At 52.2% G+C, this 49,231-nt stretch carries 47 protein-coding genes, 2 pseudogenes and 1 riboswitch (1 of these 50 running past the window's edge); of the genes and pseudogenes, 30 read left to right on the forward strand and 19 right to left on the reverse strand.

Annotation, left to right across the window (positions count from 1 at the left end):
- From sanA to HV477_RS19750, 5 genes are all read right to left on the reverse strand, one after another.
- Nucleotides 1-119, reverse strand: the beginning of a protein-coding gene (gene sanA, locus HV477_RS19730) for an outer membrane permeability protein SanA (RefSeq protein ID WP_000920081.1). It extends 601 nt beyond the left edge of the window; 119 of the gene's 720 nt are visible here — the first part of the coding sequence; it begins with the start codon at nt 117-119; its stop codon lies beyond the left edge, outside the window.
- Nucleotides 120-295: 176 nt separating this feature from the next.
- A complete protein-coding gene (cdd, locus tag HV477_RS19735; RefSeq protein ID WP_000553526.1) occupies nt 296-1,180 on the reverse strand; it encodes a cytidine deaminase in 885 nt (294 codons plus the stop codon).
- Between the two features lie 153 nt (nt 1,181-1,333).
- Nucleotides 1,334-2,029: a CidB/LrgB family autolysis modulator gene (locus HV477_RS19740; RefSeq protein ID WP_000989296.1), complete on the reverse strand. Its 696-nt coding sequence runs from the start codon at nt 2,027-2,029 to the stop codon at nt 1,334-1,336.
- The gene (locus HV477_RS19745) at nt 2,026-2,424 is read right to left on the reverse strand and encodes a CidA/LrgA family protein (protein WP_000045719.1); all 399 of its coding nucleotides are present in this window, start codon (nt 2,422-2,424) and stop codon (nt 2,026-2,028) included. Before HV477_RS19745 ends, HV477_RS19740 begins: the two co-directional genes overlap by 4 nt.
- Before the next feature lie 131 nt (nt 2,425-2,555).
- Nucleotides 2,556-3,464 carry a LysR substrate-binding domain-containing protein gene (locus HV477_RS19750; RefSeq protein WP_023234553.1) on the reverse strand — a complete coding sequence of 303 codons (909 nt, stop codon included), beginning with the start codon at nt 3,462-3,464 and terminating at the stop codon, nt 2,556-2,558.
- Nucleotides 3,465-3,589: 125 nt separating this feature from the next.
- Between HV477_RS19750 and HV477_RS19755 the strand changes: the two genes are divergently transcribed.
- The 6 genes from HV477_RS19755 to dusC all read left to right on the forward strand — a co-directional run bounded on the left by HV477_RS19755 (nt 3,590) and on the right by dusC (nt 9,622).
- Nucleotides 3,590-4,948 (forward strand): aromatic acid/H+ symport family MFS transporter, encoded by a 1,359-nt coding sequence (locus tag HV477_RS19755; RefSeq protein ID WP_000194222.1) that lies wholly within the window; start codon nt 3,590-3,592, stop codon nt 4,946-4,948.
- A gap of 11 nt (nt 4,949-4,959) precedes the next feature.
- Complete coding sequence (gene gtdA / locus HV477_RS19760) at nt 4,960-5,997, forward strand: gentisate 1,2-dioxygenase (RefSeq protein WP_001289857.1); 1,038 nt, start codon at nt 4,960-4,962, stop codon at nt 5,995-5,997.
- Nucleotides 5,998-6,012: 15 nt separating this feature from the next.
- On the forward strand, nt 6,013-6,714 hold the full coding sequence (locus HV477_RS19765) for a fumarylacetoacetate hydrolase family protein (protein ID WP_000170620.1): 702 nt from the start codon (nt 6,013-6,015) through the stop codon (nt 6,712-6,714).
- Nucleotides 6,715-6,722: 8 nt separating this feature from the next.
- Nucleotides 6,723-7,367 carry a maleylacetoacetate isomerase gene (maiA, locus tag HV477_RS19770; RefSeq protein ID WP_000781183.1) on the forward strand — a complete coding sequence of 215 codons (645 nt, stop codon included), beginning with the start codon at nt 6,723-6,725 and terminating at the stop codon, nt 7,365-7,367.
- 14 nt (nt 7,368-7,381) lie between these two features.
- A complete protein-coding gene (locus HV477_RS19775) occupies nt 7,382-8,575 on the forward strand; it encodes a 3-hydroxybenzoate 6-monooxygenase (protein WP_000150103.1) in 1,194 nt (397 codons plus the stop codon).
- A gap of 108 nt (nt 8,576-8,683) precedes the next feature.
- A complete protein-coding gene (gene dusC / locus HV477_RS19780) occupies nt 8,684-9,622 on the forward strand; it encodes a tRNA dihydrouridine(16) synthase DusC (RefSeq protein ID WP_001264840.1) in 939 nt (312 codons plus the stop codon).
- A 57-nt stretch (nt 9,623-9,679) separates the two neighbouring features.
- Here the strand turns inward: dusC and yohP are convergent, their stop codons facing one another.
- The gene (yohP, locus tag HV477_RS29070) at nt 9,680-9,763 is read right to left on the reverse strand and encodes a small membrane protein YohP (protein ID WP_000698460.1); all 84 of its coding nucleotides are present in this window, start codon (nt 9,761-9,763) and stop codon (nt 9,680-9,682) included.
- A 317-nt stretch (nt 9,764-10,080) separates the two neighbouring features.
- Between yohP and mdtQ the strand changes: the two genes are divergently transcribed.
- Together mdtQ and HV477_RS19795 are read left to right on the forward strand one after the other, a co-directional pair.
- Nucleotides 10,081-11,517: a multidrug resistance outer membrane protein MdtQ gene (gene mdtQ / locus HV477_RS19790; protein WP_001081457.1), complete on the forward strand. Its 1,437-nt coding sequence runs from the start codon at nt 10,081-10,083 to the stop codon at nt 11,515-11,517.
- A 65-nt stretch (nt 11,518-11,582) separates the two neighbouring features.
- On the forward strand, nt 11,583-12,344 hold the full coding sequence (locus HV477_RS19795) for an SDR family oxidoreductase (RefSeq protein ID WP_000169608.1): 762 nt from the start codon (nt 11,583-11,585) through the stop codon (nt 12,342-12,344).
- Nucleotides 12,345-12,392: 48 nt separating this feature from the next.
- On the opposite strand, the gene HV477_RS19800 is transcribed toward HV477_RS19795, so the two are convergent.
- On the reverse strand, nt 12,393-12,962 hold the full coding sequence (locus HV477_RS19800) for a DedA family protein (RefSeq protein ID WP_001523476.1): 570 nt from the start codon (nt 12,960-12,962) through the stop codon (nt 12,393-12,395).
- Between the two features lie 158 nt (nt 12,963-13,120).
- On the opposite strand from HV477_RS19800, the gene HV477_RS19805 reads away from it, so the two are divergent.
- On the forward strand, nt 13,121-13,708 hold the full coding sequence (locus HV477_RS19805) for a Yip1 family protein (protein ID WP_001017057.1): 588 nt from the start codon (nt 13,121-13,123) through the stop codon (nt 13,706-13,708).
- A gap of 165 nt (nt 13,709-13,873) precedes the next feature.
- A complete protein-coding gene (gene pbpG / locus HV477_RS19810; RefSeq protein WP_079899050.1) occupies nt 13,874-14,821 on the forward strand; it encodes a D-alanyl-D-alanine endopeptidase in 948 nt (315 codons plus the stop codon).
- A gap of 58 nt (nt 14,822-14,879) precedes the next feature.
- Here pbpG and dld read toward each other — a convergent pair whose 3' ends face one another.
- Nucleotides 14,880-16,610, reverse strand: coding sequence for a D-lactate dehydrogenase (gene dld, locus HV477_RS19815; RefSeq protein ID WP_000095234.1), 1,731 nt, complete (start codon nt 16,608-16,610; stop codon nt 14,880-14,882).
- Nucleotides 16,611-16,876: 266 nt separating this feature from the next.
- Between dld and bglX the strand changes: the two genes are divergently transcribed.
- The 5 genes from bglX to HV477_RS19840 all read left to right on the forward strand — a co-directional run bounded on the left by bglX (nt 16,877) and on the right by HV477_RS19840 (nt 23,100).
- Nucleotides 16,877-19,174, forward strand: coding sequence for a beta-glucosidase BglX (gene bglX / locus HV477_RS19820; protein ID WP_000871556.1), 2,298 nt, complete (start codon nt 16,877-16,879; stop codon nt 19,172-19,174).
- A 180-nt stretch (nt 19,175-19,354) separates the two neighbouring features.
- Nucleotides 19,355-20,272 carry an ABC transporter substrate-binding protein gene (locus HV477_RS19825; RefSeq protein ID WP_000155876.1) on the forward strand — a complete coding sequence of 306 codons (918 nt, stop codon included), beginning with the start codon at nt 19,355-19,357 and terminating at the stop codon, nt 20,270-20,272.
- Between the two features lie 3 nt (nt 20,273-20,275).
- Entirely contained in the window at nt 20,276-21,445 is a 1,170-nt protein-coding gene (locus tag HV477_RS19830; RefSeq protein WP_001278120.1) for an ABC transporter permease, read from the forward strand.
- Nucleotides 21,438-22,385, forward strand: a complete 948-nt coding sequence (locus HV477_RS19835) for an ABC transporter ATP-binding protein (RefSeq protein WP_000569166.1) — start codon at nt 21,438-21,440, stop codon at nt 22,383-22,385. Before HV477_RS19830 ends, HV477_RS19835 begins: the two co-directional genes overlap by 8 nt.
- On the forward strand, nt 22,369-23,100 hold the full coding sequence (locus tag HV477_RS19840) for an ABC transporter permease (RefSeq protein WP_000824854.1): 732 nt from the start codon (nt 22,369-22,371) through the stop codon (nt 23,098-23,100). The genes HV477_RS19835 and HV477_RS19840 overlap by 17 nt, the downstream gene beginning before the upstream one ends.
- Here the strand turns inward: HV477_RS19840 and HV477_RS19845 are convergent.
- Both HV477_RS19845 and mlrA read right to left on the reverse strand, forming a co-directional pair.
- Complete coding sequence (locus HV477_RS19845) at nt 23,081-23,188, reverse strand: protein YohO (RefSeq protein ID WP_001261696.1); 108 nt, start codon at nt 23,186-23,188, stop codon at nt 23,081-23,083. The genes HV477_RS19840 and HV477_RS19845 overlap by 20 nt on opposite strands.
- A 59-nt stretch (nt 23,189-23,247) precedes the next feature.
- The gene (gene mlrA / locus HV477_RS19850; protein WP_001240417.1) at nt 23,248-23,979 is read right to left on the reverse strand and encodes an HTH-type transcriptional regulator MlrA; all 732 of its coding nucleotides are present in this window, start codon (nt 23,977-23,979) and stop codon (nt 23,248-23,250) included.
- 222 nt (nt 23,980-24,201) lie between these two features.
- Here mlrA and HV477_RS19855 point away from each other — a divergent pair, with 222 nt between their 5' ends.
- From HV477_RS19855 to HV477_RS19865, 3 genes are read left to right on the forward strand one after another with little or no spacing between them, the layout of a single operon-like run.
- Nucleotides 24,202-25,887, forward strand: coding sequence for a sensor histidine kinase (locus tag HV477_RS19855; protein WP_000272850.1), 1,686 nt, complete (start codon nt 24,202-24,204; stop codon nt 25,885-25,887).
- Entirely contained in the window at nt 25,884-26,603 is a 720-nt protein-coding gene (btsR, locus tag HV477_RS19860) for a two-component system response regulator BtsR (protein ID WP_000598637.1), read from the forward strand. Before HV477_RS19855 ends, btsR begins: the two co-directional genes overlap by 4 nt.
- 46 nt (nt 26,604-26,649) lie before the next feature.
- A complete protein-coding gene (locus tag HV477_RS19865) occupies nt 26,650-27,117 on the forward strand; it encodes a DUF1456 family protein (protein ID WP_000950413.1) in 468 nt (155 codons plus the stop codon).
- Nucleotides 27,118-27,173: 56 nt separating this feature from the next.
- Here HV477_RS19865 and HV477_RS19870 read toward each other — a convergent pair whose 3' ends face one another.
- The 3 genes from HV477_RS19870 to metG form a co-directional block, all read right to left on the reverse strand.
- Entirely contained in the window at nt 27,174-27,704 is a 531-nt protein-coding gene (locus HV477_RS19870) for a YehR family lipoprotein (RefSeq protein WP_079899051.1), read from the reverse strand.
- A 171-nt stretch (nt 27,705-27,875) separates the two neighbouring features.
- Nucleotides 27,876-28,334 carry a YehR family lipoprotein gene (locus HV477_RS19875; protein ID WP_000703137.1) on the reverse strand — a complete coding sequence of 153 codons (459 nt, stop codon included), beginning with the start codon at nt 28,332-28,334 and terminating at the stop codon, nt 27,876-27,878.
- Between the two features lie 240 nt (nt 28,335-28,574).
- On the reverse strand, nt 28,575-30,608 hold the full coding sequence (gene metG / locus HV477_RS19880; protein ID WP_001749139.1) for a methionine--tRNA ligase: 2,034 nt from the start codon (nt 30,606-30,608) through the stop codon (nt 28,575-28,577).
- Nucleotides 30,609-30,772: 164 nt separating this feature from the next.
- On the opposite strand from metG, the gene apbC reads away from it, so the two are divergent.
- From apbC to HV477_RS19910, 6 genes and pseudogenes are all read left to right on the forward strand, one after another.
- A complete protein-coding gene (apbC, locus tag HV477_RS19885) occupies nt 30,773-31,882 on the forward strand; it encodes an iron-sulfur cluster carrier protein ApbC (RefSeq protein WP_001005424.1) in 1,110 nt (369 codons plus the stop codon).
- A 277-nt stretch (nt 31,883-32,159) separates the two neighbouring features.
- Nucleotides 32,160-32,441 (forward strand): YehE family protein, encoded by a 282-nt coding sequence (locus HV477_RS19890; protein ID WP_000760404.1) that lies wholly within the window; start codon nt 32,160-32,162, stop codon nt 32,439-32,441.
- Nucleotides 32,442-32,719: 278 nt separating this feature from the next.
- A pseudogene (yehD, locus tag HV477_RS19895) lies at nt 32,720-33,249 on the forward strand (fimbrial protein YehD).
- Between the two features lie 55 nt (nt 33,250-33,304).
- A complete protein-coding gene (gene stcB, locus HV477_RS19900) occupies nt 33,305-33,988 on the forward strand; it encodes a fimbrial biogenesis chaperone StcB (RefSeq protein ID WP_000698775.1) in 684 nt (227 codons plus the stop codon).
- A 13-nt stretch (nt 33,989-34,001) separates the two neighbouring features.
- The gene (locus HV477_RS19905) at nt 34,002-36,491 is read left to right on the forward strand and encodes a fimbrial biogenesis outer membrane usher protein (RefSeq protein WP_079899052.1); all 2,490 of its coding nucleotides are present in this window, start codon (nt 34,002-34,004) and stop codon (nt 36,489-36,491) included.
- A gap of 15 nt (nt 36,492-36,506) precedes the next feature.
- Complete coding sequence (locus HV477_RS19910) at nt 36,507-37,514, forward strand: putative fimbrial-like adhesin protein (protein ID WP_000765280.1); 1,008 nt, start codon at nt 36,507-36,509, stop codon at nt 37,512-37,514.
- A gap of 261 nt (nt 37,515-37,775) precedes the next feature.
- Here HV477_RS19910 and rcnB read toward each other — a convergent pair whose 3' ends face one another.
- Nucleotides 37,776-38,090, reverse strand: coding sequence for a Ni(II)/Co(II) efflux transporter accessory subunit RcnB (rcnB, locus tag HV477_RS19915; protein WP_000837534.1), 315 nt, complete (start codon nt 38,088-38,090; stop codon nt 37,776-37,778).
- 282 nt (nt 38,091-38,372) lie between these two features.
- Nucleotides 38,373-38,469: riboswitch (TPP riboswitch) on the forward strand.
- Between the two features lie 31 nt (nt 38,470-38,500).
- Here rcnB and thiM point away from each other — a divergent pair.
- From thiM to HV477_RS19930, 3 genes are read left to right on the forward strand one after another with little or no spacing between them, the layout of a single operon-like run.
- Nucleotides 38,501-39,298, forward strand: a complete 798-nt coding sequence (gene thiM / locus HV477_RS19920; RefSeq protein WP_001182157.1) for a hydroxyethylthiazole kinase — start codon at nt 38,501-38,503, stop codon at nt 39,296-39,298.
- The gene (gene thiD / locus HV477_RS19925; protein ID WP_079899053.1) at nt 39,285-40,085 is read left to right on the forward strand and encodes a bifunctional hydroxymethylpyrimidine kinase/phosphomethylpyrimidine kinase; all 801 of its coding nucleotides are present in this window, start codon (nt 39,285-39,287) and stop codon (nt 40,083-40,085) included. Before thiM ends, thiD begins: the two co-directional genes overlap by 14 nt.
- A gap of 35 nt (nt 40,086-40,120) precedes the next feature.
- Complete coding sequence (locus tag HV477_RS19930) at nt 40,121-40,867, forward strand: GntR family transcriptional regulator (protein ID WP_000434062.1); 747 nt, start codon at nt 40,121-40,123, stop codon at nt 40,865-40,867.
- Here the strand turns inward: HV477_RS19930 and HV477_RS19935 are convergent.
- From HV477_RS19935 to HV477_RS19945, 3 genes are read right to left on the reverse strand one after another with little or no spacing between them, the layout of a single operon-like run.
- On the reverse strand, nt 40,841-41,806 hold the full coding sequence (locus tag HV477_RS19935; protein ID WP_079899054.1) for a PfkB family carbohydrate kinase: 966 nt from the start codon (nt 41,804-41,806) through the stop codon (nt 40,841-40,843). The two genes, HV477_RS19930 and HV477_RS19935, sit on opposite strands and share 27 nt — an antisense overlap.
- A complete protein-coding gene (locus HV477_RS19940; protein ID WP_000642793.1) occupies nt 41,803-42,807 on the reverse strand; it encodes an ADP-ribosylglycohydrolase family protein in 1,005 nt (334 codons plus the stop codon). Before HV477_RS19940 ends, HV477_RS19935 begins: the two co-directional genes overlap by 4 nt.
- A complete protein-coding gene (locus HV477_RS19945) occupies nt 42,804-44,075 on the reverse strand; it encodes a nucleoside permease (RefSeq protein WP_175065366.1) in 1,272 nt (423 codons plus the stop codon). Before HV477_RS19945 ends, HV477_RS19940 begins: the two co-directional genes overlap by 4 nt.
- A 253-nt stretch (nt 44,076-44,328) precedes the next feature.
- On the opposite strand from HV477_RS19945, the gene fbaB reads away from it, so the two are divergent.
- Entirely contained in the window at nt 44,329-45,381 is a 1,053-nt protein-coding gene (gene fbaB / locus HV477_RS19950; RefSeq protein WP_000129590.1) for a class I fructose-bisphosphate aldolase, read from the forward strand.
- Nucleotides 45,382-45,433: 52 nt separating this feature from the next.
- Here the strand turns inward: fbaB and yegS are convergent, their stop codons facing one another.
- On the reverse strand, nt 45,434-46,333 hold the full coding sequence (gene yegS / locus HV477_RS19955; protein WP_079899055.1) for a lipid kinase YegS: 900 nt from the start codon (nt 46,331-46,333) through the stop codon (nt 45,434-45,436).
- Between the two features lie 557 nt (nt 46,334-46,890).
- Between yegS and steD the strand changes: the two genes are divergently transcribed.
- A complete protein-coding gene (steD, locus tag HV477_RS19960) occupies nt 46,891-47,226 on the forward strand; it encodes a type III secretion system effector SteD (RefSeq protein WP_079899084.1) in 336 nt (111 codons plus the stop codon).
- A gap of 121 nt (nt 47,227-47,347) precedes the next feature.
- Nucleotides 47,348-47,764: a CesT family type III secretion system chaperone gene (locus tag HV477_RS19965; protein ID WP_001540404.1), complete on the forward strand. Its 417-nt coding sequence runs from the start codon at nt 47,348-47,350 to the stop codon at nt 47,762-47,764.
- 35 nt (nt 47,765-47,799) lie between these two features.
- Here HV477_RS19965 and sseK2 read toward each other — a convergent pair.
- A pseudogene (sseK2, locus tag HV477_RS19970) lies at nt 47,800-48,845 on the reverse strand (type III secretion system effector arginine glycosyltransferase SseK2).
- Between the last annotated feature and the right edge of the window lie 386 nt (nt 48,846-49,231).

Genomic DNA, 49,231 nt, shown 5'->3' on the forward strand with positions numbered 1-49,231 from the left:
TGTAGCTCGTCATAGATATAGGGCGCTGTTTTCCAGCTCATCCACCGATCGAGGCCAAGCACCGTCAACAGCAGCAAGCCTACCAGGACCAACAGGCTGTAAAACACGCGCTTTAACATGCAGGAAACTCGATACCAGGATGAAAGTACGATCAGGCTACTGTACCCGAAGACGTAGCGCAAGAAACCGCCGTCTGATTGCGGAGATTTTCAGCATGATTTCCCTTGTATCGGGTCGCGGGAGAGGAGAGTCAGGCCGGATAAGACGCCAGTGCGTCGCTATCCGGCACATTTGCTTAGCCGAGAAGCACGCGGTCAATATTATGGCAACCTAACGCTTTCAGCGTTGCGGCGGTGGCATCCCATTGAATTAATGCCGCATCGCCTTTTTCCGCCAGAATCGCGCGCTGAATATCCGCATAGTCATAGCCATTGAGACTCAGCAGGTTTAGCGCGCCTTGCAGTGGGGGAAGCGTAGGGTTAAAGGCGGCGTTTTCCGCATAGCTGCCGGTGAAAATACGGCCATCTTTACATTCCAGCGCCACGCCGCTCGGCGAGTGGCTATAAGGCATATGGCTCTTATTGGCTGCCGTAATCGCCGCTTGCGTTAGCGTATCGCCCGTTAACGTAAAGCCATGATCCTGCTCGTCCATCAGCAGCGTTTTGATCTCCAGATCTTTTGGCCCGAAAGCGTCAGGCAGATAATCGCGTAACGTATGCGGCGCGCGGCCCGGCAGATGAATGCGCAGATCCAGACCGCTGTTCAGCTCGTTCATAAACTGGCGACAGTGGCCGCAAGGCGTGTAGTTAACGGTGACGGCGGCGAGCCCTTTTTCGCCGCGTAGCCAGGCGTGGCTAATCGCGCTTTGTTCAGCATGCACAGTTTGTTGCATGGTGGCGCCCAGGAACTCCATATTCGCGCCGAAATACCAGTTGCCGCTAACGCCGCGCGCAATCGCGCCGACGTTGAAATGGGACAAATCGGTACGGGCGCAGGCCGCCGCCAGAGGTAACAGTGCGAAAGCCAGCGCGTCTTCGTCCAGTCCCGCCGTATTTTTAAGCGTCGAGACCTGCTCTGCGGTCAGCATGGCGGGAAAATGGTGGTCCGCCAGGATAGGGGCCAGCGCTGATTGCAAATTATCCGCAAGCTGGGCAAAAGCAGTTTGAAAACGTGGATGCATGGCGTTGCCTCATAACAATGTAATGGAACCGTAGTTTACGGGCCTGCTATGTCTTAATATGTGATCTAAATCTCATTGTTTATGCAACTTGTGAAACTTAAATGAAAAATGCGCGACGTATCGCAAATTTTAACCCGGTCTTTTGTCCCGTCGTTAGCGCATTACCGCCAGAATGAGCGGAAACAAAAAGGGCGCTACCAGCGAGGTAATAATGCCGCAGATCACCAGCGCCAGGGAGCTAAACGCGCCTTCCTGGTAATCCAGCTCGGCGCAGCGCGCAGTACCGAGCGCATGTGAGGCGGTCCCCATTGCCAGCCCGCGTGCGGCCTTAGTACGGATGTGCATCGCGTTTAACAGCGTGTGGCCAAACACCGCGCCCAGAATACCGACAAAAATTACGCATACCGCGCTGATCGCGGGGATGCCGCCGATGCTGCCGCCCACCGCCATCGCGATAGGCGTAGTCACGGATTTAGGCAGTACCGATGCCGCGATTTCAGGCGTTGCGCCCATCAGCAAGGCAACGGATGTTCCGGTAATCATCGCTACCAGACTGCCGACAAAACAGATGCTAATAATGGATTTCCAACGCGCGCGAATCTGGTGCAATTGTTCATAAAGGGGATAGGCCAGCGCCACCACCGCTGGTTGCAGCAGATCGTTAAGTACTTCGCTGCCTTTGAAGTAGTGCTCGTAGGGAATACCGGTCAGCAACAGAAAAGGAATAATGACTACCATTGCCACCAGCAGCGGATTCAGCAACGGCATTTTAAAATGCGCCGCCAGTCTGCGGGCGGCGAAAAATACCGCCAGCGTCAGCGGTAACGACCACCAGATATATGTCATCATTTTTTCGTTCCCTTCTGCCCAACCACTTTACGCTCACCGTGTATCAGATGTGAACTCCAGCTTACGACCACAAAAACGACCAGCGTACTGATAGCGCAAGAGACCACCACCGGGCCGAATTGCGCGCGCAGTAAGTCAAAATATTGCATGACCCCAACGCCAATCGGCACAAACAGCAACGCCATATAACGAATCAGCACATAACAGCCGGGGTTAACCCACTTTGCCGGCAGAATTTGCAGCGCCAGCAATACAAACAGAATTAACATCCCGATAATGCTGCCGGGAATAGTGATAGGAAGCAGTGATGCAAGAAAAATGCCTGCGTACAAACAGGCATAAATCAATACAAAAGCGCGTATATATTGCCAGATAATATTCAGTGACTTACTCATGTTTAAAGCCCTTGATGAGATGGATTCATCATACAATTAAACGTTAAAACGTGCTACCGATCACATCATGAATTCTTAGCATAGTGGGTATAGACAGCAGGAACATCGGGCAATGCCCCTGGTCGGCGGCGTTAAACTTGGGCTAAAAAATACAAAAAGCGACTCAGGGCCAAAGACGGCGTCTCATTCTTACGCCAGAACATCCCTACGCTGCCTTTTTGCTCAATTTTTGGCAAGTTTAAAATCGCCAGTTGCCCCTGGCTGGCATAGCGTTGCGCCAGCCGTAAAGAAAGAATAGAGATCATATCGCTGCTTTGCAGCAAATTGGTGCTGACGTTCATTGACGCCGATTCAATGGTGTTTTCCGGGAGCATGACGCCATTATCGACGAGGGCGTTATCAATACTGATGCGAATAGGGGTGCCGGTTGGCCAGACTATCCACCGCCAGTGCGCCAGATCGCTCCAGGCGATCTGCGCTCGCGCGGCCAGCGGATGGTGCGGACGCGCCACAAAGCAGACCGGCTCGGTATAAAGTACCTGATAATTAAGCGGCAGTTGCAGGGCGCGGCCGCCGACACGCCCTACCACCACATCCACCTGACCGGCAAGCAAATCGTGCAGCAGCGGCGTCATTACCTTCTCTTCAATATTCAGATGCAGCGTCGGCATTTCGTTAAGCAGGCTCAGAATCGCCTGTGATACGCAGTCAGTCGCCACGGGCGAACAGCCGATCTTCAGGCTGCCAACCAGGCCGCCCTGCTTGAAACGGGCGATTTCATACTGTGAACGCTCCAGATCGTTAATTAGGCGCTGGGCGTGCTGGATCAGTAATTTACCGCCTTCCGAGGGCCGTAGCCCTTTACTGTGGCGCTCAAAAAGCGTGATGCCTATCTCATCTTCGAGTTGAGATAGCCACTTCGATAGCGCCGGCTGGGAGATATTCATCATCCGGGCGACGTGCGTCAGGTTGCCCTGTTCGCCCAGCGCAACCAGCGTTTGCAGGTGATGTAATTTCAATTTCTGCGCCCAGTTCGCCATTCGCTATAACCTCCAGGTTATGTCTCTGCCTGAAAAGCCATTGTACATTTTATCGCTCACTCTACAAACTCGTAACATAGCAAACATAAAAACAACATCTATCTCCCTGCACTGAGGCATTAGCTATGACTCAACGACGTGATCTACAAGCCCTTATTGATGCCGCGCCCGTCGGCAAAATGCAGTGGCGCGTTATCATCTGCTGTTTTCTGGTGGTTATGCTCGACGGTTTCGACACCGCCGCGATTGGCTTCATCGCCCCGGATATTCGTACTCACTGGCAGCTAAGCGCCAGCGAACTTGCGCCGCTGTTTGGCGCAGGGCTGCTGGGGCTTACGGCCGGCGCGCTGCTATGCGGGCCGCTGGCGGATCGCTTTGGCCGCAAGCGGGTCATTGAGCTTTGCGTGGCGCTATTCGGCGCATTGAGCCTGCTTTCCGCTTTCTCGCCGGATATAGAAACCCTGGTGTTGCTGCGCTTCTTAACCGGTCTGGGACTGGGCGGAGCGATGCCGAATACCATCACCATGACGTCGGAATACCTTCCCGCTCGTCGACGCGGAGCGCTGGTCACGCTGATGTTCTGCGGTTTTACCCTGGGGTCGGCGATGGGCGGGATTGTGAGCGCGCAACTGGTGCCGCTGATTGGCTGGCACGGAATTCTGGCGTTAGGCGGCATCTTGCCTTTGATGCTGTTTTTCGGCCTGCTGTTCGCGCTGCCGGAATCTCCCCGCTGGCAGGTACGCCGCCAACTACCGCAAGCCGTTGTCGCCCGGACGGTCAGCGCCATTACCGGCGAGCGCTATCACGATACGCAATTCTTTCTGCATGAGACGGCAGCCGTCGCCAAAGGCAGTATTCGCCAGCTTTTTGCCGGGCGACAGCTTGTCATTACCCTGATGTTATGGGTGGTATTCTTTATGAGCCTGCTCATTATCTATCTGCTTTCCAGCTGGATGCCGACGTTACTTAACCATCGCGGTATTGATCTGCAACAGGCGTCGTGGGTGACTGCCGCATTCCAGGTTGGCGGCACGCTTGGCGCGCTGTTACTCGGCGTGTTGATGGATCGGCTTAACCCGTTCCGGGTACTGGCGGTGAGCTATGCGCTGGGCGCAGTTTGCATTGTCATGATAGGCCTGAGCGAAAACGGCCTTTGGCTGATGGCGCTGGCGATTTTTGGTACTGGCATCGGTATTAGCGGTTCCCAGGTAGGGCTTAATGCTCTGACGGCGACGCTGTACCCCACCCAAAGCCGGGCGACGGGCGTGAGCTGGTCGAACGCCATTGGACGCTGCGGGGCGATTGTCGGTTCGCTCTCCGGCGGCATGATGATGGCCCTCAATTTCTCTTTCGATACGTTGTTTTTTGTCATTGCTATTCCGGCGGCTATCAGCGCGGTAATGCTTACCCTGCTGACGGTGGTTGTCCGCCTTTCGATTTCTGTACCTGACGACCTGCCGCGTGCCAGCGTCGTAAACGAATAAGGAGAATCTCCATGTCTGAAATAAATCAGAACGTAAAAGATAGCCGTCAACAGTATTACCAACATATTTCCGGGCAGAATCTGACGCCGCTGTGGGAATCGTTACATCACCTGGTACCGCAGACGCCAAACGCCAACTGCGCGCCGGCCTACTGGAATTATCAGGAAATTCGTCCGCTACTGATGGAAAGCGGCAATGTCATTGGCGCGAAAGAGGCGATCCGCCGGGTGCTGGTGCTGGAAAATCCGGCATTGCGCGGTCAGTCGTCGATCACGGCGACCTTATACGCTGGTTTACAGCTGATCCTGCCCGGCGAAGTCGCGCCGAGTCATCGCCATAACCAGTCGGCGCTGCGTTTTATCGTCGAAGGTAAAGGCGCATTTACCGCGGTGGACGGCGAGCGCACGCCAATGCATACCGGCGATTTTATCCTGACGCCGCAGTGGCGCTGGCACGATCATGGTAATCCGGGATCAGAGCCGGTGGTATGGCTGGATGGTCTGGATCTGCCGTTAGTCAACCTCCTGGGCTGTGGTTTTGCGGAAGACTATCCCGAAGATCAGCAGCCGGTGACGCGAAAAGAGGGCGATTATCTGCCGCGCTATGCAGCGAATATGCTGCCGCTGCGCCACCAGCGCGGGAACTCGTCGCCGATTTTCAACTACCGTTACGACCGCAGTCGCGAGGCGTTGCACGATCTGACCCGTATGGGCGATCCGGATGAGTGGGAAGGCTACAAGCTGCGTTACGTTAATCCCGTCACTGGCGGTTATCCGATGCCGTCGATGGGCGCGTTCCTGCAACTGCTGCCAAAAGGCTTTGCCTCGCGTGTGGCGCGGAGCACCGACAGCACTATCTACCACGTCGTTGAAGGGGCAGGGCAGGTCACTATCGGCAACGAAACTTTTCATTTTTCCGCAAAAGACATTTTTGTGGCGCCGACCTGGCATGAGGTGTCGTTTCGCAGCAGCGAAGACACGGTGTTATTCAGCTTTTCGGACAAGCCGGTTCAGGAAGCCCTGGGGCTGTTCCGCGAAGCACGTTATTAATTAGGGAGAGAGAACATGACCAAATATGTATTCCAGCCGCAGGCCCCGGTGACAGTACCCGTGGCGGGCAGTGATGAGCAGTTTCCGGTACGTCGCGTTTACTGCGTGGGTCGCAACTATGCCGCCCATGCCCGTGAAATGGGCTTTGATCCCGACCGCGAACCGCCGTTCTTCTTTTGTAAACCAGCGGACGCTGTCGTCCCGGTAGCGGCGGGGGATACCCTGGAACTGCCGTATCCGGCGCAGACCGATAACTACCATTATGAAATTGAGCTGGTGGTGGCGATTGGTAAAAAGGGCTGTGATATTCCCGTAGAAAAAGCCCATGAATATGTCTGGGGATACGCCACCGGTCTGGACATGACGCGTCGCGATCGTCAGATGGAAATGCGCCAGATGGGACGCCCGTGGGAAATCGGCAAAGCGTTCGATCTCTCCGCGCCCATTGCGCCATTACACAAAGCCGCTGAAACGCATAATGTGGATAACGCCCCTATTTGGCTACAGGTTAACGGCGAAGACCATCAACGCAGCGATATTCGTCACCTGATTTGGTCGGTGAATGAAACCATCAGCTATTTGTCCGGCTTTTTTGAATTGCAGCCAGGTGATTTGATTTTCACCGGTACGCCAGAGGGGGTGGGCGCCGTGGTGAAAGGGGATGTCATCACCGGGAACGTAGAAGGTCTGACGCCGATTGCTGTGAAAATTGTCTGAGGTGAACGATGAAGCTGTACAGTTTCTTTAATAGTTCGGCGTCTTATCGTGTACGTATTGCGCTGGCGTTAAAGGGGATTGATTACCAGACGGTGGGCGTCAATATTCGTATCGGCCAGCAGAATGCGCTGGCCTACCGACGGATGAATCCGGTAGGCCTGGTGCCGACGCTGGTCACTGATGACGGCGAATCGTTGGGGCAATCGCTGGCCATCGTCGACTGGCTGGACCGACATTTTCCGCAAACGCCGCTGCTGCCGACGAGCGACCCGGCGCGCAGCCAGGCGCTGGAAATTGTCTACGCTATCGCCTGCGATATACACCCAATCAATAACATGCGCGTGTTGCGCTACCTGACCGATGAGCTGAAGGTTAGCGAAGAGGATAAAAAACGCTGGTACGCCCACTGGATACAGCAAGGGTTAAGCGCGGTAGAGCAGCTATTGCGTAAAAGTCAGTCCGGACGATTCTGCGTGGGCGACGCGCCAGGACTTGCGGACTGCTGCCTGATTCCTCAGTGGGCGAATGCGCTCAGGATGGGCTGCGATTTATCAGGCTATCCGCGCTGTAAAGCCGTTTATGACGCCTGCGTACAGCTACCGGCGTTTATTGCCGCCGCGCCGGAAAATCAACAAGATAAAATCCCGGCCTGAAAAGGAGAATGACCATGACTCACGTGACAAGCGCAATTATTGTAGGTGGCGGAATCGGCGGCGCGGCGACCGCGCTGTCGCTGGCGCGCCAGGGAATAAAAGTCATGCTGTTGGAAAAAGCGCACGAAATTGGCGAGATTGGCGCGGGTATTCAGCTTGGGCCGAACGCTTTTTCGGCGCTGGATAGTCTCGGTGTGGGCGATGTTGCCCGCCAGCGTGCGGTGTTTACCGATCACATTACCATGATGGATGCCGTGAATGCCGAAGAAGTGGTATGCATTGAAACCGGACAGGCGTTCCGCGACCATTTTGGCGGGCCGTATGCGGTAATTCACCGGGTAGATATTCATGCAACGGTATGGGAAGCGGTGCTGACGCACCCTGGCGTGGAGTATCGTACCTCGACCCATATTGTCGATATCCGCCAGACGCCGGATGACGTTACGGTGTTTGATGAGCAGGGAAATAGCTGGACGGCGGATATTCTCGTGGGCTGCGACGGCGTTAAATCGGTCGTGCGGCAAAGTTTACTCGGCGACGCGCCGCGCGTAACGGGGCATGTAGTCTATCGGGCGGTGATTGATTGCGACGATATGCCGGACGATTTACGTATTAATGCGCCGGTGCTGTGGGCAGGCCCGCATTGTCACCTGGTCCATTATCCGCTGCGCGGAGGCCAACAGTACAATCTGGTGGTGACATTCCACAGCCGCCAGCAAGAAGAGTGGGGCGTGAAAGACGGCAGTAAAGAAGAGGTGCTCTCTTATTTTGCCGGTATTCATCCCCGCCCGCGTCAGATGCTGGATAAGCCGACCTCCTGGCGCCGCTGGTCGACCGCCGATCGCGAGCCGGTCGCAAAATGGGGAACCGAGCGTATCACTCTGGTGGGCGACGCCGCGCATCCGGTGGCGCAATATATGGCCCAGGGCGCCTGTATGGCGCTGGAAGACGCCGTCACGCTAGGCAAAGCGCTGGAACGCTGCGACGGCGACGCGCAGCAGGCATTTGCGCTGTATGAGTCGGTGCGTATTCCCCGCACGGCGCGTATCGTCTGGTCTACCCGCGAGATGGGGCGTCTCTATCACGCCGCCGGGGTGGAGCGTCAGGTGCGTAATCTGCTGTGGAAAGGGAAATCGCAGGAGGCGTTTTATCGCGGTATCGAATGGCTGTACGGCTGGAAAGAAGATAACTGTCTTGAGCCGCGTTGAGCGCCTTACGTGACGTAGCGTGGCGTTTGCGCCGCCACCCGGCAAAAAGTTTTGCTCATCGCAGAGAGGCGTTATGATAGCGCCTCTTTTTTTGCTGTGGATACCGATATGCGTGTTTTACTGGCGCCGATGGAAGGCGTGCTCGACGCGTTAGTGCGCGAGCTGCTGACCGAAGTGAATGATTACGATCTCTGCATCACCGAATTTGTGCGCGTGGTGGATCAGCTGCTGCCGGTAAAAGTGTTTCATCGCATCTGCCCGGAGTTGCATCACGCCAGCCGCACGCCGTCCGGCACGCCGGTGCGTATTCAGCTTCTGGGCCAGCATCCGCAGTGGCTGGCGGAAAACGCCGCGCGGGCGACGGCGTTGGGATCGTATGGCGTGGACCTGAACTGCGGCTGTCCGTCAAAAGTGGTGAACGGCAGCGGCGGCGGCGCGACATTGCTCAAAGATCCCGAACTCATCTATCAGGGCGCGAAAGCGATGCGGGCCGCGGTACCGTCGCATCTGCCGGTGACGGTAAAAGTGCGTCTCGGCTGGGATAGCGGCGATAGAAAATTTGAAATCGCCGATGCGGTGCAGCAGGCCGGCGCCAGTGAACTGGTGGTGCATGGCCGTACCAAAGCGCAGGGCTACCGCGCCGAGCATATCGACTGGCAGGCGATCGGCGAAATACGCCAGCGTCTGACTATTCCGGTTATCGCTAATGGCGAAATCTGGGACTGGCAGAGCGCGCAGGCATGTATGGCGACCAGCGGCTGCGATGCGGTGATGATTGGCCGCGGGGCGTTAAATATTCCTAACCTGAGCCGGGTGGTGAAGTATAACGAACCGCGTATGCCGTGGCCGGAAGTGGTAACGTTATTACAAAAATATACCCGACTGGAAAAGCAGGGCGATACCGGTTTATACCATGTCGCGCGTATTAAACAGTGGTTGGGATATTTACGTAAGGAATATATTGAGGCGACAGAACTCTTTCAGTCGATTCGGGCGTTAAACCGTTCATCCGAGATTGCGCGGGCGATTCAGGCTATTAAAACCTAATCTCTACAGCGTCCAGAACGTGTGCCGGGCAGACATTATCGCTGCCCGGCGCAGGAATCAGAAAATCATCTTAAACACGCCCGTTACCACCAACAGCCCAATCAGAAAAATAATTAAGATTGCCCATAGAAGAATTTTCATTGTTTGTCCCTTTATTGGTAAATACAAACAAAGTATAGGAAAGTATTAAGCCATCTGCTGCCTTGTTGGGCGCGGCGACGTTTAACTCATGAAGGCTGCTGGCGCGTATTGCAGCAAAATCGTTCATTTATGAACGGGTTAGTGGGACTTTACATTGAATCATTACATTAAAAAATGTATCAGATGAAATTATTTGATAATCATATAAATTTCAAAATATGTCTTTTGTTGTCTGATGATGTATTGCCACGCGTAACTAAAAAATAGATCGCCGTAAGACGTACTCTCTGCGCACCTTTTTTTATCAGAACACCTCCATGAATCGTAATTCTTTCCTTGCCGCGACAGCGAGCTTACCGCTTTTTATTTTGCTGGCGGGCTGCGCCCCTATGCACGATACCCGCCAGTCGCTGACCCAGCAGACGCCCTCTTCTCATGTTGATTCCAGCCTGCCGGCGGCATTGAAAAACGGTTGGCCGGATAGCCAGTGGTGGAAGGCGTATCACGATGCGCAGCTTGACGCGCTGATCGATAATGCCATACAGCATTCGCCGGATATGCAGGTGGCTGAACAGCGTATTCAACTGGCGGAAGCGCAGGCGAAAGCGGTTGAGGCGCAGGACGGCCCGCAGCTCGACTTTTCTGCCGACATTGAGCGCCAGCGAATGTCCGCGGAAGGGCTGATGGGGCCATTCGCGATTACCGACCCCGCGGCGGGAACGACCGGGCCGTGGTATACCAACGGTACATTCGGCCTGACGGCGGGCTGGGATCTGGATTTATGGGGGAAAAACCGCGCTGAAGTTACCGCGCGGATCGGGGCGGTCAAAGCGCGCGAAGCGGAGCAGGAGCAGACCCGACAACTGCTGGCAAGCGGCGTGGCGCGACTCTACTGGGAGTGGCAGACGCAGGCGGCGCTGAAAAATGTGCTGATGCAAATCGAGCATGAGCAGCAAAACGTGGTGACGGTAAACCGGGAGCTGTATCAACACGGCATTACTTCTTCTGTTGAAGGGGTCGAGACCGATATCGACGCCAGCAAAACCCAGCAGCAGTTGAATGACGTTAACGGTAAAATGAAGGTTATTGAAGCGCGGCTCAGCGCGTTAACCAATACGCAATCGGCGGCGCTCAAGCTGCGTCAGGTGAGTCTCCCCGCCGTTGAAAGCCAGTTACCGTCGCAACTGGGGTATTCGTTGCTGGCGCGCCGGGCGGATCTACAGGCCGCGCACTGGTACATTGAATCCTCGTTGAGCAGCATTGACGCCGCGAAGGCCGCGTTTTATCCCGATATCAATCTGATGGCTTTTTTACAGCAGGATGCGTTACATCTGAGCGATCTGTTCCGTCATTCCGCACAGCAATATGGCATTACCGGCGGGCTGACGCTGCCGATTTTCGACAGCGGCAGGCTGAATGCCAACCTCGATATCGCCAAAGCGCAAAGCAACCTTTCTATCGCCAACTACAACAAAGCTGTGGTAGATGCGGTTAATGATGTGGCGCGCGCCGCCAGCCAGGTAGAGACGCTGGCACAGAAAAATCAGCATCAGCAGCAGATTGAGCATGACGCGCAGCGTGTGGTCGGTCTGGCGCAAGCGCGCTTTAATGCCGGCATTATTGCGGGTTCCCGCGTGAGCGAGGCCAAAATCCCGGCACTGCGCGAGCAGTGTAACGGCTTGCTGTTGCAGGGCCAGTGGCTGGATGCCTCTATTCAGCTTACCAGCGCGCTGGGCGGCGGTTATCATTCCTGATTTTTCCGGATGATTCAGACAGGGTTCCTATACTTAGGCTGTGTATGAATCATCCGGAGAGGAATATGACCAAAGTCGCAATTGTAACGGCATCAGATTCGGGAATTGGCAAAGCGTGTGCATTGTTATTAGCACAAAACGGTTTTGATATTGGTATCACCTGGCATTCCGATGAACGCGGCGCGCAGGAGACGGCGAAAAAAGCGGCGCAGTTTGGTGTGCGGGCAGAGACCATTCATCTTGACCTGAGCCAGTTACCCGAGGGCGCGCAGGCCATTGAACATCTTATCCAGCGCCTGGGGCGCGTTGACGTGCTGGTCAATAATGCCGGGGCGATGACCAAATCCGCGTTTATTGATATGCCGTTTACGCAGTGGCGGCAAATTTTTACCGTGGATGTCGATGGCGCGTTTCTCTGCGCGCAGATCGCCGCCCGGCATATGATTAAACAAGGAGAGGGAGGGCGCATTATCAACATCACCTCCGTCCATGAGCATACGCCGCTTCCGCAAGCCAGCGCCTATACCGCGGCGAAACATGCGTTGGGGGGATTGACTAAATCCATGGCGCTGGAACTGATTGAGCATCATATTTTGGTCAACGCCGTCGCGCCAGGCGCTATCGCCACGCCGATGAATGATATGGATGACAGCGACATTGAGCCGGGATCGGAACCCTCGATCCCTATCGCCCGACCGGGTTCTACGCATGAAATAGCCAGCCTCGTCGCCTGGCTGTGTTCGGAAGGAGCAAGCTATACCACCGGTCAGTCGCTGATTGTCGACGGCGGGTTTATGCTGGCGAATCCGCAATTCAACGCAAAATAAACGCCGGGTGCCGGATGGCGGCGTTATGCCATCCGGATACCATCGGGTTTAACGGGCCTCCGCTTTGCCGCGTCTTTTCAGCCACCAGCGCACGCCCACCACCAGGACGATGGCCAGAATCAGCCAGACCCCGTGCCTGAGATGCTGATCGAGGTCGTGCAGCCATGGCGCGATCACCTCGCCGCCAAGATATCCCAGCGTGGTAAACAGCAGCGCCCAGATCAGCGCGCCTACAATATTCAGCGGCAGAAAAATTTTAGGCGGCAGGCGGCTGGCGCCAATCAGCAGCGGGCCAACCACCCGGAAGCCATACATAAAACGCGTGCCGATCACAAACAGATACGGATGGCGTTGGATCATTTTCTGCGCGCGACGAATCTTCGTATGATAACGCGGGAAACGACGCAGGATCTTCCCGCCATAGCATCGTCCTAACAGGTAAAGTAGCTGATCGCCCATCATCCCTCCCAGCGCGACGGCCGCCGCCACCAGCGGAAACTTGAGCAATCCCTGATGCGCCGCGACGCCCCCCAACAGGGTAACGGTTTCACCTTCGGCCATACTGCCGATAACCAGCGCCGCATAGCCATAATGCGTAATAAGCGTGTTGATATCCATGCGTAAACCACCTCCGGCATTAAGCATACACCCTGGCAAGAGGCGTGCGTGGCAAAGCCGACGTTTTGCCGGAGACTATTTTACCATTGCTCATAAAATAACCAGAAACTGAATTATACTTGAACATACTGGCATCTGAGGCAGCAGAAGGGGGCAGTATGAACCATGTATGGGGGCTTTTTTCCCATCCCGATCGGGAAATGCAGGTGATCAAAAGCGAAAACGAAACCGTTTCGCATCACTATACGCACCATGTTTTGCTGATGGCGGCGATTCCCGTCGTCTGCGCCTTTATCGGCACGACGCAAATCGGCTGGAATTTTGGCGACGGCAACGTGTTACAACTCTCGCTGTTTACCGCTTTTGCGCTGGCGGTCTTGTTCTATGGCGTGATGCTGGCGGGCGTCGCGGTGATGGGACGCGTCATCTGGTGGATGGCGCGAAACTATCCGCAACGGCCATCGCTTGCGCGCTGTATGGTTTTTGCCGGCTATGTCGCGACGCCGCTGTTTTTAAGTGGTCTGGTGGCGCTCTATCCCCTGGTATGGCTATGCGCTTTGGTCGGCGCTGTCGCGCTTTTTTACACCGGCTATTTGCTGTATTTGGGTATTCCGACTTTCCTTAACATTAATAGAGAGGAAGGATTAAGCTTCTCCAGTTCGACGCTCGCTATCGGCGTACTGGTCCTGGAGGTGCTACTGGCGATCACCGTGATCCTGTGGGGATACGGCTACCGCCTGTTCTGATGCGAAAAAGGGCTGGCGCAAAAGCCAGCAATGCAGCATTTGCTGACGATTCTTCTGTAGCGGCAACGCTGGCGTGCCGCTATGATGCCACTGCTAGCTTGAGTATAATCTTAGCTCAGGCGGTGTGCGTTACGACGCGCGTGAATCATTATCAGAAATCTCATCATGCTGAAATTCCGAGCTTCATTCCTGAGCCTTGCTCTGATGTTGGCCGTTCCTTTTGCCCCGCAGGCTGTGGCGAAAACGGCAGCGACAACCGCGGCGTCTCAACCTGAGATTGCCTCCGGTAGCGCAATGATTGTTGATCTCAACACCAATAAAGTGATCTATTCGAACCACCCGGATCTGGTGCGTCCGATTGCCTCGATAACCAAATTAATGACAGCGATGGTCGTGCTCGACGCGCGATTGCCGCTGGATGAAATACTGAAGGTCGATATCAGCCAGACGCCGGAAATGAAAGGGGTTTACTCCCGCGTGCGCCTGAACAGCGAAATTAGCCGCAAAAATATGTTGCTGCTGGCGTTGATGTCATCCGAAAACCGTGCGGCGGCAAGCCTGGCGCACTATTATCCTGGCGGTTATAACGCGTTTATTAAAGCAATGAATGCGAAGGCGAAAGCGCTGGGCATGACGCATACCCACTTCGTTGAGCCGACGGGGCTGTCGATTCATAACGTCTCGACCGCGCGGGATTTAACAAAATTGCTGATTGCCACGAAGCAATACCCGCTGATTGGCCAGCTAAGCACCACGCGCGAAGATATGGCGACATTCTCGCATCCTGCGTATACGCTGCCGTTTCGCAATACCAACCATTTGGTCTATCGTGATAACTGGAATATCCAGTTAACGAAAACCGGCTTTACCAATGCGGCGGGGCATTGCCTGGTGATGCGTACCGTGATCAATAACAAACCGGTCGCGCTGGTGGTCATGGACGCGTTCGGCAAATATACCCACTTTGCGGACGCCAGTCGCCTGCGTACATGGATTGAAACCGGTAAAGTCATGCCCGTTCCGGCTGCCGCGCTGAGCTATAAAAAGCAAAAAGCCGCGCAAATGGCGGCAGCCAGCGCCAGCGCCGGAGCGCAAACCGCACAGAACGATTAAGTCGCCGCAGGCCCGGCAGGCATCGCGCCGCCGGGCATTCACGGTAAACCACTCGGTGTTAATGCGTTTCGTCGGGCGTATTTTCCTGCCAGAATTTCCGCTTACTCGTTTTGCCGATACCGGGGTTCATACTGTTGGTTGGGTCATTTTGCCGATAAAAACGCGTCAGCGTTTCCGGCGCTTTATACAGATGTCCAACGTTGTGCTCCGCCGGGTATTGTGCCCCGCGCGCCTGCAACAGCTCCAGCATTTGCGCTTTCAGCGCGTGGACGTCGACGCCTTTCTTCACGATATAGTCCTGATGAAAAACGTGGCACATAAAGTGACCGTAATAGAGTTTATGTACCAGTTGGCTGTCGATTTCCGGCGGCAGATGCTCGAACCAGTCGGTATCGTTGCGGCGCAGAGCGATATCCAGCGCCAGGATATCTTCCACTTCATCAGCGTGTACGGCCTGGTAACGAATCGCTGCGCCAGCAGCGGCGAAGCGGTGCAGGAAGGCTTTGCTGCCTTCTTCCGGCGTACAGGTAAAGAAACCGCCCTCAGCGGATTTAAAAAATTCATTCAGCCAGCGTTGCGCTTCTGCGACGCCGTCTCCCGCCATTTTTAACAGCAGATGATGCTCATATTTATCGCGCCAGTTTTTCATTCGCGGCGGCAGATGGCTGGGAAACAGGTGGCCGAATTTCTGCATCGCGCGGTCGGTGAAATGCGGACGGAAAAATTTTACTTTTTCCAGCATCGCATCGGTTCGGCCTTTTAGCGTGAAAAAGAACGGCATCTTGTCGGTGCCGAGTTTATCGATCATCAGAAAGGTATCTTTACCGTACTGCTCCGCAATATCGTAGATATCGCGATGCATATATTCTCCCGCCACTGGCAGATTGTCGAAGTTCGCCAGAATATGCCGACGGATTTCAGTCAGTACCGCGGGCTGATTGGTGCCGATATAAAAAACCTGCTGATTTTTTTCCGCTGCAAAGGTATCAAGGCGAACGGCAAAAACCGCCAGTTTTCCGGCGCAGCCGGAAGATTCAAACAAACGGTCCGGGTCGGCGTTATAGCGGGCGGGCGTATCGGCGTTGATATCTCGTACCCGCGTCACGTAGTCGTGATCGTGCGCATGACGACCATCGTGGCGCACATCCTCATCTTTAATCCGTTCGTCATCCAGCTTGCTCAGGATCTGCTCCGGCGTATGCCCAAGATCGATACCCAGATGATTGACCAGTTGCAGTTTGCCTTGCTCGTCAATACGGGCAAAGAGCGACATCTCGGTATAGGCCGGGCCGCGCTGCACCAGCGAGCCGCCGGAGTTATTACAGATGCCGCCGATGACCGACGCGCCGATACACGACGAACCAATCACCGAGTGCGGTTCACGGCCCAGCGGTTTAAGCGCTTTTTCCAGCGCATAGAGCGTCGTACCGGGCCAGGCCAGAACCTGTTGGCCGTTATCCAGTAAGTGCAGCTTATCCAGCCGCTGGGTGCTGATAATCACAATATCGCGATCGTAGTCGTTGCCGTTCGGCGTGGAGCCTTCCGTCAGACCGGTGTTGGCGGCCTGCATCAGAATAATTTTGTCAGCGTTAACGCAGGCGTTGAGCACACGCCACAGTTCCAGTAATGAACCCGGGAAAACAACGGCCAGCGCGTCGCCCTGACCGGAACGGAAACCCTTGCGATAGCGGGCGGTTTTGGCGGGGTCTGTCAGCAGGTGAGAATGGCCTACCAGGCGGGCCAGCTCATTCAGGAACGTTTTATTATCAGTCATTGTTATGGAAGACATTCTCCACTCCTTGTGGTGGGACAAAATATCAGCGTTAAGCATAGCGCTTGGTATGACAATACGCTTTCTCATTCAAATTGTCTCTGTGTTGGTGGTATTCATTTGCCGCCTTGATACCATTTGCTGGTGGTTGCGTATTCGACTGTGCGGAAAATTAGGAGAATAACCTTCGCTTTCTTCTCCTCTCGCGTTTAGGCTTATGGCAAACTGCGGTTTTTATTCTGTTTTTACCGCCTCGTCGGGATAAAGATAAAGAGAGACTCAACATGAAATGGTTATGTTCAGTAGGTGTTGCTGTGAGTCTGGCGATGCAGCCAGCATTGGCGGAAAACCTGTTTGGCAATCACCCGCTGACGCCCGAAGCGCGCGACGCGTTCGTCACGGATTTACTCAAGAAAATGACTGTCGATGAAAAAATTGGTCAGTTACGTCTGATTAGCGTCGGCCCTGATAACCCGAAAGAAGCGATTCGCGAGATGATCAAAGACGGGCAGGTAGGGGCGATTTTCAATACCGTCACCCGCCAGGATATCCGTCAAATGCAGGATCAGGTGATGGCATTGAGCCGCCTGAAAATTCCTCTCTTTTTTGCTTATGACGTGGTACACGGCCAGCGAACCGTCTTCCCGATAAGCCTCGGTCTGGCTTCTTCTTTTAATCTGGATGCGGTAAGAACCGTAGGACGCGTATCGGCGTATGAAGCGGCGGACGACGGCCTGAATATGACCTGGGCGCCGATGGTGGATGTCTCCCGCGATCCGCGTTGGGGACGCGCCTCCGAAGGCTTTGGCGAAGATACATATTTAACCTCTATCATGGGCGAAACCATGGTGAAAGCGATGCAGGGCAAAAGCCCGGCGGACCGCTATTCGGTGATGACCAGCGTGAAACATTTTGCCGCCTATGGCGCCGTTGAAGGCGGTAAAGAATACAACACCGTGGATATGAGTTCCCAGCGTCTGTTTAATGACTACATGCCGCCGTACAAAGCGGGGCTGGATGCGGGGAGCGGCGCGGTGATGGTGGCGCTGAACTCGCTGAACGGCACGCCTGCGACGTCAGATTCCTGGCTATTGAAAGATGTCCTGCGCGATGAGTGGGGCTTTAAGGGAATTACCGTTTCCGACCACGGCGCTATTAAAGAACTGATTAAACACGGTACCGCGGCCGACCCGGAAGATGCGGTGCGCGTGGCGCTAAAGGCAGGGGTGGATATGAGCATGGCGGATGAGTATTACAGCAAATATCTGCCGGGTCTGATTAAGTCGGGCAAAGTGACGATGGCGGAACTGGACGACGCGACGCGCCATGTGCTCAACGTAAAATATGACATGGGATTGTTTAACGACCCCTATAGCCATCTAGGACCGAAAGAGAGCGACCCGGTGGACACCAATGCCGAAAGCCGCCTGCATCGTAAAGAGGCACGGGAAGTGGCGCGGGAAAGTGTGGTACTGCTGAAAAACCGGCTGGAAACGCTGCCGCTGAAAAAATCGGGCACCATTGCCGTTGTTGGGCCGCTGGCCGACAGTCAACGTGATGTAATGGGAAGCTGGTCTGCTGCTGGGGTCGCGAATCAGTCAGTGACGGTGCTGGCGGGTATTCAAAATGCCGTCGGCGACGGGGCGAAGATCCTCTATGCCAAAGGGGCGAATATCACTAACGATAAAGATATCGTCGATTTCTTAAACCTGTATGAAGAGGCGGTGAAAATCGATCCGCGCTCACCGCAGGCGATGATTGATGAGGCGGTGCAGGCGGCGAAACAGGCCGATGTAGTGGTCGCAGTGGTAGGCGAGTCGCAGGGGATGGCGCATGAAGCCTCCAGTCGTACCAATATCACCATTCCGCAGAGTCAGCGCGACTTAATCACCGCTCTGAAAGCCACCGGTAAGCCGCTGGTACTGGTATTAATGAACGGCAGACCGCTGGCGCTGGTAAAAGAAGATCAACAGGCCGATGCGATTCTGGAGACCTGGTTTGCCGGGACGGAAGGCGGCAACGCCATTGCCGATGTGCTGTTTGGCGATTACAACCCGTCAGGCAAACTGCCGATCTCCTTCCCGCGTTCGGTGGGACAAATTCCGGTCTATTACAGCCATCTCAATACGGGACGCCCGTATAATCCTGAAAAGCCAAACAAATACACCTCACGTTATTTTGACGAAGCAAATGGCCCGCTCTATCCGTTTGGTTACGGTCTGAGCTACACCACATTTACGGTGTCTGACGTCACGCTCTCCTCACCGACAATGCAACGCGACGGCAAAGTCACGGCCAGCGTAGAGGTCACGAATACCGGTAAACGCGAAGGGGAAACGGTCATCCAGATGTACTTACAGGATGTCACGGCGTCGATGAGCCGCCCGGTGAAGCAATTAAAAGGCTTTGAAAAAATCACCCTCAAGCCCGGCGAACGTAAAACCGTGAGTTTCCCGATTGATATCGAGGCGTTGAAGTTCTGGAATCAGCAGATGAAATATGACGCGGAACCCGGCAAGTTCAACGTCTTTATCGGCGTGGATTCCGCTCGCGTTAAACAAGGATCGTTCGAGCTACTGTAAGCCTGCCGTCAACAGGGCGCGATAGCAGCGCCCTGTCTGGCAATGACTTTTTCTGTCCCCCCTTTTATTGCCTGCCACGTCACTTAAACTGGCGGAAAATCCCAGGTTAAACGCAGACTTTTCAACTATGCTTTTTTCTCAAGTCTCTGAAAAAGGCCGTAAAAGGATGAGGAAAGCATCATGACGATCTCAAAGCTATGGGTAAGTTCGCTGGCGTTGCTGGCGACGGTGAGTTTACCTCTACAGGCGGCATCGCCCGTGACGGTCGGGTCAAAGATTGATACCGAAGGCGCGCTGCTCGGCAACATGATTTTGCAGGTACTGGAAAGCCACGGCGTTAAAACGGTCAATAAAATTCAGCTCGGGACGACGCCAGTCGTTCGTGGCGCGATTACCGCCGGAGAGCTGGATATCTATCCGGAATACACCGGTAACGGGGCGTTCTTTTTTAAAGATGAAAACGATCCGGCATGGAAAAATGCAAAGCAAGGATTTGAGAAAGTCAAAAAACTGGATGCGGAGCAGAATAAGCTGGTCTGGTTGACGCCTGCGCCGGCAAATAACACCTGGACCATCGCGGTACGTCAGGACATCGCGGAAAAAAATAAACTCTCCTCGCTTGCCGATCTCAGCCGTTATCTGAAAGAGGGCGGCACTTTTAAACTGGCGGCGTCTGCGGAATTTATCGAACGGGCGGATGCGCTGCCGGCATTTGAAAAAGCCTATGATTTTACCTTGAATCAGAACCAGCTCTTGTCGCTGGCGGGCGGCGATACGGCGGTCACGATCAAAGCCGCCGCGCAACAAACATCCGGTGTTAACGCCGCGATGGCGTATGGCACCGACGGCCCGGTCGCCGCGCTGGGTCTGCAAACCCTGAGCGACCCGAAAGGCGTCCAGCCTATCTATGCCCCCGCGCCGGTAGTGCGTGAATCGGTGTTACAGGCCTATCCGCAGATAGCCGATTGGCTGCAGCCCGTTTTCGCCAGCCTTGATGAGAAAACGCTGCAACAGTTGAATGCCAGAATCGCCGTAGAAGGGCTGGATGCGAAAAAAGTCGCCGCAGATTACCTCCGACAAAAAGGGTGGGTGAAGTAATCTGTGAGTGATGCTGCCAAAAAAATTACGGTTAATCGTGTGCTGTTGCTGTTGGTTGTTCTGACCCTGCTTGCTGTCGCGCTACCTTTCATTAATTACGCCCCGAATCGTCTGGTGAGCGGCGAGGGGCGCCAGTTATGGGAGATCTGGCCGGCGACCATCTGGATGCTGACTGGCGCGGGATGCGCGCTGTTTACGCTGTGCTTTGTACCCGGTAAGCGCGGTAGCGTACTGACGTTGATGATGGCGCAGACGCTTTTTATTGTCATGCTGTGGGGAGTCGGCAGGGCGGCGACCCAGTTGGCGCAGGAGGGCAGTCCGCTGGCGCGTACCAGTCTGGGAAGTGGATTGTGGCTGGGCCTCGGTCTGATGCTGCTGGCCTGTAGCGATGCGATCCGCCGTATTACCGTTGGGCCGCTGTGGCGCTGGTTGCTGCACGCGCAAATTGTCATTGTCCCGCTGGCGCTGCTGTTTTCAGGCACGTTCGACAACCTCTCGCTTCTGAAAGAGTATACCAACCGCCAGGATGTTTTCGATGCCGCGCTGGTGCAACATTTAATGTTACTGGCGGGCACGGTGCTGCCGGCGCTGGCGATCGGACTACCGTTGGGCGTCTGGTGTTATTTTTCCGCCTCACGCCAGGGGCCGGTGTTTACCGTACTGAATGTGATCCAGACTATTCCTTCCGTCGCGCTGTTTGGCCTGCTGATCGCGCCGTTGGCCGGGCTGGTGAAACAGTTTCCGTGGCTTGCCGAATTCGGCGTCGCGGGAACCGGCATGACGCCTGCGCTGATAGCGCTGGTGCTCTATGCGTTATTGCCGCTGGTGCGCGGCGTGGTCGCCGGGCTCAATCAGGTGCCACGCGATGTGCTGGAGAGCGCAAGAGCAATGGGAATGAGTAGCGGCCAGCGCTTCAGGCATGTGCAACTGCCGCTGGCGCTGCCGGTCTTTTTACGTAGCCTGCGGGTAGTAATGGTTCAGACAGTGGGAATGGCCGTCGTCGCCGCGCTGATTGGCGCGGGAGGTTTCGGCGCGCTGGTGTTTCAGGGGCTATTGAGCAGCGCCATTGATTTAGTCCTGTTGGGCGTCATTCCGGTGATTGCGCTGGCGGTAGTGATCGACGCGCTGTTTGATTTATGGATCGCGTTTTTGAAGGGAGCAACCGATGATTGAATTTAACCATGTCAGTAAAACCTTCGGCGATCAACAGGCTGTTAGCGACCTCAATTTGCACTTTAGCGAAGGCAGCTTTTCGGTGTTAATTGGCACCTCCGGTTCGGGAAAATCGACCACTCTGAAGATGATTAACCGGCTGGTAGAGCATGATAGCGGAACGATCCGTTTTGCCGGGGAAGAGATCCGCAGCCTGCCGGTGCTTGAACTGCGCCGTCGCATGGGCTATGCCATTCAGTCTATCGGTCTTTTTCCCCACTGGACGGTGGCGCAAAATATCGCCACCGTACCGCAACTACAAAAGTGGTCGCGTGCGCGGATTAACGATCGTATTGATGAACTGATGGCATTATTGGGTCTGGAAAGCGCGCTGCGCGATCGCTATCCGCATCAGCTTTCCGGCGGGCAACAGCAGCGGGTCGGCGTTGCGCGGGCGCTGGCTGCCGATCCGCAGGTATTGCTGATGGACGAGCCTTTCGGCGCGCTTGATCCGGTAACGCGCGGCGCATTGCAGCAGGAGATGACCCGCATTCATCAGCTACTGGGACGCACCATCGTACTGGTGACGCACGACATCGACGAGGCGCTACGCCTCGCCGACCATCTGGTGCTGATGGACGGGGGCCACGTTATCCAACAGGGATCGCCGCTTTCTATGCTGACCTCGCCGGAAAATGATTTCGTGCAGGCATTTTTTGGCCGCAGCGAGCTGGGCGTAAGGCTGCTTTCGTTACGTAGCGTAGGCGATTATGTACGTCGGCATGAACAGCTCAGCGGCGACGCGCTGGTGGAAGAGATGACGCTACGCGATGCGCTATCGATGTTTGTCGCCCGTCGGTGCGACGTCCTGCCGGTGGCGAATCAGCAGGGCGAGCCCTGCGGTACGCTCCATTTCCGCGATCTGCTTTCGGAGACGTCCCCCCGTGAAACGACTGTGTGATCCGCTTCTCTGGCTTATTGTTCTGTTCTTGCTTCTGCTGTTTGGATTGCCTTATAGCCAGCCGTTCTTCGCCGCGCTGTTTCCCGATTTACCGCGCCCGGTCTACCAACAGGAGAGTTTTGCCGCCCTCGCGCTCGCCCATTTCTGGTTGGTGGGCATCTCAAGTTTGTTTGCCGTCGTGGTGGGCGTCGGCGCAGGGATTGCGGTCACGCGAGAAAGTGGGAAAGAGTTTCGTCCCCTGGTGGAGACTATCGCCGCCGTCGGGCAGACCTTTCCGCCGGTCGCGGTACTGGCGATCGCGGTACCCGTCATGGGTTTTGGTCAGCAACCGGCCATTATCGCCTTGATCCTGTATGGGGTGTTGCCCATCCTGCAGGCGACCCTGGCCGGGCTGGGCGCGGTGCCTGCCAGCGTGATGAGCGTTGCCAGCGGTATGGGAATGAGCCGTCGCCAACAGTTGTATCAGGTTGAGCTGCCGCTGGCCGCGCCGGTGATTCTGGCGGGCATCCGAACCTCGGTGATTATCAATATTGGTACGGCGACCATCGCTTCAACGGTGGGGGCCAGTACGTTAGGCACGCCGATCATTATCGGGCTTAGCGGCTTTAATACGGCCTATGTTATCCAGGGGGCGCTGCTGGTGGCGTTGGCGGCGATCATTATCGATCGCCTGTTTGAAAGGCTGACGCGCGCGCTTACCCGGCACGCAAAATAAAACTGTAACCTGCCAGCATCACGCCGCCGATACCGCCAATAGCCATCAGCAGGAAAAGGGCGATCACCCCGATTTTCGCTACGCGCATTATGTACTCCTTATGTTAATAAAAGGAGTATACATTAAAGCGAATTTGTTAGCTGCTGTTTAAACGCCAAGGGGATGAATGTCGTGTCCCTGGGCGCGCCATGCCAGGAGTTGCTGCTGCTGCGCCAGCGTCTGGTTTTCTCCGCACCATACCAGTAACGTCTTGCCGTCAAAAAGTTCCGGGCGGAACTGGCTAAGCGAATGCGCCAACACGTCGATTCGCCATCCCTGTTGGCTGGCGACCCAACCTTCCAGCCACAGGCGGGTGGTATCATGGATATTCCAGCCGATCACCAACGCATCTTTTCCCTGTTTCTTACGCGCAGACGCCAGGCAGAGCGCAATATAGTTGATCAGGATACCGTCAAGAATGCCGAGCAGCGCCTGAAGGGCGGGTTGTTGGCACTGTAATCGTCGCCGCAGTGGGACGAACAGGTTAGTGGTCAATGTTTGGGCAGGATAATCCTGACCGCGTTCTTTGACCCATAACCGTAAACTGTGCAGATTACTGCTTTGCAGGTAGTGCAGCAGGATCTCCTGCTGTTCGCGCCAGCCGTTAGGTTGTTCGCTACTGTCGCTACTGAGCAGCACTTTGACTTTGCTGACCTGGACGCCGTTATCTATCCAGCGCTTGATTTCGCGGATTCTGTCGATATCGGCATCGTTAAACAGACGATGACCGCCATCCGTTCGCTGTGGTTTTAAAAGTCCATAACGTCTCTGCCACGCGCGCAACGTGACAGGATTGATATCACAAAGCAAAGCCACTTCACCAATTGTGTAAAGCGCCATCGTTTCACCCTTGCTCGCGAGGTCCCGGTTTAACTTTAGACGCTCTTTTAGGAACCAGGAAGTTTTGCCTGTTTTTTATGCATTAAAACGCGAAGTAGCGGGTTGCGGCGCGGCGTTTAAGTGATCGTATTCACGAATTCATATTTTTATGCAACAGTTCAAAGAAAGTTAATCGTACTCAATGTATGTTACGCGCTTTTAATTGAAGTGTGGTTTGCGGGTATGTACGAGTTTAATCTGGTGTTGCTGCTGCTTCAGCAGATGTGCGTGTTTCTGGTCATTGCGTGGCTAATGAGTAAAACGCGCCTGTTCATCCCGCTTATGCAGGTCACGGTTCGTCTGCCGCACAAGCTTCTGTGTTACGTCACGTTTTCTATCTTCTGCATTATGGGCACTTATTTTGGGCTACATATCGAAGATTCGATTGCCAATACCCGCGCGATTGGCGCGGTGATGGGCGGCCTACTCGGCGGGCCGGTCGTCGGCGGGCTGGTCGGCCTGACCGGTGGGTTACATCGGTATTCTATGGGCGGCATGACGGCGCTGAGCTGTATGATTTCCACCATCGTCGAAGGGCTGCTGGGCGGGTTGGTACACAGCGTTCTCATACGTCGCGGACGCCCGGACAAAGTGTTTAGCCCGCTGACGGCGGGAGCAATTACGTGTGTTGCCGAACTGGTGCAGATGCTGATCATTTTACTGATAGCCAGGCCGTTTGACGATGCCCTGCATCTGGTCAGTAATATTGCCGCGCCGATGATGGTGACGAATACCGTTGGCGCCGCGCTGTTTATGCGTATTTTGCTCGATAAGCGCGCCATGTTCGAAAAATATACTTCGGCATTTTCTGCTACCGCGCTGAAGGTCGCCGCGTCAACGGAGGGGATTCTGCGTCAGGGATTTAACGAAGTGAACAGTATGAAGGTGGCGCAGGTGTTATATCAGGAGCTGGATATTGGCGCCGTCGCCATCACCGATCGCGAAAAACTGCTGGCTTTTACTGGTATTGGCGACGATCACCATCTACCGGGCAAACCCATTTCATCAGGTTATACGCTGAAAGCAATTGAAACCGGAGAGGTGGTTTATGCCGATGGCAACGAAGTGCCGTATCGCTGTTCGCTACACCCGCAGTGTAAACTCGGTTCGACGCTGGTGATCCCGCTGCGTGGCGAAAATCAGCGAGTCATGGGCACCATTAAATTGTACGAAGCGAAAAACCGACTGTTCAGCTCAATTAACCGTACCCTGGGAGAGGGTATTGCGCAGCTTTTATCCGCGCAGATCCTGGCCGGGCAGTATGAACGGCAGAAGGCGTTGCTGACGCAGTCAGAGATCAAGCTGTTGCACGCGCAGGTGAACCCGCATTTTCTGTTTAACGCGCTCAATACCATTAAAGCGGTGATTCGCCGCGACAGCGAACAGGCCAGCCAACTGGTGCAGTACTTGTCGACCTTTTTTCGCAAAAATTTAAAACGCCCGTCGGAAATCGTCACGCTGGCGGATGAAATTGAACACGTAAACGCTTATCTGCAAATTGAAAAAGCGCGTTTTCAGTCGCGTCTGCAGGTACAGCTTGATGTTCCATCGACGCTTTCACGTCAGAAATTGCCTGCGTTTACATTACAGCCGATTGTTGAGAACGCCATTAAACATGGCACGTCGCAACTGCTTGATACCGGCAACGTCGCTATTCGCGCCCGGCGCGAAGGGCAGCATTTGATGTTAGATATTGAGGATAATGCGGGACTGTATCAGCCTTCCGCCGGCAGTAGCGGGCTGGGGATGAGTCTGGTGGATAAACGTCTGCGCGAACACTTTGGCGATGATTATGGTATTAGCGTGGCCTGCGAGCCGGACTGTTTTACCCGAATTACATTACGACTTCCACTGGAGGAGGACGCATGATTAAAGTGCTGATTGTGGATGATGAGCCGTTAGCGCGGGAAAATCTGCGGATTTTGCTCCAGGGGCAGGATGACATTGAGATTGTGGGAGAGTGCGCGAACGCGGTAGAAGCGATTGGCGCTGTACATAAGCTGCGACCTGATGTGCTGTTTCTGGATATTCAGATGCCGCGTATCAGTGGACTGGAGATGGTAGGAATGCTTGACCCGGAACACCGCCCGTATATCGTTTTTTTAACCGCGTTTGACGAATACGCCATCAAAGCCTTTGAAGAACACGCTTTTGATTATCTGCTCAAGCCGATAGAGGAGAAACGGCTGGAAAAAACGTTACATCGTCTGCGTCAGGAGCGCAGTAAACAGGATGTTTCGTTGTTGCCGGAAAACCAGCAGGCGCTTAAATTCATTCCCTGTACCGGACACAGCCGGATCTATTTGTTGCAAATGGATGATGTCGCCTTTGTCAGTAGCCGTATGAGCGGCGTTTATGTGACCAGCAGTGAAGGGAAAGAGGGGTTTACCGAGCTGACGCTGCGCACGCTGGAAAGCCGGACGCCGCTACTGCGTTGTCATCGTCAGTTTCTGGTGAATATGGCCCATTTGCAGGAAATTCGGCTGGAGGATAATGGGCAGGCAGAGCTGATTTTACGCAACGGCCTGACGGTGCCGGTAAGCCGTCGCTATCTGAAAAGTTTAAAAGAGGCGATTGGCCTGTAAAAGACTGTTAGAATATCGTTTTGCCATAGAAACGACCGAAGGCCTCATGCTGAGTAACGATATTCTGCGTAGCGTGCGCTACATTTTAAAAGCTAATAATACCGATCTGGCGCGTATCCTGGCGCTGGGTAACGTTGATGCTACGCCGGAGCAGATAGCAATCTGGTTGCGCAAAGAAGAGGAAGAGGGGTTTCAGCGTTGCCCGGATATCGTGTTGTCCTCATTTCTCAATGGCCTCATTTATGAAAAACGCGGCAAAGATGAGGCGGCGCCTGCATTGACGGCGGAACGTCGTATCAACAACAATATTGTGCTGAAAAAGCTGCGTATTGCCTTTTCGCTAAAAACAGATGATATCCTGGCGATACTTACCGGTCAGTTGTTTCGTGTCTCAATGCCAGAGATCACCGCGATGATGCGCGCGCCGGACCATAAGAACTTCCGCGAATGCGGCGATCAGTTTATGCGTTATTTTCTGCGCGGTCTGGCGGCCCGTGAACACGCGGCGAAGTAATTCTGCGGTATTGTTCCCGGCAGCGTCCTGTCTGACCGGGAAAACGCATTATTATACTAATTGATTCTATGATACCCGCTCTCTTCCAACAGTTTCTGCGAGCGAATCATTGACAGATAGTACGCGGAACAGTTGTCAATTGATGATCCTGGCAATTTACAGAGGTCGCTTATTTTTGCCTGGGTAAAATCAATATCCACATATTCCGTAGCATAGCTATCATAATAGTCGATTCGTTCAGTCAAACCCGGCATACCCTGATAAGCTTCGCCGACTTGACTCAGCATTTTTTGTGCTTCTTCTTTATTATTGGCTTTCAGGGTCTTATAAATTAGTTTATGTTCAGATATTTGACGTAAAACGATATCCCCTTTGTAGTAATAGGTTAACTTGATTTCAATACCGTTGAGATTACCTACATAGCGTTGTGTTTCCTCTGACTCTTTGCTAGCGGCTATCTTCTTGATAAACGCTGTCATGTTATTTTGCTTTCCCTGGAGAGTATCGTTTTTCTGATCGCAGCCAGTTATGCTAACCGATAGAGAGAGCGCGAATAGTGGCAGTGCCATAAGACGTAGAACCTGCATAACAATTCCTTGTCGTTAAGTATTGGTGTGGCCAGGAATTCAGGGATTATAGGCTTTGGCGAGGGGACTTACAGCGAGGCTGTCTTTTTTCGGAATTCATAAAGAAAAGACGCTGCCGAAGCAGCGCCCTGAGCGACTTTACCAGTCGATGCAATACATTATGCCTGCCAGTTATTTCGCTTCTTTAAAACCAGCAGCTTCCAGCAGCGTCTGGGTTTGTTTCATGCTGATACCTTTGCTGGTATCGCCGGACACCATCGTCCCTGAGATTTGCTGTAACGCTTTAAAGTCCACTTTTTCCATATCCACAGAGACGTTTTCCTGGGCATAGGTATCTTCATAGGTTAATTTTTCTTCCACTCCGGCGATATTTTTATATTTCGCGCTCAGCGGATCGAGAATTTTGGCGGCATCTTCTTTCGTTTTAGCGCCTACAGTGGCATAGCTGATTTTACTTTCAGACGTCTGCTTAATGATTTTGTCACCTTTATAGGTGTAAGTAATTGAAATTTCTGTCCCCGCCAGGTTTGCGTTAAAGGTCTTTGATTCTTCTTTATCGCCACAGCCAGCAAGAGAGAACACCAGTACGGAAGCCAAAGCCGCGGACAATAACTTGCCAGAAATTTTCATCTAAAACTCCATTTTATATAATGATTGGGTTTTTAAAATAATTTCAATGAATTAATTTAACCCAGTAATAGCAATGTATCAGGGAGAGATAGAATATGACTTTTAGCCGTTATTTAGCAGTCCGGATATGGAGTCTTAACGCTATTGCTTATTAAGGAAAAAGTTAAAACACGCGGATGGGGTGATATGCCAGTCAGGATTAAGCGGTTAAAAAAGCCGGAGCATGCTCCGGCTTGTTGCTTATTTCACCTGTTGGCCAGGCTTCGCGCCGTCATCAGGGCTTAACAGGAAGATATCTTTCCCGCCAGGTCCTGCGGCCATCACCATTCCCTCGGAGACGCCAAAGCGCATTTTGCGCGGCGCGAGGTTGGCGACCATTACTGTCTGGCGGCCAATCAGCGCCTGCGGGTCCGGGTAGGCGGAACGAATGCCGGAGAAGACGTTACGCTTCTCGCCGCCCAGATCCAGCGTCAGACGCAGCAATTTGTCAGAACCATCTACGAACTCAGCATTTTCAATCAATGCTACGCGCAGGTCAATTTTGGCGAAATCGTCAAAGGTGATGGTTTCCTGAATCGGGAAGTCGGCTAACGGGCCGGTAACCGGCGCGGCTGCGGCTTTCACCTCTTCTTTAGACGATTCAACCAGCGCTTCAACTTGCTTCATGTCGATGCGATTGTAGAGCGCCTTAAAGGTGTTGACCTTGTGACCGAGCAGCGGCTGTTCGATGGCATCCCAGTTCAGTTCGCTGTTCAGGAAGGCTTCAACGCGTTCAGAAAGCGTCGGCAGTACCGGTTTCAGATACGTCATCAGCACGCGGAACAGGTTGATGCCCATCGAGCAAATGGCCTGCAGGTCCGCGTCGCGGCCTTCCTGTTTAGCCACCACCCACGGCGCTTGCTCGTCAACATAACGGTTAGCGACGTCGGCCAGCGCCATAATCTCACGGATAGCTTTGCCGAATTCACGACTTTCCCATGCTTCGCCAATCACCGCAGCGGCGTCAGTAAAGGTTTTATACAATTGCGGATCGGCCAGTTCAGCCGCCAGCACGCCGTCGAAACGCTTATTGATAAAACCGGCGTTACGCGAGGCCAGGTTGACTACTTTATTGACGATATCGGCATTGACGCGCTGGACAAAGTCTTCCAGGTTCAGGTCGATGTCATCAATGCGTGAAGAAAGCTTCGCGGTGTAGTAGTAGCGCAGGCTGTCGGCGTCAAAGTGTTTCAGCCAGGTGCTGGCCTTAATAAAGGTGCCGCGAGACTTAGACATCTTCGCGCCGTTCACCGTCACGTAACCGTGAACGAACAGGTTGGTCGGCTTACGGAAGTGGCTGCCTTCCAGCATGGCAGGCCAGAACAGGCTGTGGAAATAGACGATGTCTTTGCCGATAAAGTGGTACAGCTCGGCATCGGAGTCTTTTTTCCAGTACTCATCAAAACTGGTCGTGTCACCGCGCTTATCGCACAGATTTTTGAAGGAGCCCATATAGCCAATCGGCGCGTCCAGCCAGACGTAGAAATATTTGCCCGGCGCGTTCGGGATTTCGAAACCAAAATACGGCGCGTCGCGGGAAATGTCCCACTGCTGCAGGCCGGATTCAAACCACTCCTGCATTTTGTTCGCCACCTGCTCCTGCAGCGCGCCGCTGCGGGTCCACGCCTGCAGCATTTCGCTGAATGACGGCAGATCAAAGAAAAAGTGCTCGGAGTCACGCATTACCGGCGTCGCGCCGGACACCACGGATTTCGGCTCAATAAGTTCGGTCGGGCTGTAAGTTGCGCCGCAGACTTCGCAGTTATCGCCGTACTGGTCTGCGGATTTACATTTCGGGCAGGTGCCTTTCACAAATCGGTCCGGCAGGAACATGCCTTTTTCCGGATCGTAGAGTTGAGAGATGGTGCGGTTCTTAATAAAACCGTTCTCTTTCAGGCGCGTATAAATCAGCTCGGACAGCTCGCGATTCTCGTCGCTGTGCGTTGAGTGGTAGTTGTCGTAGCTAATATTAAAACCGGCGAAATCGGTCTGGTGCTCCTGGCTCATTTCACCGATCATTTGCTCCGGCGTAATACCAAGCTGCTGCGCTTTCAGCATGATCGGCGTGCCATGAGCGTCATCGGCACAGATGAAGTTAACCTCATGGCCGCGCATTCGCTGGTAACGGACCCAGACATCAGCCTGGATGTGCTCCAGCATATGGCCGAGGTGGATAGAGCCGTTGGCGTACGGCAGCGCGCACGTTACCAGAATTTTCTTCGCGACTTGAGTCATAGTGGGTATTACTTCTTCTGTTGTAAAAAAGGGCTTTGATAGTACCAAAATGGTAATTACTGCGCCAATCGATAAGGGCATTTATCCGTAAATGAATAATTGTTACCGCTGGAGTAAACTACAAAGTTACAATCGTACTTTTCAGAACTACAAAAGGAGTCGGGATGAACGAACAATCCCAGGCCAAATCACCAGATACCCTGCGAGCGATGGTCGCCGGGACGCTGGCGAATTTTCAGCACCCAACCCTGAAGCATAACCTCACCACGCTTAAGGCGTTGCACCACGTCGCCTGGATGGATGATACGCTGCACGTTGAGCTGGTCATGCCGTTCGTCTGGAACAGCGCGTTTGAGGTCTTAAAAGAGCAATGCAGCGCCGATCTGTTACGTATTACGGGCGCAAAAGCGATCGACTGGAAACTGTCGTACAACATTGCGACGCTGAAACGCGTCAAAAATCAGCCTGGCATTAATGGCGTGAAAAACATCATTGCCGTGAGCTCCGGTAAAGGCGGGGTGGGTAAATCGTCCACGGCGGTAAACCTGGCGCTGGCGTTAGCGGCTGAAGGCGCAAAGGTCGGGGTTCTCGATGCCGATATTTACGGTCCGTCGATCCCAACCATGCTTGGCGCAGAAGATCAGCGCCCGACATCGCCAGACGGTACGCATATGGCGCCGATTATGTCTCACGGCCTGGCGACCAACTCGATCGGCTATCTGGTGACTGACGATAACGCGATGGTATGGCGCGGCCCAATGGCCAGTAAGGCGCTGATGCAGATGTTACAGGAGACGCTGTGGCCGGATCTGGATTATCTGGTACTGGATATGCCGCCGGGAACCGGGGATATTCAGCTAACGCTGGCGCAGAACATTCCTGTTACCGGCGCGGTGGTGGTGACTACGCCGCAGGATATCGCGCTAATCGACGCCAAAAAAGGTATCGTGATGTTCGAGAAGGTGGAAGTGCCGGTGCTCGGCATTGTGGAAAATATGAGTATGCATATTTGTAGCAACTGCGGCCATCACGAACCGATCTTCGGCACGGGCGGCGCGCAGAAGCTGGCGGAAAAATACCATACTCAGCTTCTGGGTCAGATGCCGCTGCATATTAGTCTGCGCGAAGATCTCGATCGTGGTACGCCGACGGTGGTTAGCCGTCCGGAGAGCGAGTTTACCGCGATCTATCGCGAACTGGCCGATCGCGTTGCGGCACAGCTTTACTGGCAGGGTGAAGTGATTCCGGGAGAAATCGCCTTCCGCGCGGTGTAATCCTCCTGACGTATTCCAAAGAGAATATGGCATTCACTGCATTAATATATATTGATGCAGTGAATGTATTAATAAAATAATACCCCCCGCATTGTTAATTCCTGCTTAAACAGACAGGTGTTTATCTGAAATAATCGGCAAAAACATTATTTGAATTGATCATACCTATCCTACTGATTTATTTTTTCAATTGGTTTTAAGGTATCGATACGTTCATACTGCACATCAGGACGGCCTGCATACTGTTTGACGTTCACCAGAGGAACAATTACTCACTATGAAAAAATATTTGCTGATGGGAATTATAGTTTCGGCTTATGGGATAAGCGTACCCGTTTTTGCCTCCGACACCGCAACATTAACCATCAGTGGAAAAGTGACCGCGCCAACGTGCAGTACAGAAGTGGTAAACGCACAGTTGCAGCAGCGTTGCGGCAACACTATCCACGTTTCAACTCTGCAAACACCCGCCGCTACGCCGATGAGAGGTGTGACAACGCAGCTATACACGGTGCCTGGTGATAGCACCCGACAGATTGTTGTTAATCATTACGACTAATTCTTATTAATTCCGCAGGCTCATATCATTGATATCAATGATATGGGCTTTTTTATTTGTTGTGTTTATATTTAAGGGCAGTAAATTTCGGAAATTAATAAGTTTACAAAATAATGATAAGCAATGATTATTTGTTGCAATTATATTGCAATCTGTAAATTGTTTTAAATCAACAAAACATCGTGTTTACATTGCGATAACTTCCTGTCTATGAGAATTTTCGTTGCAAGGGTTAATAACTCTTAACAAATAGAAATTACTTCATTAAGGAAGAGATTATGAAACGTTCACTTATTGCTGCTTCTGTATTGTCTGCTGTATTTATGAGCGCTGGGGTTTTTGCTGCTGATGAGTATGATTCAGGCGTTCTGAATATTAACGGAAAGGTGGTTGGTACTACCTGTCAATTTTTGGGTACGAACACCGCTGAAATTAGACTGAATGAAATTGGTGCGGATAAAATAATTAATTTAACCCCGGGTCAGATTTATGACGCAGTAACTAATCAAACTCAGATGCCGTTGAAAATAAAATGTCAACAGGGTGTAGCGCCGCGTATTACCTTCTCTTCAACGCAATTTGACAGCCACGATATCACATTTAATAACGGGTCTGCCAAAGGTGTCGGTTTTGCGGTTTACTACGGAAGTACGGATAATCAGATTGATCCAGAGACGGGGGTGACACTAGCTCCAATAGCAGCGGTGAATACGACCTGACTTTTTTAGCACGCTATGCGCGTTTAGACGGTGATGTTGCTTCTGGTGATGTTAGCTCAACACTGACTTTAACGGTTGTTACTGACTAATTTATTCAACCGGCGGCGTTCGTCGCCGGTTTTTTATAAGCAAGGCCGTGTAAATATGAAAATATTATCTGCAGTATTATTATCTGCCATAATTTTGCCTGCGCATGCTGGTATTGTTATTTATGGTACGCGTGTGATTTACCCGGCAGAGAAGAAAGAAGTCGTTGTACAATTGGTGAATCAGGGCGAGCAAGCTTCGCTGGTACAGTCCTGGATTGATGACGGTAACACTTCATTACCGCCAGAAAAAATTCAGGTGCCATTTATGCTGACGCCGCCAGTGGCGCGCGTTGCCGCTGAGTCTGGTCAGCAGATCAAAATCAAGAAAATGCCTAATAGCTTACCGGACAACAAAGAAAGTCTGTTTTATCTGAATGTGCTTGATATTCCACCAAACAGCCAGGAAAACGCCGGTAAAAATGTGCTTAAATTCGCAATGCAGAATCGAATAAAATTAATATGGCGCCCCAGTCGAATTGCCGCCGTAACCAAAGACAGTTTTCAGCGGATTGGTTTATTTCGCAGTAATAAAACTGTCATCATGAAAAATGATACTGCAAACTGGATTACCGTGACGGATGTAAAAGCAGGAAATACTAAGATTAATGATCAAACTATCATGCTGCCACCGCTATCGACGCAAAATATTAACATGAAATATGCGTCAACAAGCCAGTATGAAGTAACAATTATTGATGATAATGGTAACTATATTAGTAGCAAAATCAATGTAAAATAAACAGGAGTTCATCATGCTAAGGATGACGCCCATCGCTTCGCTTGTTTTATTGACTCTGTTTACCTGGCAAACGCAGGCTATCGCGACGGAAACGTTTGATACCCATTTTATGGTGGGGGGAATGAGAGATCAAAAAATAACAAATTTCCATCTGGATGAGAATAAGCCAATTCCGGGACAGTACGAACTGGATATTTATGTCAACAATCAATGGCGAGGTAAATACGATATCATTGTTGCCGATGAACCCGGTAGCACGTGTATTTCAACTGAGTTGTTGAAAAATATTGGAGTGATAAGCGATGGTCTGCAACCGCAGGGAGCAACGGATTGTATTGCGTTAAAAGATGTCGTGAGAAGCGGTGGCTATACTTTTAATATTGGAGTTTTTCGGCTGGATTTGAGCGTTCCCCAGGCCTATGTAAATGAGGTCGAGGCGGGTTATGTATTGCCTGAAAACTGGGATCGCGGCATCAATGCATTTTATACTTCTTACTATGCCAGCCAGTATTACAGTGACTATAAGAATTCTGGCAGTAGTGAAAGTACTTACGTTCGGTTCAATAGCGGTTTCAATCTGTTGGGCTGGCAAGCGCATACGGATACCACATTTAATAAAACCGATGGCAGCAGCGGTGAGTGGAAAAGCAACACATTGTATCTGGAGCGCGGTATCGCTGAGCTCCTCGGCACATTACGCGCCGGGGATCAGTATACCTCGTCAGAGATTTTTGATTCTGTGAGATTTACCGGCGTTCGCCTGTTCCGCGATATGCAAATGTTGCCAAACTCGAAACAGAATTTTACGCCGTTGGTGCAGGGGATTGCACAGACTAACGCTTTGGTAACCATCGAACAGAACGGATTCGTTGTTTATCAGAAAGAGGTTCCTCCTGGCCCCTTTTCCATTGCGGATCTGCAACTCGCGGGCGGTGGCGCGGATCTTGATGTCACCGTGCGTGAGGCGGATGGTTCGATAAATACCTGGCTGGTGCCTTACGCTTCCGTACCGAACATGTTGCAGCCTGGCGTCTCTAAGTATGATTTTTCCGCCGGCCGTAGTCATATTGAAGGCGCCGATAATCAGGCCGATTTTACACAAATCAGTTATCAGTATGGCCTTAATAACCTGTTGACGCTTTATGGCGGTACGATGCTATCGAACCATTATAATGCGTTTACCCTCGGCACGGGGTGGAATACCCGGATTGGCGCCATTTCGCTTGACGCTACGCGAGCGCACAGTAAACAGGATAATGGCGATGTATTTGATGGTCAGAGTTATCAGATTGCTTATAATAAATACCTGACCCAAACATTAACTCGGTTTGGTCTGGCTGCGTATCGGTATTCATCACAGGATTACCGCACATTTAACGATCATGTCTGGGCCAATAATAAAAATAACTATCGTCGCGATAAGAATGATGTATACGATATTGCTGATTATTATCAAAACGATTTTGGGCGTAAAAATACGTTTTCAGCTAATGTGAGCCAATCCTTGCCAGAAGGATGGGGCGCAGTATCACTGAGTGCATTATGGCGTGATTACTGGGGACGTAGCGGCACCAGTAAAGATTATCAAATAAGCTATTCCAATACGTTCCAGAAAATTAATTATACGTTATCCGCCAGTCAGACTTACGACGAGGATCATAATGAAGATAAACGTTTTAACCTGTTTATTTCAATTCCCTTTGACTGGGGGGACGGTATTACTACCCCGCGGCGTCATCTGAATGTGTCGAACTCGACGACCTTTGATGATGATGGATTTACCTCAAACAATATTGGTTTAACCGGTACGGCAGGCAGTCGCGATCAATTTAATTACGGCGTGAATGTTAGTCATCAGCGACAGGATAGTGAGACCACAGCGGGGACGAATTTAACCTGGAATACGCCCGTTGCAACGCTTAATGGTAGTTACAGCCAGTCGTCCAATTATACTCAGACCGGCGGAAGTATTTCCGGTGGGGTTGTAGCCTGGAGTGGCGGGTTGAATTTATCCAGCCGGCTTTCAGATACCTTTGCGATTATGCAGGCTCCGGGACTTGAAGGAGCCTACGTTAACGGCCAAAAATATCGGACCACCAATAAAAAAGGAACGGTGGTTTATGACAACCTTACGCCATATCGCGAAAACCATCTTATGCTTGATGTGTCGCAAAGTAGCAGTGAAACGGAATTACGCGGTAACCGTAAAGTTGCCGCCCCGTACCGAGGGGCCGTCGTGCTAGTGAATTTTGATACCGACCAGCGTAAACCATGGTTTATTAAAGCGCAGCGTCCTGATGGCTCGCCTCTTATTTTTGGTTATGATGTAGTAGATCATCATGGTCATAATGTGGGCATTGTTGGACAAGGTAGTCAGCTATTTATTCGAACGAATGATATTCCGCCCGAAGTCAGTGTACCAGTAGATAAAGAGCAGGGGCTTTCATGTTCAATCACCTTTGGAAAAACGGTTGATGAAAGTAAAGTTTATATTTGTCGGTAGTGGTGAGGTGGTGAAATGAAACTCTTTCTTTTTATCGTGATGTTATTGATTTTACCTGAAACATACGCAGCCTGTACGGGAGAAATTACTTATCAGGATAATTTAATTATTCGTGAGGATTTTACGATTAACCCTAATCAGTCCGCAACTTATAGCCATAATTTTAACGATACAACTTGTTCAGGGACTTATAAGATAACGCGTATGGATCCTTCCGATATCATCGTGGGATTATACAATGATACAGTAAAACTGAAGTTAAAAATCGCCTGGGCAGATAATAATACTCTCACAATGCCGTTTACAACGGGCTATACGGTAACGGTTGAACCCGCTTCCTCTGGGGCGAATGTAAATATTTCTGCCGGTAGTGGGAACAGTGTCCTAATCAACGGGGTGGTATCAATAACAAGCGCTTCTTCTGCAACTCAGTTTACGGCCAGTTTGCGGTTTTTAGGGTGCCTGCTAGCAGGAAGAGGCTGGAATGCCTGTGCCGCAGATTATAATAGTTATCTTAGAGGTGCAGGGTTATATTCATTTGATCTGTTTGTGTCCTACGATCGCAAGCAGACAACCTGCAAACCTGAAGATCTGACGATCACGCTACCGAATATTGCGCTTTCTGAATTATATAACACAGGCAAGGTCAGCAACAAAAATGCCGCGGATAATATTCGACTCCAGTGTGATAATCTTTTTGGTAATGCTAAACAAACATCGCGTAAAATGACGGTTTATCTCTCCAGCAGTGATTTAATACCAGATAGCTATTCTGTGTTGCGTGGTGCTGTGAATAATGGCGTCGGATTTATACTGGAGAGCGGTGGAAAAACGGTGAATATTTCAAATACAGCAGAGCAGGGTAATGCTTCAACGTTATGGAAAGTGGATCAAGTAGGCACGCCGCTCAACAGTGATATGATAACAATCCCTATTATCGCCAGTTATTATGTTTATGACCGAGACAATATAAAGCCAGGCGATCTAAAAGCGACTGCGCTGATCTATGTGAAATACGATTAATATATATGAAAAACATTTAAGATATATGGCGCGATAGGTGAATGAACTTCCGGTCACTTACAATAATAAGTGACCGGGATGACAATCTTTCTGCAATAAATTTTAATGTGGTATGCGGTAGTTTCAAAAGGGCGAGATCCAGAGCGAATCGGGTAGTGAAGGCAGTCAACAAAAAGGAGGTTTGAAGGGGATAGAGTGATTAAGGGCTAATAAAAAAGTAACATGGGGCTGTATTTCCCCCTCTGGATGAGGGGGCTTTTTTTATCGATGATAAAAAATCTCGCCATCATAGGCTTTGATGATTTTTCCATCGGTATCGTTAATCAGTACATACGCGCCGCCCATATAGGTCCAGTGAGTACCGGCATCTGGCGCGGGCAGATTACGTAATTTCCACTGTTTAATATTATACTCATCGGTGCGGTACATTTGCGGAACGGTATCGCCGGGCTTGAAGTGGGTGAAGTCGGCGATAAAGCTTTTTAACTCATATTGATCAATGCCCGTTGTCGCGGGGGCGGCCCATGCAAAACTGGTTGCAAGCAACAGCGCGCAAGGCAGCAACTTACTTTTCATACTTTTACCCTCCACATATGCGGGTCAGTTAACATCGTGTGTATCATTTCTGCTGGTGGCGTATCTGACAAGCGCTATTTTGTTATCTCACGCCCCTTTTCGTAAAAAGTGTAAACGAAAGCGTCGTGCAGCAACATATCCGCCAGCAAGTTTGCCAGAACCGAATAGGTTTTGAGAACTATCTGATAACGCTGAAATTATCGTCCGCCGTTGGCTGTAAATTTACATTGTCTGGCGCAGACAGTATGCTTAATAGCGAAACCCCCGCTTAACACGGCGGGGCTTGACGACTCGGGGTGCCCTTCTTTGTGAAGGCTGAGAAATACCCGTACCACCTGATCTGGATAATGCCAGCGTAGGGAAGTCTGACACTGCTCGTGTCCCTTCTTCACGCGGGCAGGAGCTGAACCATGCAGCCTGACCTGCACTGCCGCACGCTTGCGGCGCATACGTTAAAACACTTTCGCGCGCTCTCCCCGCTTACGCACTGTATGACGAATGACGTCGTACAAACGTTTACCGCCAATACGCTGCTGGCGCTGGGCGCTTCACCCGCCATGGTGATTGATCCTGTCGAGGCCAGACCGTTTGCCGCCATCGCCAACGCCTTGCTGATTAATGTCGGAACATTAACCGCCTCACGCGCTGACGCGATGCGTGCGGCGGTAGAAAGCGCTTATGATGCCAAAACGCCGTGGACGCTTGATCCTGTCGCGGTGGGCGCGCTGGAATTTCGTCGGCGATTTTGCCTGGATCTCTTGTCCCTGCGCCCGGCGGCAATACGCGGCAACGCCTCGGAAATCCTGGCGTTATCCGGCATGGCGCTGGGCGGACGTGGCGTAGATACCACCGAGGCGGCGTTGGCCGCACTGCCTGCGGCGCAGGCGCTGGCGCGTCAGATAGACTGCATCGTTGTGGTTACCGGAGAGATAGATTACGTCACTAATGGTCAGCGCACGCTGAGCATTCCCGGCGGCGATCCGTTAATGACTCGCATTGTAGGCACCGGCTGCGCGTTGTCGGCGGTTGTCGCCGCCAGTTGCGCGTTACCGGGCGCCGCGCTGGACAATGTCGCGTCGGCCTGCTGCTGGATGAAACTGGCTGGACAGGTCGCGGCAGAGCGTAGCGAAGGACCGGGCAGCTTCATCCCGGCTTTTCTTGATGCGCTCTATCATCTGGATATGGAGGCGGCCAATGCAACGAATTAACGCGCTGACGATTGCCGGCACCGATCCCAGCGGGGGGGCCGGTATCCAGGCGGATCTCAAGACCTTTTCCGCGCTGGGCGCATATGGCTGTTCGGTCATCACCGCGCTGGTGGCGCAAAATACCTGTGGCGTACAGTCGGTGTACCGGATAGAGCCGGACTTTGTCGCCGCTCAACTTGATTCCGTGTTCAGCGATGTGCGCATTGATACCACAAAAATCGGCATGCTGGCGGAAACCGATATTGTCGAGGCCGTGGCGGAACGGTTACAGCGCCATCATGTACGTAATGTGGTGCTGGATACGGTGATGCTGGCGAAAAGCGGCGATCCGCTGCTCTCGCCCTCTGCGATAGAAACATTACGCGTCCGGCTGTTGCCGCAGGTATCGCTGATTACGCCTAATTTGCCGGAAGCCGCAGCGTTGCTGGATGCGCCCCATGCGCGTACGGAACAGGAGATGCTGGCGCAGGGGCGGGCGTTACTAGCGATGGGGTGTGAAGCGGTATTGATGAAAGGCGGGCATTTAGAGGATGCGCAAAGCCCGGACTGGCTCTTTACCCGTGAGGGCGCGCAACGTTTTAGCGCGCCGCGTGTGAACACCAAAAATACGCATGGGACGGGCTGTACGCTGTCGGCGGCGCTGGCGGCGTTACGGCCCCGGCATCGCAGTTGGGGAGAGACGGTAAACGAGGCGAAGGCATGGCTTTCGGCGGCGCTGGCGCAGGCGGACACGCTGGAAGTGGGGAAGGGCATTGGTCCGGTACATCATTTCCACGCGTGGTGGTAGTATACTGCCTACAAACCCGTCGTCAGGAAAGATAAATGGAACAAGCGCATACCCGGCTCATCGCGCAACTGAATGAACGAATTTCAGCGGCGGATAATACGCCGCTATACATGAAATTCGCCCAGACGGTAAAGGATGCCGTGCGCAGCGGTATTCTTGAGCACGGTAATATTTTGCCTGGCGAACGCGATCTCAGCCAGCTTACCGGCGTCTCGCGCATCACGGTACGGAAAGCGATGCAGGCGCTGGAAGAAGAGGGTGTCGTCACGCGCGCCCGCGGCTACGGTACGCAAATCAATAATATCTTTGAATATTCCCTGAAAGAGGCGCGGGGATTTTCTCAGCAGGTTGTCTTGCGCGGCAAAAAACCGGATACGCTATGGGTTAACAAACGCGTGGTAAGTTGTCCGGATGAGGTCGCGCAGCATCTGGCGATCCCCGCAGGCAGCGACGTCTTTTTACTCAAACGCATTCGTTATGTTGATGAGGATGCGGTATCGATTGAAGAGTCCTGGGTGCCCGCGCATCTGATTCATGATGTCGACGCGATTGGCATTTCGTTGTATGACTATTTTCGTCGCCAGCACATTTACCCTCAGCGTACCCGATCCCGCGTCAGCGCCCGGATGCCGGATGATGAGTTTCAGTCGCATATTCAAATGGATGGTAAAGTGCCGGTGCTGGTGATTAAGCAGGTGGCGCTCGATCAGCAGCAGCGGCCTATTGAATACAGCATCAGTTATTGTCGTAGCGACCTATACGTTTTTGTGTGCGAGGAGTAGCGCCTCGCGCGTGGGCGCGCAGTCGCCGCCGCGATGCCCGACCACCCAGCTTGCCACCGCATTTCCCAGCAGTACGGCATCCGCGAGCGGCCAGCCTGACGCCAGCCCTGCCAGCACGCCGCCAGCATGGCTGTCGCCCGCGCCGATGGTATCCACCACGGTTGCCGGAAACGCTGGCACAACGCCGGAAGATTGCGCGCTAAAATACCACGCTCCGTCTTTATCGTGGCGCACCACCAGCGGCGCGGAAAAGCGGTTTACCCATGCTTCGCCGAAAGTGCGCGTATCGGTCGCAAGTCCGGCGCGTTCCGCGGCGATGATGGCTTCCTGGCGATTGAGGGAGACGATGGGTCGGCAGGCCATAATGCGCGCCATTACATCGTCTGTAATATCACCGATTCGTGGGCCAAAATCGATAAAAGGCGTTACATCGTCGACGGTTTCCAGCCACTGGATCAGTGGCTCGCCACAGGACGAGGCCAGTTGATAGCCGGACAGGTAGACAAGACTGCCCCGCGGTGTCCTGAGCTGCGACAGCCAGTCCGCATTCCACTGGTTTTCCACGCCGCTAAAAGACATAAACGTGCGTTCGCCATCCGGTTCGACTAACGCCAGACACCAGCCGTTATCTCCTTCAACCGCGTCAATCACGCTGGATAATCCCTCTTTTGCCAGACGGCGGCGAATCCTCTCCGCCCACACGCCCTGGCCCAGCGGCAGCGCATTGCTGGCGTCAATCCCCAGTCGTTTCAACGCCACGGCAATATTCAGCGCACAGCCGCCGACATTGACGCTCTGTTGTTGCAGTTCAATATCGTCTCCGCGACGCGGCAACGTCCAGGCGTCGGCAATGATATCGATCACTGCCGCGCCGATAACGGTGAGCGGACGCCGGGTATGCAGGGTCGGTAATAATGTCAGCAACCGTGCGCCGTTCATAGTGCCTCCCGCCGTTGACGATAGCTCGCCAGCGCAACGGCATAGCGCGCAAAATCCAGCTGATTAACCTCGTCCAGCGTTTGCTTTAACTGGGGGTTAATGGCGCTTACCCCGTGCAACGCGCCGCAAATGGCGGTAGCCATCGCGCCGATAGTGTCGGTATCGCCGCCGAGGTTAGCGCACAGCACGGCACAGCGGTTAGGATCGGTATTCGCCAGTTCCACCATGGCGATAGCGCAGGGAACCGATTCAATGGTGCTGGTTCCCGCGCCGATGATCTGATAGAGCTGTTCGCTGGCAGATTCGACGCCGTCGGCGTGGCGGACAATGTTTAGCGCCAGTTCCAGACGTGCCGATAGCGAGGCGCTAAACGTGGTAATACGCGCTGTCTGCGCCTGATGGGCGACGGCGGGGAGCGAGTCGGCAATACTTTGCCATGTGTCGCCGTTAACCGCTCGCGAGACGGCCCAGGCGACAACCACGGCGCCAGCCACCGCCAGATCGGATTTATGCGTCGGGCTGGAGGCTAACGCTACTTCTGCTATAAAGGCTGTCAGGTTAGTTGGCGGCAACAGGCAGCCCAACGGCGAAACGCGCATGGCCGCGCCGTTAGTCACGCCGTTATTTTCCAGCGCCGCGATGGGTTTGCCGTCGCGAATCGCATTCAGCGCAATTTTTGACGTTGGGCCGAGTACATTTTTATTGAACGCATCAAAGCGTTCCGCCCAGGCGAGGATGTTACGCCCAATAATCTCGGGATCAATGTTGCCTTCGCATTCGAGTAGCGCGTCGGCCAGGCAGAGCGCCATTGCGGTATCGTCCGTAAACTCCGCGCGGTTAAAATAGCAGGCGGCATTATTTTCTTTTGGGCCGGGCAGAAAGCGGTCAATCCAGCCGAAATGCGCTTTGACGCGCGTTCTCGGCCACAGCTCAGAGGGCATTCCCATCGCATCCCCTAACGCTTGCCCGTAAAGAGCACCGAGAATACGTTCTGCTTTCATTTTACTTCCCCTTGTGTCAACGCAATATCGCGATCGTCAATAGCAGTGATCTCTTTGTCCGATTCGCGAAAGAAAATCATAAACAGTAGCGCGATGACGGCAATCATCACCGCGCCAAACGTCCACATGCCCGCCCAGTTGAATGTCAGACCGTTAACCGGTTGCGGATAAGCAAACATTTTTTCCATCATCACGCCGCCGAGACGATACCCCAGCAGGCTGCCGAATCCCTGACAGCAGAGGGTGATAAGCCCTTGCGCAGCGGTACGCATATGAACCGGCGCTTTTTTATCGACATAAATGTAGGCGGTGACGTAGTAGAAATCGTAACTTACGCCGTGCAGCAAAATACCGAGGAACAGCAGGGCGTAAGTGAAGTACGTTTCCGCGCCGCCATAGACAAAAAAGCCGTAGCGGATCGCGGCGGTAATAAGACCAAGCAATAATACCTTTTTAATGCCAAAGCGCTTAGTGAAAAAGGGCAGAGCCAGCATAAAGAAGATTTCAGAGAACTGGCCGAGCGTCATCCAGCCGGTGGCGTTTTTCATTCCCACTTCTGTCAGATAGCCGTTAGCGAAGATGTAGTAGAAGGCCAGCGGCATCGCAAACAGAAAAGAACAGAAGAAGAAAACGAGAAAGTTTTTATCGCGCAGCAGGACCAGCGCATCCAGCCCCAGCATCACTTTAATATCCATCTTGCCGGTGCTTTTTGGCGGCGTGTCTGGCAGACAGAACGCAAATACGCCCAGCAACGCTGAACTTGCGGCGGTTATGAGCAGTGGAATGTTGGTGGGGGAAATATCGTTATAGCCTAACATTTGCGGCAGGAATCCACAGGCGAGGCCGGAGGCTATCCACCCAATGGTTCCCATAACGCGAATGCGTGGAAAATCGCGTTCAACGTCCGGTACGTTAGCGAAGGCAATGCTGTTTGTCAGCGCGATGGTCGGCATATAGGTCAATGAATAGGCCAGAAGCAGCGGAAAGAATCCGGCGAAGGTGGTTTGCTGCGCCGCGAAATACATCAGCACGGCGCCTGCAAACATCAGTACCGCCAGGACTTTTTGCGCTGAGAAAAAACGGTCGGTAACGGAGCCGACCAGAATCGGCGACAGGATCGCCGCAATGGCGGTACAGGCATAAGACCAGCCTATTTCACCGGCGGAAAACCCGCTTTTATTTAGCCATAGCCACAGGGGGACGAACCAGGTGCCCCAGATAAACCACTCCACGAACATCATGAACGACAGTTTAAAGGTCGTTTTCATTTTTGAATCCTTCATGACAGGTAAGGTACGCCATGACAATACCATTTAATAATACCTTTTAAATACCATTGAGCGTTAATTTTGACCGAACTAACACTTTTTCGGACGTGAATCGAGTCAGCAGATAGCGCCGAAAAAATGCGCTAAAGTTGGCAAAAATGGTCGGTCAGTACCAGGCTTATTGCGACCCGCAATCTGCGGGGCAGGACTATTCACCTTCCGATACCCTATCGGAACTTACGGGAGCATAGCTATGACTGATATTGCGCAGTTGCTTGGCAAAGACGCCGACAGCCTTTTACAGCATCGTTGTATGACCATTCCTTCCGATCAGCTTTATCTACCCGGCAAGGATTACGTTGACCGGGTGATGATTGACAATAATCGTCCACCAGCCGTTCTGCGTAATATGCAGACGCTCTATAATACTGGACGCCTGGCGGGAACAGGATACCTTTCGATACTGCCCGTCGATCAGGGGGTGGAGCACTCCGCCGGCGCCTCTTTTGCGGCCAACCCGCGCTACTTTGACCCAAAAAACATTGTTGAATTGGCGATTGAGGCCGGCTGTAACTGCGTGGCCTCTACCTACGGCGTACTGGCCTCGGTTTCACGGCGCTATGCGCACCGTATTCCGTTTTTGGTCAAACTGAATCACAACGAAACATTGAGCTATCCGACAGAGTACGATCAGACCCTGTACGCCAGCGTTGAGCAGGCGTTCAATATGGGCGCCGTGGCGGTAGGCGCGACGATCTATTTCGGTTCGGAACAGTCTCGTCGCCAGATTGAAGAGATCTCCGCCGCTTTTGAGCGTGCGCATGAGCTGGGTATGGTGACCGTATTGTGGGCTTACCTGCGTAATTCTTCCTTTAAAAAAGACGGCGTTGATTACCATGTATCCGCTGACCTGACGGGGCAAGCCAACCATCTGGCCGCTACGATTGGCGCGGATATTGTGAAACAGAAAATGGCCGAGAATAATGGCGGTTATAAAGCGGTCAACTTCGGCTATACCGATGACCGCGTGTACAGCAAACTGACCAGCGATAACCCGATCGATTTGGTACGTTACCAGTTGGCGAACTGCTATATGGGACGCGCCGGGCTTATCAACTCCGGCGGCGCGGACGGCGGCGACACTGATCTCGGCGACGCGGTTCGTACCGCGGTGATCAACAAACGAGCCGGTGGAATGGGGCTAATTCTGGGACGTAAAGCCTTTAAGAAATCGATGGCTGATGGCGTGAAGTTGATTAACGCCGTACAGGATGTCTATCTGGATAGCAAAGTCACCATCGCCTGAGTTCAACGAAGAAAAGCCGGATGTGAACGCATCCGGCCAGCGACAGGTGTTATTAACGTAGCAACGGGCAGTCTGGTGGCAGCCGACAGCGTAATGCGCCAGGCAGCACCTCAATATGAAATTCTTGTCCGCTGAGTGGTTCGCCATCCAGATTGAACGTGATTTCATGCGGCGCATGAATATCAAACCACGCCGAGGCGCCGTCAATAATATTCGGATTGTCATCTGACTGCGTGAGTGTGGAAAACAGCGCCGGCAGCAGCTCTTCGCCGGTAAAAATCCGTAGCTGTAACAGCCCGTCGTTAACCAGCGCGGTAGGACATAATTGCTGCCCGCCGCCGGCCTGACGACCGTTGCCGATGCCGATCACCAGCGCATCTCCCTGCCAGTGAAAGTTTTCGCCACGTATTTCGCAGCGGTCAGGGGTCAGCGTATCCATTCTCATCAGACCGTGAATAAGATAGGAGACACCGCCCAACGCGGCCTTGAGTTTCTCCGGCGTTTCGGTGGTAATGCGGGTGCCAAAACCGCCCGTCGCCATATTGATAAAACAGGTTTTATCATTGACCCTGGCCATATCAATTTCCATCGCGTTTCCGGCAATCGCCAGTTTCAGCGCTTTGTCCAGCGCTTCAGGAATACCGGCGCTGGTGGCAAAATCGTTGGCGGTGCCGAGCGGCAAAAGGCCCAGTGCGGGGGCTACGCCGTCGCGGATCTGGATGAGCGCGGTAGACACTTCATTAATGGTACCGTCTCCGCCGCCGGCAATCACCGTTTTAACGCCCAGTCTACGGGCTTCATCAACGTAACGCTGCGCGTCGCCTTTTTCCCAGGTTACCCGAACGTGAATCTGTATGCCTTCGTCGCGAAGTAGCGTAATGGCCTCACGTAGCGGCTGGTTGTCAGCGCTTTTGCCATTGAGGATCAGTAAGCTGGCGGGAAAGTTAGCCATCCGTTATGCCTTAATAGGTTGAACAACAATCTCCAGAAAGTGTATAGCAGAAATGAAAAAGCGAGGTCAGAACAGGATGAAAATTGAAACGTTGCGCACTTATTGCTTTACCGTTTTTCTTCCTGCTGTACGCAGCGGTAAGCGAAGCATGGTTTAAGGCAAATGGCGACAAGAGAGATGCCGTTATGCGCATTGAGTAGCGCTTGTAAGAGTGCAAGGAAACCACAAGGGGTAGTCAGACGCTTTCCGATATAGCGCCTTTAATAACGAAACGGAGGATTAACAAGACGACCCTACGTCAGTTATCAGCATTAATTTCAAACACCACTATATCAGATAAAAACCTGATATTTATTACCAAAAATACTTTTTAATAGCATAAAATCGAAATGTTCTTTAGACTCTTTGGCAGAAACACGGCGCACTATTAGAAGCACGCTACTATATATCAAATAAAACCTATTTAGATGATGGCTTAGCGCGGTGTCTTATAGTCGTACCGTTGCCTGAAGGTATCACTTTTCTCATAAACAGGCATGTGCATGAAAGAGGTTTATATGAATGTCACTTCAGGCGTGAATGAGCAAACGCCATTGCTCCCTCCTTCTGAACGGGGTAATGACGAAAAACCGGTAGCTGAAATCGTTGAGTTTAACGCTTACGGCAATAAACCCAGATGTTTAATATGCCTGGGAACCACAGCATTGTTTACAGGTATTTTCAGTGGGGTATGCTCAGGGGCTGTCGCCAGTGTCAGTAGTGGTGCTACATATACTACCGCCCTGACGGTTTTAGGCGCATCGTTTGGCATAGGGGGGATTGGTATGATGGGAATATGCGCCGGACTATACCTTAGCGCAAATGGTGTCAGAACCCGGCCAGCCTGGCCATAAATGAGCAAACACAGCAAGTCATAGGGAAAAGACGAATTCCGACGATGACACGGGGTGTTAAGCGTCCAGACCAGAGGCTTATGACTTATATAGGAACGCTTTAGATAGAGTATGGGGTGTTATGTATTCAAGAGCCGATCGCTTATTAAGACAGTTTTCACTAAAATTAAATACCGATTCAATTGTCTTTGACGAAAACAGATTATGCTCATTTATTATAGATAACCGTTACCGTATCTTACTAACAAGCACTAACAGCGAGTATATAATGATATACGGTTTTTGCGGAAGACCTCCGGATAATAATAATCTTGCTTTTGAATTTCTCAATGCTAATTTATGGTTTGCAGAGAATAATGGACCACATTTGTGTTATGATAATAACTCACAATCATTATTACTGGCTCTCAACTTCTCACTCAATGAAAGTTCTGTAGAGAAACTTGAATGTGAAATTGAGGTAGTTATTAGATCAATGGAGAATCTGTATCACATTTTACAGGATAAAGGAATAACTCTGGATACCGATTATACGTGACGGTGGGAAGGGTGAGTAAAACAAGGCTATCATGATTACCTCCAAGAACTGGCAGTTAAACTGCTTGTGTTCATAATGATATTTTCGTGTTTAAATTCAATGAAATCGCAAAATGCGTTATAATCTTGTATATGAGAACCGTCAAAATAATGCCTCAACCCTTTACTGAGCCAATCATTATAGGGATCGCCATAAGGTTTACTGTGCATAATTTCGAGTCCTTTTATTAATGCTGGATGCTCGCTGCGGTTAACAGCAATAATCCCATTTTCAAGGCTAACATGATTATCTTTACGACTTACATGGATAGCGATACCATCAGGTAAATACAACGTGCCGAGTTTATCAGTAAGTAACATATCTGCATCAAGATATATGCAACCGCCGCCTGGTTGCAAATGATGGCAACCAGGTTTACCAGCTTCCAGAAAGGCATCGCTTCCTTTTAGCAGGAAAAGATTTCTGTAGAAGTCAAACCATAAGTGACCTTTGTCTTTATTATGAGATGAAATAAGCGTTTCCTCAGGATTGTTTTCAAGACATTTTCCAGGCTTTTTTTTACCCCGTTAAGCAAGACCTCATCTCGTTCATTTGCTGACTGAGCTTCCAGTTTGGTGATGTTTTCTAAATAAATCGTCGTTAACTTTTTATCATACATGCTATAATTAAGGTCAGAATTATAAATAACCTTTATGTTTCTATAATTTTGTTCCAATTTTGCCAATGCTTTTCTTTGTCCCTTGCTAAAATCGCCATCAACGAAAATACCGATAATTCTTTCTTTTTCTATTATAGCAGCATTGATAATCTTATTAAGATAAGGGTTTTTCTGCGTATTGATAATGGGAATTTCGTTTTGACCAAATCTATCTGGATTGCGTTCAAACCACTGAAAAACGAGCGGCGTTTGGTGATCTAGTGGTAATAGAGGATAATCAACCCCAGCAAAACTTACATGGCCTGATGAAGGTGGACTGAGCGTAGGTGCGATGGTTTGAGTATTACTTTGACATGAAATCAAACCTCTAATCCGGGAAAACATTATTTTAATCCTTGTAAAAGCGGCATTAAAACGTGCCATATTTTTACACGCTTAAATTATCAGTTTTTAACCTTAATTTAATAACCTGGAAACTTTTTGTGTAAGTTCTCACAAAGCAGTTATTGATTTAATTCACTGATGTTAAACGTAAAAGTCAGAATGCTAAGTCCTGAGTCCGACCGGATGCGGGGAGGATTGTGACTTGCTGGCTGGCCATGAATAGGGGAGGTCTCTAAACCTAAGCGCCCATTTGCGCTTTGGTTAGTGTGGTCAATTTTGGATATGGCGGGAAGTACCACTTTTTTATTGATTATACTGACTAGTCCTGATATAGGTTGACAGTTTTTTGTCTGTAAAACGCCTGATGAACATCATCGGGCGTTTTGTATTTCAGGGCCAGGTGTGGCCGTTCATGGTTATAAATT

The sequence above is a fragment of the Salmonella sp. SG203 genome, assembly GCF_013350575.1.
Taxonomy (GTDB): Bacteria; Pseudomonadota; Gammaproteobacteria; order Enterobacterales; family Enterobacteriaceae; genus Salmonella; species Salmonella enterica.

Excerpts from the sequence above, each read along its gene's own strand:
- cdd (WP_000553526.1), bottom strand. The coding sequence starts at position 1,180 with ATGCATCCACGTTTTCAAACTGCTTTTGCCCAGCTTGCGGATAATTTG.
- HV477_RS19740 (WP_000989296.1), bottom strand. The coding sequence starts at position 2,029 with ATGATGACATATATCTGGTGGTCGTTACCGCTGACGCTGGCGGTATTT.
- HV477_RS19745 (WP_000045719.1), bottom strand. The coding sequence starts at position 2,424 with ATGAGTAAGTCACTGAATATTATCTGGCAATATATACGCGCTTTTGTA.
- HV477_RS19750 (WP_023234553.1), bottom strand. The coding sequence starts at position 3,464 with ATGGCGAACTGGGCGCAGAAATTGAAATTACATCACCTGCAAACGCTG.
- HV477_RS19755 (WP_000194222.1), top strand. The coding sequence starts at position 3,590 with ATGACTCAACGACGTGATCTACAAGCCCTTATTGATGCCGCGCCCGTC.
- gtdA (WP_001289857.1), top strand. The coding sequence starts at position 4,960 with ATGTCTGAAATAAATCAGAACGTAAAAGATAGCCGTCAACAGTATTAC.
- HV477_RS19765 (WP_000170620.1), top strand. The coding sequence starts at position 6,013 with ATGACCAAATATGTATTCCAGCCGCAGGCCCCGGTGACAGTACCCGTG.
- maiA (WP_000781183.1), top strand. The coding sequence starts at position 6,723 with ATGAAGCTGTACAGTTTCTTTAATAGTTCGGCGTCTTATCGTGTACGT.
- HV477_RS19775 (WP_000150103.1), top strand. The coding sequence starts at position 7,382 with ATGACTCACGTGACAAGCGCAATTATTGTAGGTGGCGGAATCGGCGGC.
- dusC (WP_001264840.1), top strand. The coding sequence starts at position 8,684 with ATGCGTGTTTTACTGGCGCCGATGGAAGGCGTGCTCGACGCGTTAGTG.
- yohP (WP_000698460.1), bottom strand. The coding sequence starts at position 9,763 with ATGAAAATTCTTCTATGGGCAATCTTAATTATTTTTCTGATTGGGCTG.
- mdtQ (WP_001081457.1), top strand. The coding sequence starts at position 10,081 with ATGAATCGTAATTCTTTCCTTGCCGCGACAGCGAGCTTACCGCTTTTT.
- HV477_RS19795 (WP_000169608.1), top strand. The coding sequence starts at position 11,583 with ATGACCAAAGTCGCAATTGTAACGGCATCAGATTCGGGAATTGGCAAA.
- HV477_RS19800 (WP_001523476.1), bottom strand. The coding sequence starts at position 12,962 with ATGGATATCAACACGCTTATTACGCATTATGGCTATGCGGCGCTGGTT.
- HV477_RS19805 (WP_001017057.1), top strand. The coding sequence starts at position 13,121 with ATGAACCATGTATGGGGGCTTTTTTCCCATCCCGATCGGGAAATGCAG.
- pbpG (WP_079899050.1), top strand. The coding sequence starts at position 13,874 with ATGCTGAAATTCCGAGCTTCATTCCTGAGCCTTGCTCTGATGTTGGCC.
- dld (WP_000095234.1), bottom strand. The coding sequence starts at position 16,610 with ATGTCTTCCATAACAATGACTGATAATAAAACGTTCCTGAATGAGCTG.
- bglX (WP_000871556.1), top strand. The coding sequence starts at position 16,877 with ATGAAATGGTTATGTTCAGTAGGTGTTGCTGTGAGTCTGGCGATGCAG.
- HV477_RS19825 (WP_000155876.1), top strand. The coding sequence starts at position 19,355 with ATGACGATCTCAAAGCTATGGGTAAGTTCGCTGGCGTTGCTGGCGACG.
- HV477_RS19835 (WP_000569166.1), top strand. The coding sequence starts at position 21,438 with ATGATTGAATTTAACCATGTCAGTAAAACCTTCGGCGATCAACAGGCT.
- HV477_RS19845 (WP_001261696.1), bottom strand. The coding sequence starts at position 23,188 with ATGCGCGTAGCGAAAATCGGGGTGATCGCCCTTTTCCTGCTGATGGCT.
- mlrA (WP_001240417.1), bottom strand. The coding sequence starts at position 23,979 with ATGGCGCTTTACACAATTGGTGAAGTGGCTTTGCTTTGTGATATCAAT.
- HV477_RS19855 (WP_000272850.1), top strand. The coding sequence starts at position 24,202 with ATGTACGAGTTTAATCTGGTGTTGCTGCTGCTTCAGCAGATGTGCGTG.
- btsR (WP_000598637.1), top strand. The coding sequence starts at position 25,884 with ATGATTAAAGTGCTGATTGTGGATGATGAGCCGTTAGCGCGGGAAAAT.
- HV477_RS19865 (WP_000950413.1), top strand. The coding sequence starts at position 26,650 with ATGCTGAGTAACGATATTCTGCGTAGCGTGCGCTACATTTTAAAAGCT.
- HV477_RS19870 (WP_079899051.1), bottom strand. The coding sequence starts at position 27,704 with ATGCAGGTTCTACGTCTTATGGCACTGCCACTATTCGCGCTCTCTCTA.
- HV477_RS19875 (WP_000703137.1), bottom strand. The coding sequence starts at position 28,334 with ATGAAAATTTCTGGCAAGTTATTGTCCGCGGCTTTGGCTTCCGTACTG.
- metG (WP_001749139.1), bottom strand. The coding sequence starts at position 30,608 with ATGACTCAAGTCGCGAAGAAAATTCTGGTAACGTGCGCGCTGCCGTAC.
- apbC (WP_001005424.1), top strand. The coding sequence starts at position 30,773 with ATGAACGAACAATCCCAGGCCAAATCACCAGATACCCTGCGAGCGATG.
- HV477_RS19890 (WP_000760404.1), top strand. The coding sequence starts at position 32,160 with ATGAAAAAATATTTGCTGATGGGAATTATAGTTTCGGCTTATGGGATA.
- stcB (WP_000698775.1), top strand. The coding sequence starts at position 33,305 with ATGAAAATATTATCTGCAGTATTATTATCTGCCATAATTTTGCCTGCG.
- HV477_RS19905 (WP_079899052.1), top strand. The coding sequence starts at position 34,002 with ATGCTAAGGATGACGCCCATCGCTTCGCTTGTTTTATTGACTCTGTTT.
- HV477_RS19910 (WP_000765280.1), top strand. The coding sequence starts at position 36,507 with ATGAAACTCTTTCTTTTTATCGTGATGTTATTGATTTTACCTGAAACA.
- rcnB (WP_000837534.1), bottom strand. The coding sequence starts at position 38,090 with ATGAAAAGTAAGTTGCTGCCTTGCGCGCTGTTGCTTGCAACCAGTTTT.
- thiM (WP_001182157.1), top strand. The coding sequence starts at position 38,501 with ATGCAGCCTGACCTGCACTGCCGCACGCTTGCGGCGCATACGTTAAAA.
- thiD (WP_079899053.1), top strand. The coding sequence starts at position 39,285 with ATGCAACGAATTAACGCGCTGACGATTGCCGGCACCGATCCCAGCGGG.
- HV477_RS19930 (WP_000434062.1), top strand. The coding sequence starts at position 40,121 with ATGGAACAAGCGCATACCCGGCTCATCGCGCAACTGAATGAACGAATT.
- HV477_RS19935 (WP_079899054.1), bottom strand. The coding sequence starts at position 41,806 with ATGAACGGCGCACGGTTGCTGACATTATTACCGACCCTGCATACCCGG.
- HV477_RS19940 (WP_000642793.1), bottom strand. The coding sequence starts at position 42,807 with ATGAAAGCAGAACGTATTCTCGGTGCTCTTTACGGGCAAGCGTTAGGG.
- HV477_RS19945 (WP_175065366.1), bottom strand. The coding sequence starts at position 44,075 with ATGAAAACGACCTTTAAACTGTCGTTCATGATGTTCGTGGAGTGGTTT.
- fbaB (WP_000129590.1), top strand. The coding sequence starts at position 44,329 with ATGACTGATATTGCGCAGTTGCTTGGCAAAGACGCCGACAGCCTTTTA.
- yegS (WP_079899055.1), bottom strand. The coding sequence starts at position 46,333 with ATGGCTAACTTTCCCGCCAGCTTACTGATCCTCAATGGCAAAAGCGCT.
- steD (WP_079899084.1), top strand. The coding sequence starts at position 46,891 with ATGAATGTCACTTCAGGCGTGAATGAGCAAACGCCATTGCTCCCTCCT.
- HV477_RS19965 (WP_001540404.1), top strand. The coding sequence starts at position 47,348 with ATGTATTCAAGAGCCGATCGCTTATTAAGACAGTTTTCACTAAAATTA.